Raw genomic sequence first — 57,671 nt, 5'->3', positions numbered from 1 at the left:
GACTCACCTTTATTCGTAAACTTAAAAGTAGTAGTTTGAACTCCGTCCGACTCCTTAAAATTTCCGAAATCGTGTTCCAGTTCTTCAAAAACAATTTTTGGCTTTTGGGCGGTGGCGGTGGCGGTAAAACCTACCAGAGCTATAAAGGCCAATAGACGTAACATCTGATTCATAACCTATTCATTTTAATTTTATAAAATTAATCCCTTAATTTGCTTAGCAAATGTAATAAGCCTGGCCGGTTTTTACTGTTAACCAGGGCTAATATTTTGTTAATGAGTTGTTAACATTTGCATTTAATATAATTTTCCTGCAATCTACAAGTGTTTTATTAGAAGATCAAACAAATGAAGGGCAAAACTTTAAAATACATAATCCTGCTGGCCACAATTTCTGTTGCCGGGGTTTTGTCCATTCAGTTTTTTTTTCTGCGCAACTCATATAACTATTCCGAAAAACAATTCAGGGAAAGTACAGCAGTGGCATTAAAAGAAGTGGCCTGGCAGCTATTAACAGCCACCGGCAATACTGCCAATTTCGACAGCATTGCTCCTGTTGAAATTGTTTCGAACAGCTATTACATTGTAAATATTGATGCCATTATTGATTATGATTTACTGAAATTTCATCTTACCGAAGAGCTTAAAAAACACCAAATTTATACCAGCTTTGAATTTGCCATTTACAATCCGTCGTCAGGAGAAATGGAGCAGAAAACATACATGACAGAACGCGAAGAAGAAAAAACCTCAACTTTCAGCTTCCCTCAAAATGAGAATGAAACCAGCAGTTATTTTGCTGTGCATTTTCCCGACCGCTCGCCCTATTTTCACTCGCGGCTTTCGGTTTGGTACCTTTTTACGGGGCTCCTGTTGGTTGTTGTCCTGTTTTTTGGCTACACACTCTCAGTTATTATCCGCCAGCGGCAACTTTCTGAAATTCAGAAAAATTTCATCAACAACCTCACTCACGAGCTCAAAACTCCAATTTCATCCATATCGTTAGCTGCCAGGGTTTTAAACAATGAAAAGATAGTTCAGACTCCGGAACGTCTGCTTGAGTACGCGCAAATTATTGAAGAACAAAACAACCGGTTGTCGAAAAACGTGGAAAAAGTACTCAACCTGGCATCGCTCGAAAAAAACAGGATCCACCTCAACCTGGAAAAAATTGAATTGCAGGAGTTTATCAAAGAAGTTACCGATTATTTTGAACAGTCGGATTCCGGGCAGGAAGCGACCATAAAATTAAACCCGGGCAGCCAAAAAGAATTTGTTTTTGCCGACAAGTTTCATTTTAACAACCTGGTGATGAACATCCTGGAAAACAGCGTGAAATATTGCGAGAAGAAACCGTTAATCATTATCGATCTCTGCCGGGATAAAAACTATAAAATCATAAAATTTACCGATAACGGAATTGGCATTCCCAAAAAACACCAAAAAAAAATATTCAAGCGTTTTTACAGAGTACCCACAGGCAACGTCCACAATGTAAAAGGTTTCGGACTTGGGCTCGACTATGTGCGGAAAATTACAAAAGCACACGGGTGGAAAATAAAAGTGGACAACAATCCGGACGGAGGTAGTATATTTACACTTTTAATTCGTGCAACAAAATGAGTGAATCAGTGAAATTGTTATTGGTTGAAGACGACGAAGCGCTGCGTTTCATTGTAAAAGACAACCTGGAACAAAACAATTACGAGGTGGATGTGGCTCCAAACGGCCAGGAAGCCATTGAGTTTTTTAATGCCAATAATTACCATTTAATAGTTTTGGATGTGATGCTTCCCAAGATTGACGGGTTTAAAGTTGCCGAATATATTCGCGAAAAAAACGAGCAGGTTCCCATAATTTTTCTCACTGCCCGCTCCATGACCGAAGATAAAATTAAAGGACTTTCCATTGGGGGCGACGACTACATTCCCAAACCCTTTAGCATGGAAGAACTTCTGTTGAAAATAAAAGTTTTTTTGAAACGTAGCAGCAATACGATTACAGAACAGGAATCGGCAACTCCGCAAACAAAAAAAATCGGGCGCTTTATTTTCCTGCCCGAAGAGCATACCCTTAACATTGACAATCACACCCGCAAACTCACGCTAAAAGAAGTGGAACTCATTAAATTTTTTGCTGAAAACGCCAACAAAGTACTGAGCCGAAACGAAATACTTGAAACCGTCTGGGGCTCAAACGATTATTTCCTTGGACGCAGCCTCGATGTTTTTATTTCGCGCCTGCGAAAATACTTTAAAGCCGATCCCAATATTCAAATCATTAATTTACACGGAGTTGGATTCCGGTTTTCAATAAAAAAACAATGACCCCTGCTTTGCTCAAAATTTTAATTTCAGAAAAGCAAAAGAAAAAACAGATACTTTTTGGAAGAAATAAAAAAACAGCTATTTTTGCAGTCCGAAATTTTGACAGGTAAAAATATACAGAGATGAAACGAACATTTCAGCCATCGAATAGAAAAAGAAGAAACAAACACGGTTTTAGAGAAAGAATGAGCTCTGCCAATGGCAGGAAAGTATTAAAATCACGCCGTGCAAAAGGCAGAAAACGACTAACGGTTTCAGACGAACCGCGTCATAAAAGGTAGTACAATACTTTTAAAAAATATTTATCACAAAGGTAAAGAATGCATATTCTTTGCCTTTTCGTGTTTATATACACCCAATCTCGTTGTAGTTGCCGCAAAACCAGATTATCCGGATTTTTATCGGTTTACATACCTTCCCAACCAATTTTACGTTATTTTTGCTCATTAATTATTACACGGTAATTTATTAAAAAATGAGTTTTTCAAAGTTTCTTTTAAGCCGGAAATTCCTAAAGCATCTGCTAATGGCTGGCATCCTGATTATTGCTATACTGTTTCTCGTTATGCAGGGGCTAAAAATGTACACCCGCCACGGTCAGTCGAACCCGGTGCCCAATTTTTCGGGACTTACACAAGCCGAAGCCAGGCAAACAGCCAATCAATATAAATTAGAAGTTGAAATTGTTGATTCGCTTTATGTGAACGATGCTGCGTCGGGAGCAATTGTTGACCAGCTGCCAAAAGCCGGGAGCCGGGTAAAAGAAAACCGAACCATTTTTCTAACCATTAATTCCACACAACCTGAGCAGGTAATCCTGCCCAAACTAACCGATGTCTCTTTCCGGCAGGCACAGGTACTCATCGAAAATACGGGACTTAAAACAGGCCAGATTTCATACCGCCCCTCGGAGTACAACGACCTTGTGCTGGAAGTACAGAAAGATTCGATAGAACTGGCTGTTGGTGAAAAACTCGCTAAAGGAACTACCATCGATTTGGTTGTTGGCCGCACACAGGGTAACCAGGTTACCAATTTGCCCAACTTAATAGGGCTCACAATTCCCGATGCCAGAGAAAGCCTTACCGATGCCAGGTTAAATACAGGAGTGATTATCTACGATGCTTCGGTGCTTTCTCCGCAAGACTCAACAGAAGCCAGAGTTTGGAGACAGCAGCCTAACCCAAAAGTTACCGGCACTGCCAATCTCGGTTCTTCGGTGGATTTATGGGTAACAGTTGACCAGCTCAAAATTGATGATGCCACGGAATTCGATTTCTAAAAACTATGGAAGAAACCAGGGAGGAAAATAACAATTTGGAAGAAAGCGGGCTTTTTGAGCACTACCGGCTTACGGTTGACCCGGGGCAATCAGCCATTCGGGTGGATAAATTTCTGGCCAACCGGATTGATAATGCTTCCCGCAGCCGCATTCAGGCCGCAGCCGAAGCAGGTAATATTCTTGTGAACGATTCCTCAGTTAAAGCCAACTACAAGGTCAAACCCGGCGACGAAATCCGGATTGTAATGGACTATCCGCGGCGCGAACTGAAAATTATTCCCGAAGATATACCACTGGATATTGTTTATGAAGACGACCAGTTAATAGTACTCAACAAGCCGGCAGGCCTTGTTGTCCACCCCGGACACGGGAACTATTCAGGCACCCTGGTAAATGCACTGGCCTGGTATTATAAAGATTTGCCCCTGTTCAACAACGAAGATCCGCGCCCGGGGTTGGTACACCGCATCGACAAAGACACATCCGGGCTGCTGGTAGTTGCAAAAACCGAACAGGCCAAAAACAAACTGGCGCTTCAATTTTACGAAAAAACCAGCGAACGACTTTACCACGCACTTGTTTGGGGCAGTTTAAAAGACGACACCGGAACAATAACCGGAAATATTGGCCGCAGCCCCAAAAACAGGCAGGTTTTTACTGTTTTTGCTGACGAAGAACAGGGCAAACACGCTGTTACTCATTATAAAGTTTTAAAACGAATTGGATATGTAAGCCTGGTAGAATGCAGGCTTGAAACCGGTCGCACCCACCAAATCAGGGTGCATATGAAACACATCAACCACCCGTTGTTTAACGACTCCACTTACGGGGGCGACCAGATTTTACGCGGCACCACATTCTCAAAGTACAGGCAGTTTGTGCAGAATTGTTTTAAAGTGCTGCCCCGCCAGGCACTGCATGCCAAAACACTGGGCTTTGTGCATCCCACAACAGGTAAAAAAATGCAGTTCAATTCTGACCTGCCCGACGATATGCGCACAGTAATTGAAAAATGGGAAAAATATATTTCAAGCAGACATGACTGAAAAACCTAATATAGCTGTTATTGCCGGTGGCGACTCATCCGAATTTGTTGTTTCGGTAAAAAGTGGCGAAAATGTTTTTAACGCAATCGACACCGAAAAATTTACCCCCTGGTTGGTTCACATGAAAGGCGATAACTGGCACGTCATTCAGGACGGGAACAAACTTAGCGATATCGACAAATCAAATTTCAGCTTTTCACAAAACGGAAAAAAAATAAAATTCGATTTTGCTTACATCACAATTCACGGAACCCCGGGAGAAGATGGCATCCTGCAGGGTTATTTCGATCTGCTGAAAATCCCCTACTCAGCAAGCCACGTTCAATCCTCATCGCTCACCTTCAACAAATGGTTCTGCAACAATTACCTGCAAAATTTTGGTGTAAAAATGGCGCGTTCTGTCATTCTCCGAAAAAATGAAACAGTAAATACGTCATCAATAATAAAAAAACTGGGGTTGCCCGTTTTTGTGAAACCAAATGCCGGCGGCTCAAGTTTTGGCATTTCCAAAGTTAAAACCGAAAAAGAAATTATTCCCGCGCTGAAAAAAGCCTGGAAAGAAAGCGACGATGCACTTATTGAAGAATTTATTGAAGGCCGGGAATACACCTGCGGCCTGGTGAAAATGAAAAATAAGAAACTGGTTTTCCCGGTCACTGAAGTTATCCCCAAAAATGAATTTTTCGATTTTGAAGCCAAATACACCCCCGGAGCAACAGATGAAATTACGCCGGCACGCCTTCCCGAAAAACTATTCAAAAAGTGTCAGGAGATGAGTTCAGAAATTTATGAATGGTGCCAGTGCTCCGGCATAGCGCGTATCGACTATATCTTAAAAGACAATACATTCTATTTTCTGGAAGCGAATACCATTCCGGGTATGACAGCCACCAGCTTCATCCCGCAACAGATTAGCGCCATGGGACTGACACTGAAACAGGTAATTTCCCAAATCATTGAAGAAGGCCTCGAAAAATAATTTCAATAAACATTTGTGGATAAAATTAGTTGACAACTAAAATCACCAAAATTTGATTAGCCGACTCCTTATTTTGTAATTTTGGTTTTTTAAAATCATTTCCTGAAAACAGAAAAATTTTATGCCAACAGAAAAGAAAAAAAATACGAATTCAAGGTCGCGAAACACGGGAATGACCATAGATGAAATTAATGCCCAATACGGCAAATTGCCGCCACAGGCTCTAGAAGTTGAAGAAGCTGTACTGGGCGCACTCATGCTCGAACGCGACGCGTATGTAACTGTTGCCGATATTATTGACACTTCCAGTTTTTACAAGGAAGAACACCAAAAAATTTTCGAAGCCATTAAAGACCTCTCGGCCAACGAAAAGCCTGTTGACCTCCTGATGGTTACCCAGGAACTGAAAGACCGCGACCAGCTGAATGCAGTAGGTGGTCCCGGCTACATAACACAACTTACACGGCGTGTGGCTTCTGCAGCTCACCTTGAGTTTCACTCCCGTATTATTGCACAGAAATTTATTCAGCGCGAACTCATCAGGGTTTCTTCAGAAATTCAGGGAAAATCATACGACGATACACTTGATGTGGATGACCTGATTGACTTTTCGGAATCGTCACTTTTCAAAGTGGCCGAAAAAAACATTAAAAAAGAAACGGTCCCGATTAAGCCGGTGCTGAACGAAGCCATCCTCCAGATTGAGAAAGCACGCAACCAGAAAGACGGCCTGAGTGGAGTGCCCTCGGGATTTACGGCCATTGACAGGATTACCTCGGGATGGCAAAGAACCGACCTTGTTATTATTGCTGCCCGGCCATCGATGGGTAAAACCGCCTTTGTGCTGAGTATGGCGCGTAATATGGCGGTAGAACACAACAAATCGGTAGCTGTTTTTTCACTCGAAATGTCATCCATTCAGCTTGTAAACAGGCTTATCGCCGCTGAAACCGAACTGGGGAACGATAAACTTAAAACCGGGCGACTCGAAAATTACGAGTGGGAACACCTCAACCGGAAAATTTCAGCTCTTGAAAATGCACCTGTTTTCGTTGACGATACTCCCGCGCTCTCCATTTTTGAATTCAGGGCCAAATGCCGCCGGTTGAAAATGCAACACGACATCCAGGTGGTTATTGTGGATTACCTTCAGCTGATGACAGCAGGTACCGATGGCCGTGGCAGCCGCGAGCAGGAAGTGAGTACAATATCGCGCTCGCTGAAAGCCATTGCCAAAGAGCTGGACATCCCAATCCTGGCACTTTCGCAGTTGAACCGCTCCGTTGAATCCCGCGAAGGAAAACGACCACAACTTTCCGACCTGCGCGAATCGGGTGCCATTGAACAGGATGCCGACATTGTGATGTTTATTCACCGTCCGGAATATTTCGGAATAACCGAAGATGAATCGGGAAATTCGTTACTGGGCGTGGCAGAAGTAATTATTGCAAAACACCGTAACGGGGCAACCGGCGACGTTCATCTTGCGTTCAAAAAAGAGCTGGCAAAATTCAGCGATATGGAAAATCCGCTGGGAAGCGACTTTGGCGGGATGGCACAAACATTCAGTTCAAAAATGAACCAGGACGAAGAAGAATCGGTTGGTGCCGGAATTTCTACAAACAGCGATTTTGAAAGCTCCGGCGGCCCAAATTCGGACACGCCTTTTTAACATTTCAATCCGGCCGGGTTTATGAAAAAATCTCCTGAACTTACTACCTTTGTTATTTGTACTAATTTTTGACAAGAGGAGATTCGAATGAAAAAAATCCATATACTACTTTTAGCTCTGTTCTTACTGACCCTGCAGGCAAGTGCTATTCAGCTCCTGATTCCAATGGACGATTCGCAGAAAAACCATCTGAAATCATACGGAATTGCCTACTGGGTACTCGAACGCGATGTAGAGGTAAAATGGCTGCTCAATTACAGGGGGGGCAGTTTTCTGATGCAGCATTCCCCCTCTATTGAAAACGAATGTGTGGTAAGGGGCGTGAGTTTTGAGACGATTACTGATGCACAGGCCTCGGCCATATTGAACGGTATTGCAGAACCGGATGTGAACCAGGATGCCGTGAGCATGAACAAAGCTCCAAAAATTGCCGTGTATTCTCCCCCCAACAAGCAGCCGTGGGACGATGCCGTTACACTCGTGCTCACCTATGCCGAAATTGATTACGATATAATTTACGATGAAGAAATTTTAAACGGAGAACTGAAAGAATACGACTGGCTCCACCTTCACCATGAAGATTTTACAGGCCAGTTTGGGAAATTCTGGAGAACCTATCAGCACATGCCCTGGTACCAGCAGGAGGTGGAAATCAACAAAACACTGGCGGAAGAAATGGGTTTTCTGAAAGTGTCGGAAATGAAGGCAGTGATTACCCGCGAAATTGACAATTACATTGTAAACGGTGGATTTCTTTTCGCTATGTGTGCTGCTACCGACACCTACGACATTGCCCGCGCAGCAACAGATGTGGATATTTGCGCCCCAATGTTCGACGGCGACCCGATGGATCCAAACCCGGATGAAAAACTGGATTTTAGCCGCACACTCGCTTTTGAAAACTTTCAGCTCGAAAAAAGTCCTTATGTGTATGAATTCTCCAATATTGACGCTACCACCACACGAAATGTAGTACGCGAAAACGACTATTTCACGTTATTCGATTTCTCGGCCAAATGGGATCCCATTCCCACTATGCTTTGCCAAAACCACCGGAACCTGATTAAAGGGTTTATGGGGCAAACAACATCTTTCAAAAAAGAAGTAGTAAAACCCAATGTGCTGATAATGGGCGAAAACAAACCCGCCCGCGAAGCTCGCTACATTCATGGCGAAAAAGGCAAAGGGTTCTGGACATTTTACGGCGGCCACGATCCCGAAGATTACCGCCACCTGGTAGGCGATCCGCCCACTGATTTAAGTTTACACCCCAATTCGCCGGGATACCGGTTAATACTGAACAACGTGCTGTTTCCGGCAGCGAAAAAGAAAAAACGGAAGACGTAAACTTTACATATCTTCCAATGAGAGAAAAGCAGTTTCAACGTTGTATTTTGCCAGAATTTTATGTTTGAGATGCTCCACTTTTGCTGCAAATAAGTCGGGTTTAAAATTTTTCTTCCGGCGTTTTACTTCAGCTACAAAAGCCTTATTTTTTTCCATTTTCAAGGCTAAGATATCTATTTCATTTTGTTCATTTTTGGGCTCCCACCAGGAACCAATTTCTCTAAATTGAAAACTTTCGGCCAATTTCTGCTTAAACCAGCGTTCAAGCATTATTCCTGAGTAAGTCGGGTAGTCAGTTTTTATAATATTTCGCAGACCTTGAAAATTTTTGATTTCAATTAACGACCGGTGACGGTCAAAATAATTGAACCAAAAACGAATAAAATTATCCTGAATTTCATAACGTACTGCCTGTGTTCCTTCTTTCGAAAAAACAGGCCGCTGTCGAACGATGATCTGATAATCTTCGATGAGTCTTTTCAGTTGCCCGCCAATACTTTTATTCGCAAGTGCAGATTCAATTTTAGGCTGTGTACTAATTCCGCCCGAGATGGCACTTAAAATTGAAAAATAAGTGGCGTAGTTTTTCCCAAATTCTTCAATGAGAAGATTTTTACCCTCTTCGGTAAAAGACGAGTTTTCACGAACCATAAATTCAACCATCCCGTCAACATCAAGCCTGTTATTATCGCAGAACAATTCAATGTATTTAGGAATACCACCTGTAAAAGTATATAAGGCCAGTAAATCATCATTGGTGTATTCAGTATAATAATCACGCATGATTTCCTTCAATGTAGCAATATCGAATGCAGATAATTTGATGATATTATCTGCCCTGCCAAACAACGGTTCTTTTGAATTCTGGAATATCTTCTGCATTAAAGAATACACAGAACCGCTGATTATTAAATTCATATGCGTTTTTTTTCTATAACTGTCCCAAATATTCTGCATTTCGCTGAATAAAGCTTCATTGATGTTGAAGAATTCCTGAAATTCGTCAATAACAAGATTAAAAGAACGTTTCGTAGCCAGTTCCATCAGGTATTGAAACAACGATCTGAATGATTGAATCCCTTCCGGCACAAAAGCATTCAATGAACCGGCAATAACCGGAGCAAATTCAGCACAAAGTGTTGCTTCATTTTTCCGGCCTACAAATAAATAAACAGTCGGAGTATTTTCAACAGACTTCATTATAAGGCTTGTTTTGCCAATTCTCCTTCTACCGGTAACTACTGTCATTCGCGAAAAATCATTGAATGAAAGATTCCGTATTCTTTCCAATTCTGCAAGTTCACTGACTCTGTTATAAAATTTCATCTGGTTATAATTGTTAATTTTTAAAGGTAAGATATGCTCCAATGGAATCTTTTCGGGAAAATTCCCTTGATAATCATAATCAAGCTTTTTTGTATCAAAACTTTTATCATGGCCGCTTCATGCTTCATTGAATCATTTTGTTACCGTTGTAACAATTACATCCGTAACTGTTACAGTCGTAACAAAATTATAAAATGAGATCAAAAAAACAAATACAGTCATGAAAAATATCGACAATCGATCAAACTCAGAGCTAACCAAGTTTCCATTCCGAAGATTACCATTATTTGTTGACCGATCCCCCCTCCAACCGATTTAAGTTTGCACCCCAATTCGCCGGGATACCGGTTAATTCTGAACAACGTACTATTCCCGGCAGCTAAAAAGCAGAAACGGAAGACATAGACATCTTTCATTCAACAATAAAAGTTTTGGTGGACTGAATAATTTCGCCATGCCCGGTAACTCCGGAAACTGAAATTTCAAATTCACCTTTCACATCGCTTGTAGCAAATTCAAGCGTGGTAAAATTATCATCCATCTCAATTTCCGGGTTCCAGTAAATTAGCCACCGCAAGTCAGGAATAGTTGACTGAATGTCACTTTCTAATTTTGGCAGGTGAAGTTTTTTTGCGGGTTCCGCCAATTGATAAAAAACACGCGTCATATTCGGCAGAAGTGGAAAATCCATAAAATCGGCATCCTTTGAAAATACCGAAACTATGCCGTCAAAAATCAAATCACGGTAGTAATAAATTTCCGGAATTACTTCAATCCTATCAATTTTCCCGGCATCTGTTTTCATCAGCTCCCCGGGAGATGGATAATAAACTCCATCAACAAAAAGAGCCGGGTTATTTCCAAAATGATAGTTTTTATCAAAATTGGACATACGCATTGTATATTTTTTGTTTTTCCGGTTTAAATGAACTGCAGGAATTAATTCATAAAAATATTCATGGAGCGAATCCAGTTGTACGTAATCTTCCGTTTTCAAAACCTGCAATGGATCGTCATAAAAGCAAAATGAAGTGCTTTGCCCGGAGACAGTGTTGTTGACAAATTCAGTCTGTTTAAATCTCTCCTGGAGTTGCCTGTTAATGTATTTTTCAGTAAAAAAATCAACTTCTTTCTCCTTCAGGATTAAAGAATCAGAAGCAGCTGGATTATTCAGCGAGTCGAAAAATTTATCATCGAGCCAAACGCCTGTATTTTCTGAACCGGTAAAAAATACCATATCTTTTTCTCCGGCTGCAGGATCCAGCAAAAACCTGAACTTCCCATTTCTTCCTGTGGTTGTGTGTTTTATTTCAACATTCTCGCCCGGAAACGACAAAAACACCTGCTGGTCAGGCAACGGCTCGCTGGTTTGTTTGTTACGCAAAAAACCTGTCAGTAAAATACCTTTGTAATCAGGAAAAAAGTCAATTGTGTCAACTGGCGGAATTGAATCTGATTGCACCCACCCCTTTTTAAAAACAGCAGGCTCTTTTTTCCGCACAGCAACCGAAATTACAGCATTGTCAGTTGGTTCTTCAAGATTTAACTCAACTTTCACTTTCTCGCGGGTTGCAAATGATGTTTTATCCAGTTGCAGTGAAAGATTTGCATTTTTTCCCGGTTGAGCACTTCTCTGCGTTTTGATAGCTTCATTTTGCTCTTTTGTGGGAAGAGCATCTCCCGGTTTAACAACCAGCAATTGTGAAAGAGAAAAATACTTTTCGCCAAAGTTTTTCAACCAGCTGGTGTAGGCCACAAAACTGTAAATACCGGTTGACAGCGAATCGGGAAGTGAAAACACCCCCGAACCGGTTCCATTTTTCAAAAGTATTTTTTGCCGGATTACTGACTGGCTGGAAGCATCCAGCAATTCGACGAATGCCAGATTGCTGATTTGTTTTCCGGGTAAATCTTTTTGGTTGGAAACAAAAACAGAAAATCCCACCTTTTCACCTGCAAGCAAGTATTGCTGTGAAAGATGCACCACTATGGTTTCGCGAGGCAAATCTTCCGCACCTGCTGTGTTTATTTCAGCAAACAAACAAGTTAAAATTAAGAACCAGGCTTTTTTATTCATTCGTTTCATTTGCTTTTTCTATTCATCCCAGAAATCAGGTTTTACACTTGTTCCGTAATTCCGGCAATCGGCGCAAAAAGAATTTAGCGCGTAAACTCCTGATGCGAATGGATTATCATTTGGAGAGAAACTGTAAACACAATCTTCATAAACATTCCGGGTAGGTAACTGGTGATCGTACTGATCGATAAAAATTCGTTTCTTTTTAATTTCGGCGGCATCAAAATATCCCAGCACACTAACATTATCATCGTTACAACAAGTTATATTGCCAAAAACAGCATACGGCATGTGGTCGTACATTGAGCCTATATCTTCGTTAAATTCTTTTATGCTGTTCCAGAAATTGTACATTTCCTGGTCGAGACAATACTGCCTGACTTCAATTGAATACCTGAAATGCAGCCGCTGACCTTTTTCAGGGATTTGCATCACTAAAAGGCTGTCCACCTTTTCAGTTTCCTGCCCGGCCAACGATTTCAATAAAATATTTTCGGAAGGCCAGGTTACCCAGCAATGTTGCTTTTCGGGCGGAAGATTAACAAGAACCTGAACCGGTGGCCCGAACATTTTTAGCACAGTAACGTAATCGGGCATTTCAATTTTCCAGGTTTCCGTAAAATCCCATTTATAATAATTTGTTTCTCCCGCTACTTCTTCACTCTCCACATAAATATTGATCCCCTTTTCTTCATGTACTTCATTATCAGAAAAGATATCTTTGGTTACTTCATTCCAATACACCCGTTTTATATCCGGAGTTGGTTCCATTTGAACCAGCGACGATTCATAATCGTTCCCTTGCGAATCAGTAATAAAAAGCTGGTACTCTCTGTCGCTGTAGGCGCGGGCATTTTCATCGATGCTTTTGTAATCGCCAGGAGCATCTTCATAAAACTCATACAAATTCCCTAAATCATCAGAAATATAAACATAGGCGCCGCTTTCGGGCAGGTAGCTCAAAGTTGTATCAACCGGGACCGACCGGGACAAGGAAATCCTGAACGAGCCGGGTTCGTTGGTAATTAATCCTTCAACAACCAAAATATATTCGCTTTGTGTTTTATCCAACTCTGGCCTGTAGGGTTCAATACAACTTGTGACCAACAACAGGGTTATTACCCAAACGCCATATTTTATAATTGTCCCCATTAAAAATTAAAATTAAATGTTAAGGTTGGAATGGCTGAGCCAAAAATCGATAATTTGTACCCTTCCAACCTGACTCCATCTCCTTTGTAAAAAACGGAATATGCATTTTTCCTACCGGTGAGGTTATATATCGAGAAAGTTGTGGAAGTATCAAAAAGCTTATCTGCTTTTAAACTCCCTTTCAGTGTCACAGATAAATCAATCCTGAAATAGTCGGGGATGCGGTACTGGTTATAATCTGAATAATGCAGTAAAATTTTGTCTCCCAATCTGTATTTTGCAACGGGCAATGTGATGGGGCGGCCTGTGGCATAGTTCAGGGTGGTAGAAAGCAGAAGCCTGCGCGATGCTTTCAGGTTGGCAAACAGATTAAGGTTATGAGGCTTATCGTAACTTGCCGGGAAATATTCTCCATCGTTGAATTCTTCTTCCGGAAACGGTGAGTTGGATTTAATTAAAATTCGCGACCAGGTGTAAGCCAGCCAGCCGGTTAGCCGGTTTCCGTTCTTTTTAATTGAAAGTTCGGCACCGTAGGCCTTGCCAAGTCCGTTTAAAATTTCCGTTTCAATGTGATCGTTCAGAAGAAGACTTGCTCCCGGTTTGTACTCCTTTATGTTTTTAATTTTTTTATAGTATCCTTCCATTGTCAGTTCAATTGCATTTTGCCAGAAACTGTTAACCACTCCAACCGAGAATTGGTTTCCCACTTGCGGTGGCAGGTATTCATCGCTCAGTTTCCATGTATCTGTTGGAGAAATTGCTGTTGTATTGGTGAGCATATGAATATACTGGGTTGTTTTATTGTAACTGAATTTTAGTGAAGCATTCTGGCTCAACATATAATTTGCAGAGAGCCTAAACTCAGGATTATTATAATGTTTTTTAATGGAATTCGGAGCGGATGAAATTGTATCTGTAATATTCTCTTCGCTCAGTGGGAATCCTTCAGCGTAAAGAAATCTTTCCCCGTCTTCAAGCGAAAGGAAACCCGACCATCGGATTCCGGTTTCGAGGCTTAGCAGCGGGGTTACCGAAAATTCAGCACCTGCAAAAACACCATACTCAACAGCATTTTCGGAAGTACTGTAAAAACTGTTAATTTCGGACTCCCGCCCCCCGGTTATATCTCCGGGGTTTACTTTGTACCAGACCGACTCCAGCCCGAAATAAGTTTTAAATCTTCCGTTGTTACTGTATTCATTATAGTTTTTGAACCCGTGGTAAGCCACGTCATGCGTCATTTCAAATGCCAGCGACGGTAATCCAACACCGGAAATATTATAGAAAAAATTACTGTACGAAAGATTGATTTCCGATTTCCAGTTTTTGTTATATTCATGCTCCAGCAGGGCAGAAGACACCAGGTTTTTATACCGGTACAAAGTGTCGCTGCGAAGTTTAAATTTATCGTTACTCAAATAGGTTCCAACAGTCAGGTGATTTTTGGGATTAAGCTGGAAGTTTACTTTCCCCTGCACATCGTTAAACCCAACTTCACTGTTATACAATTCCGGAATATTGATTTGGCTAAGCACCCAATCGGAATAAGTCCCGCGCGTACTGAAGACAAAGGAGGATTTTTCGGCTAAAGGCCCTTCCAGCATCAGGCGTGCCGAAAAAAGGCCAACCCCGCCAACCCCGGAAATATTATCAGATTTCCCGGTTTTTGTATTGATTTCGTAAACTGAAGAAATCCTCCCGCCGTATTTCGACGGGATGCTCCCTTTATACAGAACTGCGTCTTCCACCACATCGGAATTAATGGCTGAAAAATTTCCAAAAAAGTGAGATGGATAAAAAACAGGCGCATTGTCGATCAATATCAGATTTTGGTCGGTTTTCCCACCGCGAACATTAAAACCCGATGTTCCTTCGCCCACACTGGAAACACCTGGCAACATAAGAGTACTTTTTATTACATCCGACTCTCCCAGCAAAGCAGGCAACGATTCCAACATTTTGCCCTCAAACCGTTCCACACCAGAGAAAACCCTGCTCACCTCTCCGTTCTGTTCACCCAAAACATCAACATCACCAATAATATTCATTTGCGTCTCCATCTGCACATTCAAAACGCCATCTGAATAAATATTCACAATTCGCTGAGTTGGTTCCATCCCAATACTACTGAATTGCAGAGTGTTGTTTCCAACCGGGACACGGATTTCGAAATACCCATTTTGATTGGTTGATACCCCCTGTGAAGTTCCAGCCAAAATAACATTTGCATTATACACCGGGTCTCCGGTTTCATAACTTGTAACATGCCCTCTCAAAAGAGCACGACCGGTATTATTTTTCCCAGGTGTGCCAATTTCAAAAATTTTGAAAGCCTGCTGTTTGAGTTGATTCAGATCTTTTTCAGGTTTTTCTTCGACCTGAATTTCCGGAGTGTCTTCAATTGATTTACCAAGTGTTTCAGTCACAGGTTCCCCTTCGAACAAAAAAATACGATCACCACTACGATAGAACTCCAGGGAAATTGAATTGCACATTTCTTCCAGGCATTCATCCAGCGAAATCCCACTGCAATTAGTATTTACCTTTTTATTTTTAAGTGCAGATTCCTGAAAGTAAAATTTCACATTGTATTTTATTTCCAGATTTTGAATGAATTCTTCAACCGCTATTTTTTCGGATGGCATTACTTTATCCTGCCCTGATGAGAATAAAAATCCAAAAGAAAAAAGGAGGTTAAGAATTATACTTTTGAATAATGTACTGCTACTCATTTAGCTTTTGGTTTAAGGCGTTAAAGAGTCGTAATATTGTAAAACCCGGGCAATATCTCCAGTTTTTTCGCCATGAAAGCTCAGGTTGTTTCTCCTCATATATTTTCGGATTTGTTTTTTCTGATCTTCCAACAAACGAAGGAAAGTTCTTTTATTGGTGCATCCCTTAAATTCATCTCCCTTTTTTATGTATATAACCGGCTCATACAAATATTCCCCCATATAATTACCTGTAACCCTATTGTTAATAACCTTTTTGTGGTAAATATAACAGGTTGTTTCGCCCGGGTAAACTACCTGATAATACTTTTTCCCTTCCACTCCGGAAAGTTTTTTTCGTTCGAAAGAATATTGCATTGCAGTAACAGGATGTATTAACACAAAACTTTCCACAAAATTTTCGTTTAGTATGAGTTCTCTGATTTGGTTGTTAACCTCTTTAATTAGGATCAATTCATTACTTAACAACTCATATGTTAATGTTAAGTGTGAAAAATTCACGCCGTTGAAAGTTACGTTCCCTTCAAAAAGCTCGTCATCATAAAAAAATGGATGCCCTTTGTAATTATTATCGAAATACCACCTTTTGCCATTAACAATATCAAGTTCGGAGGAATAAACCTCAGAAGCTTCCAATTCAGAAAAAGTATTTTGCGATAAAGCAAAGTTTGCCCAGGCAGAACAGAGCAAAAAACATAAAACAAGGAATGAAGTAAAAACTTTAGGTGTAAACATTTACCATTCAATTACCACTCACAATCAGTAAAAATAAAAAAAGTCTTGACGTAATGCCAAGACTTTTTTATAAATATTTTTTCTGTGCCCGGCTAGTTAGCCCACCACAGTTTGGTTTCCTGGCTGTCGCCTCCAATTGAAGAAGCAGCCGCTTTTACGTTAGCTTCATTAATACTACCTTCGTTTAACGGATACTTGTTACGACCCGGTAAATCGGTCAGCCCGCCAATAGGGATAAATTCATAAGTTTCAGTCATTTCCCCGTCAGCAGTTGGCCATGTATAATCGTAAGGTTCGTTTGGTCTCACCAAAGTATTTGGATAACCTGTACGGCGGTACTCGCTCCATGCTTCCATTGGTTGCATGTAAAGTGCAATGTATTTCTGTGTCATAACATTTTCTTCACTTGCAGCAGGCAGGTTGTCAATATATGCATCGATATCAGCCGATGCAACTCCCCATTTTTCCATTGAGGCCCTAACTCCTTTTTCATACCAATCCTGATCCCAGTCATTCACCTCACTCAAAATGAAACAAACCTCTGCATATTCCATGTAATATTCGGTATAATCGGGAGCAAGAATCGCTGCACCGGGCTGGGATTCCCATTCAAAAGCTGCCACCACATCGTTTGATTGTGTTAATGGCACACCTACTTTGTCGCCATTTGAATTATCGTCAACATAGATATCCAAACGTGGATCTTCCAAACCAAACGGTCCGCGTTTTCCCTGGAGCAGTTCTACAAACTGGCCTGACGGGGCAAAATCTTTACGGGCTTCAACAACAAATCCCTGGTACATTGGAGCACCGTTCACCGCATTTGCTTCGAAAGTTACGCCTGCGTTATCGGCATTCGACTCCATAACTCCGGCTGAAATGGCTCCGTCAATGTGTCCCTGGGCAGCCGGGTAAACGTCTTTAATCCTGTTGGCTATCCTTAACCGCAATGAGTTGGCAAACTTTTTCCACTGGGTGGCATCACCACCAAAAAAGTTGTCGCCGTCAATCATTTTCGATGAAGTATCGATATTCTGCTGTGCCTGATCGAGTTCGTTCAGCATGTCGGCATAAATATCCTCCTGTGTTGCATAAGCAGGCATATCAACACCTTCAGTTTTAAGGCTGTTAGCCTGAAAGGATGCATTATCGCTGCCATAGGAGTAGTAAGGAATATCGCCCCACAGTTCGAGTCCGTGCAAATAGACAAAAACCAACATAATACGTGCGGCAGAAATCTGGTTTTCGTTGGGCCCAAACTGCGCCATGTCACCTTTGGTTTCCTCATCTGTATTCAGCTGAATAATATCTATAAGGTCCTGGGCGTTATAATAAATGTCATCCCAAGCTGCTTTGTTAACTGTTTCGCGGTATTGAAAACGGTCTTCTTCTGTATAGTTAACCTGGTTCCAGTACTGTACCCAAAGCAGCATTTGGCGACCGGAGAACCAAACATCACGTGTATCGTTCATGAACTGTTTTTGTACACGGTTCATAATTCCGTAAGTAGGTGCAACTTCAGGGCTGTTGGGGTCGCTAAAGTAATCTACTTCGCACGAGAACAGCAAGACACCTACAAGAAATACTGTAATATAATATTTTAATGTCTTCATTTTTTCTTCGTATTAAATATTAAAAATTAATTCTCAGGTTAAATCCAAAAGAGCTTGTTGCCGGAATTATTCCTCCTTCAAGGCCCTGAATGTTTCCTGAACCACCAACAATTGTTTCCGGATCGATTCCTTTGTTATCAAGCCCCCAAACTGCGAGATTACGACCATACAACGACAAGCGTACTGATTGTAAGAAATCAACAGGTTGAGTGAGCGTATATCCAAGAGTTACTTCCCGAAGTTTGATGTAGGAAGCATCATAAACACTGGTTGCACTTGGTGTACCATTACCATGATAATGATATGCCCCCCAATCCAGAGCTGAAAGGCTGGTTTCATTGGGGCTGGTATTGGTTACTACTGCATTTCCTTCGTCATCGTAGCTCACATCTCCAGTTACACCATCAAGCACAATCCCATCTTCACGAATTGTATTTCCATCAGAGGTAGGAGTGGCTGTTCCTGCTGCCATACCCGAATACATAGCCCACATGTGGGTAAGTGAATAATAGACACCGCCTTTTGAAATATCAATTAAACCACTTACATCAAAATTTTTATAACGGAATGCATTGCGAATACCTGCAGTGTAATCAGGAAGTACAGATCCGACTGACTCAAGTTCTCCAGTGAGATACATTCCATCATCGCCAACTACTTTGTTTCCATTGTCGTCGAAAATAAAATTATAGGCAAACAGTTCCTGAAATGTAGCGCCTTCCACAGCATTCAGCAATGCTCCACCAAAAGGTGCGGATGCCAGCTGAATTTTGTCAAGATCTTCCGGTAAGTCCATCACTTCGTTTTGGTTTTTTGCATAGTTCAATGTGATGTCCCATGAAAAATCGGTTGTTCTTACCGGACTGCCGTAAAGCAATAATTCAATACCTTTGTTGTTGATTTTACCGGCGTTAATCACTCGTGATGAATAACCACTTGATGCACTCACTTCAATGGGTACTATCTGGTTTTCTGTATTTCTATTGTAGTAACTTACATCGAATCCAACCCGGCTATTCAGGAAAGCACCTTCGAGCCCAAACTCAATCTCACTTGTTTTTTCCGGTTTCAGGTTCTGATTTCTTAACCGGTCATCATTGGTGAACTGTGGACTTCCATTGAAAGGGTCGCCAATAGAATACACATTGAAAACCTGGTAAGCTCCTGTACCATTACCTGTTTCCCCGTAGTTGGCACGAATTTTCAGGTTGTCAACACCATTAACATCAATCAATTCGGATGCGATAAAGCTGGCAGACACTGAAGAATAAGAATAGCTATTTGCTCCTGTAGGTAGTGTGGAGTCATAATCTTTTCTGTACGTACCGTCAACATAAATCATATCCTGATATCCCACACTTGCAGAACCGAACCAGCTGTTCACCTGCATTTCGCGTTTGGTATCACCTAATAGTGGTGAGTTGGCCGAGTTATTAAGGTTATACAGTCCGTCAATTACAAGGCCGCCATTTGTTTCGCCATAAAATAGTGCATAATCATTTTTACGTGAATTGGCACCCAGCATGGCGAGAATACTAAAATCATCAATATTCTTGTTGAATTCCAGTTTACCTTCGAGGTTGGCCTCTGAAGCCTGCCTGTTAAACTGACCGTAATATGACATGGCTTGTGAACCTTTTGCCACTCTCTCTCGCACATTAAATGTATAGGTGTCGTAATAGAAATTTCCCGTTGCGCTTAAGTAATCCGTAATATTAGCCCTTATGCCAGCTTTACCATAAACGCGTGTCCTGTCATCATCCTGGTAATTCTTGTAGGCTGTCCAGTATGGGTTGTCGGAATATACAGGAGTACCATCACTCCAGGAAACCCTGTTCCAGGTACGTTGTGTACCATCTGGGTTGACATAGTCTTTCAATTTCTCAAAATCGAGCTGACGCTGTCCCCACTGGAAGAATTTTTGCGATTGTGAATTGTCGCCATATCCAAACTGCGGCCTTCCCAACGTTTCGGTATAAACTACATTTAAATTTGCATTTACTTCAATTACTCCACCAAAGAGTGAAGATTCTCCATTAATATTGAAGTTGTGTTTATCCTGTTGCGAATTAGGATGAATACCAGTCATATTCGCATTGGTGTATCCAACCCGCAATGCTGACAATTCACTTGTTGCAACCACATTCAACGAGTTCTGGTAGGTTACACCAGTTTCATAAAATGATTCAACTCCGTTTTCAGGAGCTACCCACGGAGCGGTAACCGGAGAAGAAGTAATTCCTTTCTCATAGTCAGCTGCGCCCCACCAGTGAAGCACTTCCTGTCCTTCATATTTTGGCCCCCAGCTTTCGTCCATTGCATAATAAACAACATTGTATTCTTGTCCGTCGATGGTTGCCGTATTGAAATCGCCAAAACCTCCACCATACATATTTTGTTGTTTTGGAAGAATAGAAACCTGCTCAAAGTTGACACCTGAATTTATCTCCACTGAAAAGGATTTTTGGCCAGCATTGCCCGACTTGGTTGTAATCATAATTACACCATTTTGCCCGCGGCTACCGTAAAGTGCTGATGCAGCACTTCCTTTCAGAACATCAATACTTGCAACATCATAAGAGTTCAAGTCATTAATCATCGAACCATAATCGTAACCACCACCACCTGTTTGTGTTGAAGTGGTATTAAAGTTTTCGTTGCTCACCGGCACTCCATCCACAACAAATAATGGCTGGTTATTCTGACTAAAAGAGCTGGCCCCTCTAATCAGGATATTTTGTGAACCTGAAAAGTTCTGTCCCTGAATTTGCAGACCGGCCACTTTGCCGGAAAGTGAAGAAATCGGGTTGATGTCGTTGGTAGCAACAATCTCTTCGCTACTAACACCCTGTGAGGCATAACCCAGTGATTTTTTCTCGCGGCTGGTACCCAGGGCAGTTACAACCACCTCATCAACACCAATGGCCTGAGGTTGCATGCTCACATTAATTGTACTTCTGCCACTTATGGCAATTTCCTGCCTTGCCATACCAACAAATGAGAAGACAAGGTTTTGTGCATCTTCGGGCACTTGCAATGAGTAACTACCATTAATATCGGTAACAGTACCCAATGTTGTCCCCTGAACAACGATCGAAACTCCGGGAATTGGCTCTCCATCCTCAGCCGAGGTAACCGTTCCGGTTATTTCCCTCGTTTGAGCATTTACTGCCAGGCTTCCCATGAAAAGGAGAATCGTGAAAAAAAACGTGATCTTTTTCATAGAAATAGTTTTAAATTATTAATTAAACAGCTATAAAATTTTAATATGTTTTCTCCTGATTCAAGCGTTCTTTGCATCCCCCAATGCAAGTGAACAACTCGTAATTCTCTATTTTCAAAAAATCAATAATAAATGTTAAAAAACATAAAAACAGGGGCAAATTTAAAAAAACAATCGAATTACAAAAAAAATGCAACTAACGATTGCCTAAAAATCAAAAAGTGTAAGAACAACGCCCTAAAAAGTTAAAAAGAAAAAGCCAGGAGGAGAGATTAATAACCTAATCTACGAAGGGTAATCGTGAAAAAGAAGAGTGATTTCCTCCCGGCTATCTTCCTTTTGACTATCATAACCTAACTTGACAGACTAAAATCTCCTTGTTATATGCTTGAAAGCTTAAATTTATTTTCATAAAAACAGTTTTAAATTAGCAATTAAACAGAATGTATTTCCTTCAAAAAAAAACTAAATTCCCCCAAACTCAGTTTTCTGATTTCAATTTATATATTTTTCATACCCCAAAAAATAAACTTGTAAGCCGAATTAACTAAATGTTAAAAATCATTAATCACAAATTTTAAAAAAAGAATTGGATTATAAAACGAATGTTTTACTTTTTTTTCAAAATATTAACCTGATACTGGCAATATGGGTTTTAACAGGCGTTATTGAGAAAACAATATTTGGGAGTGATTATATAATTGACCTCAAATCTTTTAGGCTGTTAACAGAATATACCAAACTTCTGTTCTGCTTAATGAATTTTATTTTTTGTTCATCATTTTGTTTGTCCGCATTATAAAAAACTGCGTCAATTCCAAAATTAGTGGCTCCTCTAATATCCACTTCCCAATCGTCACCTACCATCAAGCTTTTGTTTTTCGGTGCATTGGACGACTTCACCGCATATTCAAATATTTGCCGGTGTGGCTTGGGCGACTGAATATCTTCTGAGATGAACACTTTGTTAAAATACTTTGCCAACCCGGTAATTTCAAGCTTTTTAAACTGCACTTCGCGAAAACCATTTGTTATAATCAATAACGAATATCCTTTCACCATTAAATATTCAAGCAGTTCAACCGCACCTTCAATTAGTTTTTTCTGTTTCGGCATTTCGCTCAGGTAAAGCGAGTTCATTTCACCGGCATCAACTCCACTGACATTCAACTCATGGAATGTTTTCTGAAAACGTTGAAGCACAAGTTCTTTTTTTGCAACCTTTTTATTTCGGTATGTATTCCAAAGCTCATGGTTATATTTTGAGTAGGTATTAAAAAAGGTAGTGAAACCTGTACTTTCATTTAGATTCGGAAATTTCTGAAATGCCGCATGAAGCGCATGAAATGAATTGGTGTGAAAATCCCATAGTGTATTGTCGAGATCGAAAAAAATATGAGTGTACCGTTTTTTACTCATTTTTCCCCTTTTTGGGCAGGCCTTCCACAACAATCACAACTTCTCCTTTCGGTGGGTTTTCGGTATAAAAGTCAGCGAGTTCAGTTAAGTAACCTCTTTTAACTTCTTCGAATAATTTTGAAAGTTCGCGGCAAACACATGCATTTCGGTCGCTCCCAAAATGTTCAGCCAGGTGAGTTAATGTTTTCACCAGCCTGAAAGGGGATTCGTAAAACACCATTGTGCGCACCTCTTCAGTAAGTTGCTGAAGGCGTTTTTGCCGGCCTTTTTTACGTGGCAAAAACCCCTCGAACACGAACCTGTCGGTGGGAAGTGCAGAAACAGCAAGTGCCGGTATAAGCGCTGTTGCTCCCGGAAGGCACTCCACTTCAATTTCATTTTTCACACACTCGCGAACAAGCAAAAACCCGGGGTCGGAAATAGCCGGCGTTCCTGCATCCGAAATCAGTGCAACTGTTTTTCCTTCAGCAATTTTAGTTACAATTGAACCGGCAATTTTGTGCTCATTAAATTTATGGTGGGAAGTTGCTTTTTTTTCAATTCCCAAATGGTTCAACAATTTGGAAGAAGTCCGTGTGTCTTCAGCCAAAATCAGGTCGGCTTCTTTTAACACGGCAATGGCGCGCAGGGTAATGTCATCGAGATTACCAATGGGCGTAGGAACCAATATTAGTTTTCCCGGTTCAACCATTTTGAAACCTGCGTTTTACAAGGTTCACAAATTTGAGGCTGGTTTCGTTCTTTTTCCATTTAAAATTTTTGCGCAAATAATCCACCGCTTCCTTTATATTCTGCATCGAATCGAGTGCTTTCACCGTTTCCAAAAATTTCTCACTGTCGCCGTCGAACAACTCACGGATGTACTGGAAACGATCGTTGATTCCAATGGCTGCCCGAATGCTGCTCACAGGCAGGTTCGATAATTTATACTCCAGCTTATTCTGGTCGGTAATAATGTCGTTTACTGATTTCCCTTTCAAAAAGCTATCACCCAGACGTGAATTGGCCTCTGTCCTTTCGTTATCTTCCTCCAGCATATCATCATCTTTTTCTTCCTGCTCAACATCATCTTCCCGGCGGATTTCTTCTGTTGCTGGCTTTTCCTGATTTTCAACCTCTGGTTCAGGGTCTTCCTCTTTTTCTGTTTCCCGGCTATCTTCAACAGCAGGTTTTTCCTGATGTAATTTCTGATACCCGGCCTCTTCCCGTACTTCTGCTTTTTCCTGTTCCGGCAATTCATCTTTCTGAATAGCAGCAGCTTCAATTGTTTGCTTAACTTTTTCAACTTTTTCCTGCTCAGCATCTGAGAGTGGCTCTGAACTATTCTTTTGCATTTTTGCTTCAAAAAGGTGCATCAGTTGCAGTAATCCTTTTGCTCGGGAATGAACAAACTCCATTTCGAGTGAATCAATTTTTTCCTGCGTTTTCAAATCGGCAATTAACTCCTCGAGTTCGCTCATGTCCTTCAACAAAATTTTTATGAGTTTTTTATCTTCCATTCTTTGCCGGGCTATATTTTTAAAGTTTAATTTTGTAAAAGTACAAATTTTAATTTCTTATTGAACAGAGGCTGCATGTTTATTGAAAGGGATGTAAACAGCCCAAAAAAACTGGGCACAATTGAGGTCGTAACGGGTTCTATGTTTTCCGGAAAAACCGAAGAACTGATACGCCGTTTGAAACGGGCGAAGTTTGCCCGACAAAAAGTGGAAATCTACAAACCGGCCATGGAAACCCGTTTTTCGGAAGACGAAGTGGTTTCGCATGACGAAAACGCCATTCGCTCATCTCCGGTTGATAACTCATCGAATATTTTACTGCTCTCAGGGAATGTGGATGTTATTGGCATCGACGAAGCCCAGTTTTTCGATAAAGGACTGATTGAGGTAGTGGTGAAATTGGCCAATATGGGAATCCGGGTAATTATTGCCGGGTTAGACATGGATTTTAAAGGCCTCCCGTTTGGCCCCATGCCCGGTTTAATGGCGGTTGCCGATCATGTGACCAAAGTGCACGCTATTTGCGTGAGGTGCGGAAGTATTGCCCAGTTTTCGCACCGCCTCTCAGAACAGGAACAGGTTGTGTTGCTGGGCGAAAAAGAAGCCTACGAACCACTTTGCCGCAGCTGCTTCACCAAAGCAATCAAAAGCCCCTCCAAATCATCTCAAAAGGGAGGCTAAAAAAGGATTTCAATTCATGACCATAACAAATTCAATACTGGAAATTTCTCAAATAATTGAGGGTAAACTATTTGCCCCTCCTGATTTTAGTGATTGGAGAATTGAGAAAATTGTAACCGACAGTCGTACATATTTTGGTGGCAAAAATGCTTTGTTTTTTGCATTGGTTGGCCCCCGAAACAACGGGCACCACTTCATTCCTGAACTTATAAAAAAAGGAGTTACTGCTTTTATTGTTTCTGAAAAGAAATTCATTACCGGAGACGCAGCCTTTATTTTAGTTAAAAACACCACCAGCGCGCTGCAAAAACTGGCAGCTTTTCACCGTGCCCGATTTCAATATCCGGTGGTTGGGATTACCGGGAGCAATGGAAAAACCATTGTAAAAGAGTGGTTGCACGAAATACTTTCCGGACAGCTTAAAATTATTCGCAGCCCCAAAAGTTACAATTCGCAGACAGGTGTCCCGCTTTCTGTTTTGTTAATGGATAATAATTACAATCTGGCCATTTTTGAAGCGGGAATTTCGCAACCCGGCGAAATGGCTAAACTTCAGCCCATAATAAAACCTGAAGTAGGAATTTTAACCAATATTGGCGATGCACATCAGGAAAACTTCAAATCGAAAAAGCAAAAACTGCTTGAAAAGCTGCAGTTATTTAAATCGGCAAAGCAACTTGTTTTTAATATCGATAATGAACTGGTGGGTAAAGAAGCTCAACACTTTTGTAGTGAAAACTCAATTAAACCAGTAAGCTGGTCTCTTAAGAATAACAATGCGTTGCTCAAATTTAAGCACCAAGCCGTTGGCGGCAAGTCTAATCTATCGGTTGTTTACAATGATGAGAAATTTGAATTTACCGTTCCTTTTGCCGACGAGTCATCCATCGAAAATGCTTGCCACTGTTTTGTTGCCACATTGTTGCTGGCAAAAAATGCCCGTGAAACGTTAAATGTTTATACGAGGCTGGCCCCGCTGGCTATGCGATTAGAGATAAAAAAAGGGGTGAACAACTGCCTGCTCATCAACGACTACTACAATTCCGACCTCACTTCATTTTCGATAGCCCTCTCGGTTTTGCACCAGCAGTCCAAAAAAGGGCATTTAAATAAACTGGTGATTTTATCGGATATTCAGCAAACCGGAATTCCGCCAAAAAAACTGTACCGGCAAATCAATCAGCTGTTAGCGCAATGGCAAATTAATGAGATTGTTGGTATTGGCCCTGAAATTACCGCCCACTCAAACGAATTCACGCTCCCAAAAAGCTTTTACCCGGCAACCGAAAATTTCATAAAACACCGCTACAAAAATCAGTTTAGCAATGCTGTTATTTTAATAAAAGGAGCCCGCAGTTTTACGTTCGAAAAAATAGCTGCGCTGCTGCAGCAAAAAGCCCATCAAACGGTTTTGGAAATTGATTTGAATGCCTTGGTAAACAACCTGAATGTTTTTCGCAGCCTGTTGCGTCCCGAAACCAAAATTATGGTAATGGTGAAAGCATTTTCGTATGGCACCGGCGATGTGGAAATTGCACAATTACTGCAATACCAAAATGTGGATTCCCTGGCAGTGGCGGTTGCCGACGAAGGCGTTGAACTCAGGAATGCAGGCATACAAACGCCAATTATTGTTATGAATCCCGAACAGCATAGTTTCCAGAATATAATTGACTACCGGCTGGAGCCCAATATTTACGGAGAGGAGGTTTTGCTGAATTTTAAAAAAGCTGTTTCGGAGAATGCATTAAACAATTATCCTGTTCACCTTAAAATTGACACCGGAATGAACCGGCTGGGATTTAAAACCAGGCAGGAAATCAAAACTATAGTTTCAGAAATTTCATCCGGCAGCCAGCTGAGAATCAAATCAGTATTTTCGCACCTGGCAGCAAGCGACAATCCGGATTTTGACACATTTACACAAGAGCAATTCAATTGTTTTGACATACTTTCAGAAAAAATTACCCGGGCATTTCCGTATAAGATTGACCGGCACATTCTGAACTCTGCAGGAATAGAGCGTTTCCCGGAAAAACAATATGAAATGGTGCGCCTGGGCATCGGACTTTATGGAATTTCAGCAACCGGATTACCGTTACAAAATATCAGCACGTTTAAAAGCTCTGTTTCGCAGGTTAAGAAGGTCAGCCCAGGAGAAACTATTGGTTACGGAAGAAAAGGAAAAATTGACCGCGAAAGCGAGATTGCCATTGTGCCGGTTGGCTATGCCGACGGGCTCGACCGCAAATTAAGCAACGGCACTGGCCAGGCCCGGGTAAACGGGCAGCGGGTTCCAATAACGGGCACAATTTGCATGGACATGCTCATGCTCGATGTTACGGGTAAAAATGTTTCGGCTGGTGATGAAGTGGAATTTTTCGGACCTCACCTTTCTGTTTCAGAAGTGGCAGAAAAAGCAGGAACCATTCCTTATGAAATACTGACCGGGATTTCGCAACGTGTGAAAAGGGTTTACCTGTTCGAATAAAATTTAACCTAATTTACTCACGCGTTCCAGGCGATGCGAATTAAGAATTTTTATTTTGCGCCCGTCGATGGCAATCACTTGCTCGTTGGCAAAGGTGGAGAGTGTGCGTATGGCATTCGAAGTCGTCATGTTCGACAAATTGGCAATGTCTTCGCGCGAGAGGTAAACTTTGAGAGTTGTTCCGTCGTGCTCAAATCCGTATTTATCTTTCAACAGCAGTAATGACTCTGCTAATCTTCCGCGAATATGTTTCTGCGTTAATGTTACTGTCCGTGAATTGGAGAAGCCCAACTCCCTGGATAATTTCTGTATGAGGTAATACGAAAACGAACTGTTTTTGAGCGCTTTGTTCAAAACAAAATCGGGACTTACAGTGCAAATCATCGATTCTTCCAGCGTGACTGCTGATGCAATGTGATTTTCTTCAGCAAACAGGGCACGGTAACCAATAATACCAAGCGGTTTGGCCATTCGAATGATTTGTTCACGACCGCCAACGCCTTCCTTAAAGATTTTAACTTTACCAAAAACCAGCATCATAAAACCGGTTGGTTTGTCTCCTTCTTTAAAAACAAATTCATTTTTTTTATAATGAGCCAACGAGATATGCTGCTCCAGTTCTTCCTTCTCTTCCTGATTCAATAAGTGAAAAATTGATTTTGGATTATCCAGAATATCTTGTATTCCCAACTCAGAATTTAACATATATCAGTCAATAACATGTTTTACAGCATCAAAGTTAAAAATTTTGCGGATATGCCCTCGATTTTTTGGTTTTATTTTATACATGTTGCGGTCATGCTTCTTTAAAACCATAGAATATGATTTTTGCTCCCTCAAAACGCTTTTACAGAAACAAACAACCAGGTGAATGCTTTTCTGTCTTCATAAGCCATTGCCTAAGGTGTAAATACCAGTAATCGTAACGGTACCGGTTACACCTGGGAACATCCCAGCTTGCTGTCCTTACGATTAAAAGTGCTAAGCGGACGGTCAGCCAATATGGCAACCCTGCTAAACTACATCAAAGCTTTAGGCAGTAGCCCGGAGGGTGAAAACGGATCAAAAAGCAGGATGAATTTTAATCTTGAATTTCATCACCGCATGTTTAACTCACTATCTTCCAATTGATAATCCTGCCGGATCAACCCGTCTTCCAATTGAATTATGCGACTGCCGTAATCGGCATACTTTTCATTGTGCGTTACCTGGATGATGGTCATTCCCTCTTCGTTGAGTTTTTTCAACAACTTCATTATCATTTCGCCCTGCTCGGAATGCAGATTACCCGTTGGTTCATCAGCCAGCAGAAGTTTAGGGCCTCCAACTATTGCGCGTGCAATGGCCACGAGTTGTTGCTGTCCGCCGGAAAGCTGGCTTGGGAACAGACCTCTTTTGGCCACAATATTAAACCGGTCGAGCAGATCAGCCACGAGCGCTTTTCGTTCTTTTCCCTTTATTCCGCGATAAATCAGCGGCGTTTCAATGTTTTCATATACATTCAATTCGTCGATGAGGTGGAACGCCTGGAAAATGAAACCTACGTGCGTGCGGTGAAACTGCACTTTTTGCTTCTCTTTGATTTTATGCGCCGGCTGATCAAAGAAATAATATTCGCCCGCACTGGGCTCGTCCAGCAAACCAATAATATTCAGGATTGTAGATTTTCCGGCACCACTCGGCCCCATGATGGTTACAAATTCACCTTGTTTAACTTCCAGATTTACGCCTTTCAGAACAAACGTCCGCTGAAATTTGGCGTCGTAGAACTTGTCGATGTTTTTTAGTTGTATCATTATTAAAAATTCTGTTTTTATTTTTCGGTTTAGTTCGCTAAGAGCAAAGAGCATGGAGCATAGCGATCCCCCTGCTCTTTCCGCTTTGCGCTATGCTTTTTATTCATACCACAAGCTCTCAACCGGATTTCTTGTAGCCGCCCTCCAACTTTGCCAGCTAATTGTCTGAACCGCGATTCATTTGATTTCTGTGATGGACTTTGATTTTGTTTTTTTCTATAAATCATGGTAATCATTTAATCAACTAAATCATAGTTCAGACATTTTATTCATACCTCAATGCCTCCACCGGATTCCGCGTTGCAGCCCGCCAAAGCCCCTCTAAATCTCCCGCCAGCCGGCGGAGAGACTTCGGGCAGATGGAATTGCATGAAGAAGACTTTGACAGAATTCTACCACAACATCGTCGCTCTGCGACTCCTTTATTCATATCTTAAACTTTCAATTGGGTTCCTGGTTGCTGCTTTCCACGATTGAAACGAAACCGTAAACAAAGCAATCCCCAACGCGAGTAAACCCGCCAATGCAAAAATCCACCAACTTAAAGTGGTTTTGTAGGCAAAGTTTTCGAGCCATTTGTGCATGGCGTAGTACGCAATGGGTGTCGCAATGACAAAAGCTATAATCACCCACATTACAAAGTCTTTATTCAACATTGCCAAAATTTCAGAAACGCGTGCGCCGTTCACTTTGCGGATACCGATTTCTTTTATGCGTTTGTGACTTTCAAACAAAGCCAATCCCAATAAACCGATGCTGCAAACAAGTAATCCCAAAATGGAAAACAAAGTAAAAAACTTAGACAGCCTGATTTCACGTGTCATAAATTCGTTCAAAATAAAATCGCTGGTAAAACCGGTGTTGTAAGTCATATCGGGAAACACTTCCTTCATACTCTTGTCAATTTGAGCCAAAACCTCGGGGATGTGCTGGCTGTCGGAATATCTTACACAAGGATAAAACCCGCGTGAAGGCTCATATAAAACAGCAACAGGCTTTTGTTCTTCTTTTACTGAATTAAACAGAAAATCATCAATAACGCCAATGACCTCGACCGGACGTTTCCCAAAATATATTGTTTTGTTTTTTGAAAAATCATCGGATGATAAAAGTTTCGCAAACGTTTTATTGATGATTATTTCATTGCTGTTCGGTTCTTCTTTTTTAAATCCTTTTCCTTGAATTAAATTGACTTTAAAGGTGTTAATAAAATCATCCCCAACGCGATACAAATAAACACCAACGTGTTTTTCCGAATTTTTTCCAGACCAGTTAAAACCTGTTGTAGAACTTCCGACAACTCCAGGTTTACTATCCACAGCGCATACCGAAGCAATGTATGGGCTTTCTAAAAGTTTTTCCTTTATCTGCGCATTCTTTTTCGCCATATTTCTGATTTCACCTGGCTCTATAAAAAGCATATTTTCTTTGTCGAAACCCAAATTAGTTTTGCCAATAAACCGGATTTGCTTTGAGATAAACAAAGTGAAAATAAGGATGATTATCGTTAATGATAACTGTAAAACCAACAAACCTTTTCGTAAATATACCGATGATTTCATCCTGTCTGTGTGCCTGGCTAATATCTGAATTGGTTGTGTTTTAGTAAAAACCCGAGACGGAACCATTGCTGTCAACAATGAAACACCTGTGATAATAACCAGCAACAGAACCAGCTTCGATATACTAAGCTGTGCAAATGCTAACTCAGCGCCAATCAAATGATTAATATAAGGCAAAAGAAACGAAGTTATGATTAATGCTGCAAGGAAACTCATGAAAGTGAGCAAAAGAGTTTCCAGAAGAAAACTCCGGTATATACCTGCTGCCGATGAACCAAGCAGCTTATTAATACCTACTTCCTTTGTGCGCTTAAATAAATTTGCCGTCGATAAATTGATGAAATTAATACATGCTAAAAGCATAATAAACAGACTTGCTATGATAGCAATGGTCAACATCTTTTTTTGTTCGGCACCTTTTTGTGTTAGGTGCAATTCGGTCAACGGGAATAACGTGAACTCAAATTCGTGCTTTCTCGAGTAGCTTTCGATATTCGGCTTTGCCTGTTCTAATGTTCCAATCAGTTTTACAAATGAATGAACATAATAATCGTTCCAGGATTCTTTGATTCCAAAATCCTGAATTGCTCTTTGTATTGGAGCTGCCAAATCAAAACGAATAGAAGAATTACCCGGAATATCTTTAAATATAGCGGTTACCGTTCCACTATTTTTTTTATCCAGTAAAATCTTATTGCCTAACGCCAAATCGACGGCACCAAAAATTTTTGTTGCTAAGCGTTCCGAAATTGCCAAAGAATTTGCATCCGGAAAAACTTTATCCTGACTTTGGAGTATAATATTGAAGCTAAAAATGCTAAAAATTGCTTCATCCATATAGCGACAGGTTTCCCTAAATTCACCTATGGGTGTTGTAAGGTTCCTTTCAACTTCCCAGGGAAGAATGTTGGCAGCAATTTCTACTTCCGAAATTTCACTCTGAATTGATTCTGAAAAGGGAAAAGGTAGAACAGAGGACAAGTCTTCAGGATCATCCAAACTCATATAAATTTTGTCGGCATCTTCATTAAACTTATCAAAACTGGTTTCGTAATCAACATATAAAAACACTATAACTGCGACAGACAAACCAATGCCCAATCCAACAATATTCAGTACAGAAAATGTCTTATTGAACAGTAACTTTCGTAAAACGAATTTAAAACTTAACATTTTTGTATTTTTAATACATAACTAAGATTACTCATACCTCAGCGCCTTAACCGGATTCCTCGTAGCAGCTCTCCAACTCTGCCAGCTCACAGTAAGCAACGCAATCCCCAAGGCCAGCAAACCCGCCAACGCAAATATCCACCAGCTTAAACTGGTTTTGTAAGCAAAGTTTTCGAGCCATTTATTCATGGCGTAGTACGCAACAGGTGTTGCAATTATAAATGCAATGGCCACCCATTTTATAAAGTCTTTGTTCAGCATGGACAGGATTTCAGAAACTTTGGCGCCGTTTACTTTTCGGATACCGATTTCTTTGGTGCGTTGTTGCGAAATAAATAGTGCCAATGCGCTGATTACAAGCATGCTGATTAAAATTCCGATGAGTGCAAAAGCAAAAAGTATCCGGCTTAAAATGGTTTCCGCCTTGTACTGCGATGCAATGGTTTCGTCAATAAAGAAAAAATCGAATTCCTGCTCCGGATAGTGAGTGTTCCAGGTTTCCCTGATTTTGTCCATTCCTGTACGAAGATTTCCGGGATTTAAACGAACATGGATAAACCGCGCCCGGTTGTTCGATTCATCTAACCAGAACGCAAAATCACCAACTGCTTCGTGGGCCGAACTGTAATTAAAATCTTTGGCCACCCCAATAAAATTAATCCGGGTCTGATCCGGTTCCAGCGGCTGTGATTCACTATAAGTTTCCAAGGCATCCATACTTCCGTGTCGCTCCAGCAGCCGTTTGTACAAATGGTTATTAATAACCATCCCGCGCACTGTATCTGCCGAAGGACTAATCCAGTTTTCCAAAAGTTGAATATTCATCGTTTTCAGGTAGTTGTAATTGGCGAAAACCATTTCGGCTGTCCCGTCAATTCCCAAACCGTCGAGTGGTAAACTTTGAGCCGGATAACCAAAGTGCTGCATGGTAAAACCAACCGATGCTACCTGGCTTTGGTTTTTAAGTTCGCGGGCAAAAACTGCCGGGTCTTTCGAAAAATCTTTCAGGTTGAGAACAACCACATTTTCCTTGTCGAAGCCCAGCGGTTGATTAAATATGAAGTTGATTTGTTTGTTCACCAAAAAAGTGGACGATAGGATGATAATTACGATGGTAATTTGTATAACCAGCAATGATTTCAGGATGTGATTTCCTGAATAATTTATTTTTTCGGAAAGAATATCGATGGCAGAAATTTTTCCCAAAAGAAAGAATCCGACAAAAATGGCGGTTAATCCGAGACAAAAAACCAGCACCAAAATTACACTCAGGTAAACAACCGGCTCGGAATAGTAAATATTGAAATCGATTTCGAAAAACCGGTTGATAGATGGTTTTATGATTTCGATGCTGCCAAACGCAAGAAGTATGGAAACCATGCAAAACAGAAAAACTTCGGATAAAACCTGGCCAGTTAATTGCCGCTGGTTTGCGCCAATTGATTTTTTCAGCCCCAGTTCTTTCGACCGCTTTATCAATTTGGCAATGGTGAGATTCACAAAATTGAGCAGTGAAACCAGTAAAATGACAAACGAAATGATTACAAATAACCCGATATTTATTTTGCTTGAGCTTTCTTTGAGTTCAAACCGAAAATCAGATTTTAAATGAATGTCGTCCATCGGCACCAACTGAAACTGATATTCTTTTGGGCCGCGCGTTTGCTTTAAGCTGCCGGCATCGTAAAAACGCAGAATTTTGTTTTCAACTTCAGTTGGCAACGCCCCTTTTTCTAATTTAATGTAGTTGTAAACCCATTGTGTTTTCTGGTTGGGTAACGTTTCGTATCTTTCCTGCAAACCGCCTTTTTGCGAAAGCAGCAGTTCGTAGTTGAAATGTGTTTTCGGATGTGTATTTTTTACAATCCCACGGATTTCGTAATTCCCAATATTTCGGGCATATTGCAGCGCCTCAATTGTAATTGTTTTTCCAACCGGGTTTTCGTTTTTAAAATATTTGTCTGCAAAATCCTCGGTAACAAACACGGTGTTGGGTTTCGAAATTTCCGACAAATCTCCCACTTTGGGTTGTACCGAAAACATTTCAATAAAACTTTCGTCAACCGACATGATATCGTTTTGCTGAAACGTTTGCTCTCCCATTTTTATGGTTCCCACTTCGCAGTGCGAAAACTGAGTGGATTTTTCAATTTCCGGAATTGTTGCGGTGGCGGGATGAATAATTCCCAGGCTTCGCGCCCATGGAGTTTCTTCCCGGCCTTCGGGAATGGAAGTCACCCGGTAAGTTCGTTCGTGATCGTCAAAATGTTTATCGAAACTTTTTTCGTTTGATACATACAAAAACAGGATTAGAAAGGAGGCAATTCCGATAACCAATCCGACTACGCTAATGGTCGAAAAAGCTTTATCCTTAAAAATTCTGCGGGCAATTAATTTAATGTTGTACCAAATCATATTTCGATGTTTTTAGTATTTTTGAATAAAAAAGTAACCATGTTGCTAAATGAAAGAATAACATTAGAACCGGGGAAAAGAAGTGGGAAACCCTGCGTAAGGGGAATGCGGATAACTGTAGCTGATGTCTTAAGCTACCTTGCTTCAGGAATGAGTTTTGAAGAAATTCTTGATGATTTCCCAAATTTGGAAAGAGAAGACATACTTGCATGTTTGAGCTATGCTGCAAACAAAGAAAAGATTGAACTTTGCGCGTGATGAAACTTCTGTTCGACCAAAATCTATCTCCCAAGCTTGTTGCTTTTTGGGGATTTCCACCAAAAGTTATCTGGATTCGTCGTGGCAATTGCTCCACAAATGATATCAAAAAATTGCTTAATTCCAATTCTGAAAAGATTAAAGCCTTTATTTTAGATTCAACCAATGGCATTTTAACTCTCAATTAGTTATTATTTCATTTTTATTACTCATTCCTTAATGCCGATTTCCCGGGTTACCGGGAACTTCTCTTAACTGCTATCTCAACGTCTCAATCCCGAGTCACTTTGTACCAGGGAACTTAACACTCCTCTACTCGTATCGGAGAGCCTCAACCGGATTTTTTGATGCTGCCTGCCACGATTGAACCGAAACCGTAAGCAATGCAACTAAACCGACAATAAGACCTGCGATCAGAAAAACTCCGACCGTGATGGTTGTTTTATTATCAATCCCCTGCAGCAAACGATAAACAATCATCCAGGCAATTGGAGCTGCAATAATGTATGCCACAGCAATATTCCGCACAAATGCCTTGTTGAGCAACGTCATAATTTCAACATTCCGGGCCCCGTTCACTTTTCTTACACCAATTTCTTTGGTTCTCGACTGAGTAGCATGGTATGTTAAAGCAATCAGCCCAACCAATGCCAGCACAATCGAGATAATACTGGCAAAACGGAACGTGTTGTTTATCTGCTTTATTTCATCGATATATGCAGCAACTTCTGCATTGGTAAAACTATATTCAAAAGGAAAATCAGGTGAAATATTTTTGATTGTCGTTTCGATTTCATTGATTGTTCGGTCCACATTTCCCGGTGTTAAACTTACAAACAGGAACTTTGTAAAACCCTGATGTTCCGGGTGTGCCGACATCACCATCGGTTTTACGCGGTTGAATATAAAATTGTTTTGAAAATCACTGACAACGCCGATAATTGTACTTTCTTTTCCCCAAAACTGAATTTGCTCTCCAACAGGGTATTCAAATCCCAGCCGGGCTGCCGCTGCTTCGTTTATAAGAACTCCTTTTAACCCGACCGGATTTTCAACCACAAATTCATCGCCCATCGCCATTTTCATATCAAACGTTTGGGTATAACCATCCGAAACAATAGCAAACCCAAAGGAATCGTCGTGTTTTTCCCCTTTATCGTCGGTCCACGATACTCCCGAATGATTGGGAATTCCTGCCGGCATTGACGATGCTGCGCACATATTTTTCACTTCTGAAATTTTTCCCAGTTCGCTTTTCAAACTCTCATAGTTAGTTTTTAAAGTGTTGGTCAGCGGAATCTGCATCACCATTTTGTTATCGAAACCCAAAGGCATTTCTGCCATAAAACGGTACTGTTTGTTCACCATGAGGGTGATGACCACGAGCATGATGGAAATAACAAATTGAAACGTAATCAGCACATTTTTGCTTCGAATGCCAACCCCGGATTTCTTTTCCTTTTTAAAAACCGAAAGTGGACGAACGCCTGAGAGAATCATTGCGGGATAAAAACTGGCAAACAGTGTTACAATAAACCAAAGCAGCAGACTACCGGCAATAAATAACGTTAAATGGGTTTCCATAAAAGTTTTGATGTCGGAACCTGTAAGTGCTCTAAAAACCGGGTGTCCTGTTTTCGCTAAGAATACTCCTAAAACCACGGCAAAAAAACTGATTAGCCCTGTTTCCCTGATGAATTGTTTGCCAATCAGCCATCTCCCGGCGCCCGAAATCTTTCGCATGGCAATTTCAGATGAACGTTTCTGAACCAGCGAAGTGGAAAGATTTACATAGTTTAATACGCTAACTGCCAAAACCACAATGCCGATGAAAATGAGAAGGTAGAGCGGATTTCTATTGTAGTACAATCTGCGCTCTTTGGCAGGAATCATGGCAAGCGACAGTTGCTCGGGGTTTCTTACATTATCAGGTTTTATTTCGGCATAAAAACTTTTAATTTTCTGATTGAAAGTTTTGTAATCAGTATTCTTATTTAGCTTGAAAAAAGGTTGTCCGTTGCTGTCCCAGCCACTGAGTTTTGATTCGGAGCGCAACGACCTGATGGGTGCAATCATCGAAAATTCAAAAGTGACATATTCGGGAATATCGACAACGCCCGAAACGGTAAAAAACTTGTCGTTGTTTAACACCAGTGTTTTTCCCAGGGCAGGTTCGTTTCCAAAGTATTTGTCTGCGGTTTCCTTCGACAGCACCACTGAATTGACTTCTTTCATAGCTGATTCAGGAGTACCTTCCAGAAAAGAATACCGGATGATTTCAAAAAGGTCATTATCTGCAAGGTAGAAGTCCCGTTCATTGAAACTCAATAAATCATCGCCCCCTTTTCCGTGGTACGATACAATACAGTTGCTGTACTGACTATAATTTTCAGTGCGGGCGAAATATTCAATTTCAGGATAATGTTCAGCCAGCATTACAGGAATCGCATAACTGATGGTCGTATTTCCCAAAGGCGATTCCGGACTTTTCTGAACCAGGTAAAAAACGCGTTCGTGCTCCGGTATCGAGGTATTATACGATTTTTCTTTCCCGACATGCATCATAATAAGTATGGCGCAGGTAAAACCGAAGGCAAGCCCAACGATGTTAAGTATTGTGAATGTTCTGTTCTTTCTTAAAAAACGAAAAGCGATTATAAGTTGAGTTATCATGATTAAACGTTTTATTCATTCGTTATGCTGAAATTTTATTATTAATATTTCAAAGTTTCCATCCTGACTCACTTCATTCTCGGGATTTCTTGTTGCTGCTCACCGGGCTCGCCAGCTTGGTTTTTACCCCGAAATCCCGTGAAGGAGACATTTTTTATCATTAACCAGTGCCAGCGGCACGATGTTATGGTAGAATCCGATACAGTGCCAAACCCAAAGTCCCGTAGGGACGGTGCCGCAATTTTTTTATTCATAAAATTCAAACAAATAAGCATCTTCATATTTTATTTCATTTTTTCGCAATAATTCCAGATATTCATCCTTAAATGAGCGTTTCCTATGATGCTCTTCCTGATTCATTATGTATTTAATAACATCATTTCTTTGTGACCGGGAATAGGTAAATGCTCCATATCCTGCTTGCCACTCAAACTTTCCGGCTACAAAGCCTTCAAGATTTATCCACTTTGACGATTTTGCTTTTACATTTTTTAGAATATCCGAAACCGATATTGTAGGATTCAGTTCAAAAAATATATGTACATGATCTTTATACCCCCCAACGCTCAATGAGTAATTTTTTGTTTCTTTTAACGTGCCGGCAAGGTAGCGGTGCAATTGTTCACTCCAGTTGTTTGAAATAAAATTTCCCCTTCCTTTGACCGAGAAAACTGCATGTACATTCATTTGCGTGTATGTATTTGCCATATCTTTTTATGTTTTATAATATTTCGTTTGCAATAAAAACACCATCGCTATGCGATTTTTGGTAAAAAATGAATCGCTTTTCTACCACAACATCGTCGCTCTGCGACTCCTTTATTCATACCTCAATGCCTCCACCGGATTAGTTCGCGATGCCCTGAAAGAATGATAAAAAACGGTAATTAAAACTACAATTGTGGCAATCATATAAGTAAGTGCAAATACCCACCATTTAATATCTGTTCTAAATGAAAAGTTACTGAGCCATTGATTCATAACTATAATTGTAGGAGGAATTGACAGAATCATTGCAATTGTAACCATGATAAAATTCTTACTCAGAAAAGACATTATAATTCCTTTCCCGGAACTACCACAAACTTTTTTTATACCTATCTCTTTGGTTTGGGATTTCATGATAAAAAGTGTAAGGCCAAATAACCCAAACGAAGCAATCATTAATGCAAAAAACGCTGACAATGAAACAATCACGCTTAGGTTTTTCTCTTCCGAATAAACCTCTTTCAAAAAATCATCTATTGCTTTATAATCAAGAGGTTGGCCGGGTAAAACTCTTTCCCATTCAGATTTAATTGTTGACAATACATTTCCTAAAGTTCCGGCTTTGTAGCGGATAGCAACCACTTGGGCAAAATTGTCTGATGCCACTATTAATAAAGGAGGGATATCGCTGTGCAAGGAATGCAAATTAAAATTTTCAACGACCCCGATAACAGTTCCATCTACTACATCAATTCTTTTCCCAACAGGATCGGTTAATTCAAGTGCTTTTACGGCTTTTTCGTTAAGTATATATGAGTTTTCATCGTCTCCAGGTGTAAAACTTCTTCCCTCAAGCACATGTATTCCCATTGCTTCAATAAAACTATAATCAACCGCCAAAAGCTCAATAGGTATTTTTTTAGATTTGTCGCCAGGCAGTTCCATGGGATAAGGCCAAAAACTGGTCATTGGTAAAGCGTCTATTGCTCCTCCTGCAGAAATCACATTCGGAAAATCGTTAATACCATTAATAAACACTTTTGATTTTTCAGAATTCTCCCCCATATTAATAAATAAAATATCTCTGTTGTGATAACCCGGATTTTTGTTGAGAGCATATTTATATTGTGATTGAACAATTAAAGTACTCGATACGAAAAAGCAAAAAATGATGAGTTGCGCCACAATCAGGGCAAACCGAATATGCGATTTGCGATTACCGGGTTGTACTGATTTATTTAAAATACTGATTACATTTAACTTTGCTAAAAACGATGAAGTGTATAGTCCTGACACCAATCCAATAAGTACGGTAAGCACAATATAAACAGTTACATAAATAGCAATATTTGATTTGATTATTAGAAGTTTGGCTTGAAATAGCTCTTCGGCATAAGGCTTCCCTAGCCATGCTAAAAACAAAGCTATTGGCAAAACCAAAATTGACAGAATCAACGATTCGGCCATCAATTGCTTTCGAATGGATTGTGTACTGGCACCATTGGTTTTCCGAATCCCAATTTCTTTTGATCTGCTTGTTGAAACTGCCGTTGAAAGGATGATATAATTGAGTGCGGCAATAATTACTACAAGTATTGCAATAGCCGAAAAAATCCGAATATTTTTTAGGTTTCCTTTTGGTAATCCGCTATTTATATGCTGAGATCCGAAGTACACATCTGATAAATTCTGAAGAGAGAAATCATATTTATCTTCTTCTCCGTAAACTGTTTTTTCAAGTGCTCTGAACTGTTCATTAAGAGAGGTGATGTCTGAATTTTTGTTGAGAAACAACCATGTGTGCCATCCATAGGAATTCCAGCTTGTTTCTGCATTTTTATCTTCTGTTCTATAATTTATCTGTTCTAAGCCCCATTTTGAATTGATAAAACAATCAGCCTGAAAAGTAGTATTATCAGGAATATTTTTAAAAACTCCCTTAACTTCAAATACCACTTCTCTATTGTTTGCATGGGCTATTAATTTTTCACCTATCGGGTTTTCATCAGGGAAAAATTTTTGTGCTTGATCCTGTGAAAGTACTATCGAGTTTGGTTCTTCGAGTATATCTTCCTGTTGGCCTATTAGTGATAAATTGAAAATTTTAAAAATTTCAGAATTGGAACCAATTGCATTTTTAACAGGAATAAACTCTTCATTAAGTTTTAGACTAAACTCCCTCACATTTCTGATTGGCGTCACATATTTAACTTGCGGGAATCCATCTTTTAAATGTTTGCTCAATACATAAGGAGTACTTTCATCAGTTACCTTAACATCTTCATTATAATTTAAAACCCGGAAAATCTGCGTCCGGTTTTTAAAATAAGTATTATAGCTCAGTTCATTTATTACATATAACAGAATGATAAATGAAGCTGCCAGCGCGAGAGAAAGTCCCATAATGTTTATACCGGTAAAAAGCTTGTTGCGCTTCAGAAACCGGAGTGCAGATATTAGATAGTTTTTGATCATGACGATTAGTATTATATAGTTTTATCATTCGTACCTCAATGTTTCCACCGGATTTGTACGAGAAGCCCTGAAAGAATGAAATAACACAGTAAGTAAAACAACAAGCATTGCAATAAAAAACGCAACAACAAAAAACCAGAATTTTATGTCCACTTTATACGAGAAATTGCTTAACCACTTATCCATAAAATAATACGTAATTGGAATCGCAAGTATTGAAGCTACCACAACCATGATAAAATCCTCCTTCAGAAATGAATAAATGATGGATTTTTCTGAACTGCCAAATACCTTTTTGATGCCAATTTCTTTAGTGCGGCTCCTTGCCACAAAAAGCGTAAGTCCGAATAATCCAAAAGCTGCAATAAGCAAAGTAAATAATGCAAAAATAGAAACGATGGTACTCAGGTTTTTTTCTGTTGAGTAAAGCCCTTCAATAAGGTCTTCAATAGTTGTGTAGCTGAAAGGCCTGTCTGGCGCTACTTCTTTCCATTCTGTCTCCAGTAGTGGAAGCACACTGCCAAGAGTTCCGGGTTGATAATGAACTGCAACCTGTTGGATATACCGATCGGTCATGCTGATTTGCAATGGAGGAATACCGGTATGAATGGAGTGAAGGTTAAAATCTTTTACAACCCCGATGATGGTTGATCCCCAAAGTTTTTTTCCCACCGGGTCAACAATTCCCAACTCTCTGACAGCCGTTTCGTTTAAAATTACCGACTGCGTGAGATCGCTGTTAAAGTCACGCGAAAAATCGCGGCCTTCAACTACCTGAATTCCCATCACTTTCAGAAAGTCAAAATCTATGGCCATTCCTTCCAGTTTCACCTGTTGTTCCGGGTTTGTAAAATGTGGGTGCATGGTTGACATCCCTCCTAACATGGGAAGGCTGTGCATTGCTCCGGCAGCATTAATCACATTGGGGTAATTCTGGATTGAATTTATGTAAGCTGAATAATTTTTAAAATTGCGCCCAAGATCAATCAACACGATATTGCTGTTATGATGTCCGGGATTTTGGGTTAGCGCAAAATTGTACTGCGACCGTATGATTAATGTGGCTGAAACAAAAGTGCAGAAAATAACAAGCTGAATGACAATTAGAAATGAACGGAAATTTTGTTTCCTGTTTCCTGATTTTGATGTGCTTTTTAAAACATCAATTACTTTTAACCGTGAAAGCCAGCCAGAAGTGTAAATGCCAGAAGTTAACCCGATTAAAATGGTAAGCGCCAGGTAAACCAAAATATAGAGAAACAGATTTGAGTCGATAATATTTAACCTGGTTTGAAATAGTTTTCCGGCAAAGGGCAATCCGACCCAGGTTAATATAAGTGCAATTGGCAACACAAGCAAGGCCAGTATCACCGATTCGCTAAGTAACTGATTTTTGATGTTGTTGTTACCCGCACCGTTTGTTTTCCGTATTCCAATCTCTTTCGACCTGCCAGATGAAACTGCTGTTGAAAGCATGATATAATTGATGGATGCTACGAGTAAAATAAGGAAAGCAATGGCAGAAAACAAACGGATATTTTTCATGTCACCCCGCAAGCCTGCGTTTTGGAGGTTTTCCGATTTTAAATAAACATCGGAAAGTTTTTGCAACGAGTACGTTCTTTTTATTCCTTTCGAGGGATATTTTGTTTCTAAATTCCTGAACTGGCTGTCAATTTCTTCTTGCCTAACCTTGTCCGAAAGAAAAACCCAAGTCGTCCAAAAATCATGTTCCCAACTGGTTTCGGCATTATCAATATTGAACGCATCATTTATGGGGCCAATTGTCCATTCGCTGTTTACAAAACATTTGGCCCTGAAAGTGGAATTAACAGGAATATCCTCAAAAACACCAGTTACAGTAAACATCTGTTCTTCGTTGTTCACCAATCCCACAATTCCCTTTCCTGTCGGATCTTCTCCAGGGAAAAACTTTTCAGCTATTTCTTTTGAAAGAACAATTGAATTTCTATTGTCGAGCAGTTTTTTCGCGTCCAAACTTCCAATCAATGGGATAGTGAACATGTCGAAAATCTCTGATCCTGTTGCAACCGCACCAAAAACGTTAATAAATTCATCGCCTGATTTCAATCTCAGGCTTCTCAGGTTCTGCGCATTTACCGCCTTTTCTACTTGCGGAAATTCCTCTTTTAAGGTTGAAGCCAGAATATAGGGAGTTCCGGGCTGGGTGGTTTTAAATTCAGAATAATTATTCAAAACCCTGAAAATTTGATTCCGGTTCTTATGGCAATAATTATAGCTCAACTCATTAATTATATAAAGTAAAATAATGAATGAAACAGCCAAAGCAATTGACAGGCCTAACATGTTTATTCCGGCAAAAATCTTGTTTCGTTTTAGAAAACGAAGTGCGGTTTTAAGATAGTTTTTGAACATTTTGTTTTTTGTTCTTTGTTTTAATTATCACTTTCAAGCTCGTTTTTAGTGAAGGCTTCACTTGAAGTAAAACTCTCACAATTCGTATCTTGTTCTGTGCCCTAAGCTCTTTGCCCTCTGCACCTCCTACAATATCTCCACCATCGGTTCATTCACATTTTCAGTAATTACTTCGCCGTCGAACAAGTTAATGACGCGGTGGGCAAAACCGGCATCGTGCATTGAGTGTGTAACCATGATGATGGTTGTTCCTTCCTTGTTTAATTCTGTTAACAGATTCATGACTTCGAGGCCGTTTTTCGAATCCAGGTTTCCGGTGGGCTCATCCGCAAGTATCAGCTTCGGATTGGCAACCACTGCCCGGCCGATAGCTACACGCTGCTGCTGTCCGCCAGAAAGTTGCTGCGGAAAATGTTTTGCCCGGTGCCCGATTTTCATCCGATCCAGTACCTTTCCTACCATCTCCTTTCGCTCACTCGCTTTCAGCTTCAGGTAGATCAACGGCAGTTCCACGTTTTCGTAAACCGTCAGTTCATCAATCAGGTTAAAACTCTGGAAAACGAAACCGATGTTTCCTTTTCGCATTTGTGTGCGCTGGCGTTCTTTGTAGGTGCCTACTTCCGTTCCGTCGAAAAAATATTTGCCACCGGTCGGATTGTCGAGCAACCCGATAATATTCAGCAACGTCGATTTTCCGCAACCCGAAGGTCCCATTACGGCTACAAATTCACCCGCTTTCACGTGAATAGAAACTTCGTTCAATGCGAACGTTTCAACTTCCTCTGTGCGGAAGACTTTTGTTAGTTTTTCAGTTTTTATCATAAGAGCCCCCTTTAATAACAGCCCCCTCTAACTCCCCCGAAGGGGGAGGATAGGAACGCTGCGTTAATATTAATATATTCAATTTTTACATTCATTTTCTTTTCATATTCCCTCTCCTTTGGAGAGGTTTAGGCCTCCTCTCTTTCTCCCCTCCTTTGGAGGGGCCGGGGGAGGCTTCTCTATCTAAGTATCAGCTTATCATTCTCCCCAAACAAATCGTACCCTGAAGTTATCACTTTTTCGCCTTCTTCCAGTCCTTCAAGCACTTCGTAATACTTCGGATTTTTACGTCCAATGCGTATTTCGCGTTTTGTGGCAAAATCGCCCGATGGATCGACTACATAAATCCACTGGCCACCGGTGCTGTTGAAAAACCCGCCCAAACTAACGAGTAACGATTTTTGTGGCTGTCCCAGTTGTAAATTAATGTAATAGGTTTGCCCGGTGCGGATATTATCGGGCCGTTCATCCGTAAAAACGAGATCAATCTGAAATTGCGAATTTCTAACCTCAGGATACACTTTTTTTACCTGTAGGTTAAAAAGACTGTTTTGCCGTTCGAATGTAGCAGAAAGTCCTTGCCGCACCCGGTCGATGTAATGCTCGTCAATCAGCGCTTCAATTTTAAAATCCGTCAACACATTAATCTGTCCGATTCGTGTTCCCCTTCCAATGCTCTGTCCAATTTCGGCATCGAGCATTCCCAACTGCCCGTCAACCGGAGCTTTCACATTCAGATTATCCAGCCGTTCGCGGACAAGCTCAAGCGTCTGTGCCATTTTTGCCAGTTCCTTTTGAAGCTGGTTCATTTCCGTGATTCGTATCATCGAATCATTCTCCATTTTCTGCTTGTTGATTTCCAGCAGCCGAACGGCATATTCATAATTTTCTTTGGCCTCCAGATACTTTTCTTTTGCCACCAGATCGTCCTGAAACAGTGCTTCCTGCTGCTCAAAGTTCCTCTTCTTTTTAATGATATCGAATTCCGAATTCAGTAACAGCCGTCTGGAATCAATCAACGCATTTTCAAAATTTATTCGGGTTTGGCGCAGGTAATTTTGTTTTTGTGCCAGGTTCGATTCGCTGTTCATTATGTCCATATAAACGGTTCGATTTTCAAGCACCAGAATTACGTCTCCTTTATTTACTTTGGCGCCTTCTTCAATCAGAATTTCTTCCACTCTTCCGCCCTCTTCAGCATCCAGGTAAATTGTTGATATTGGCTCAACCGTTCCGTTTGTCCGGATAAAATCGTCGAAATCTCCCATTTGCACCTCTTCGATGGTAATTTTTTCGCGGTCGACTTTCAGCGTTGTTATGTTGGAATCTTTAATGATCTTCATTAGTAAAAAGATGAATACAAGGCCAGCCACACCGTAAATGATGTGTTTTGGTCGTATCCCCTTTTTCTTCTCTATTTTCCTGTCCATTCCCATGTTATAGTTTATTTTTGTTGGTTTATCTTTAAAATACCATTCAACATGCAAGCAATCATCGCAAATTTCTTCTCCCTGTTTACCCCAACCCTAAAGGGAGCAGGGAGAATCAATTCGCTCCCTTTAGGGTTGGGGTAAACGAATTGATTTTGAGGAATAGACTCAGAATAAGCAAATTCCTTTTTCACTGTTATTCCAAAAATCGAAACATTTGAATTATCTAACTTTATCATCTTCAACAACTTTTTAATTCAGCGTAATTTACCGATCCCAAACACCGGTTTACCCATGTAAAAATCAATTGTTTTTCGTTTTATGATGTATTGAAGTTTCGTTCGCAACAATTCGCCCTGTGCGTTCGACAGCAGGTTTTTGCTCGTGTAAAAATCGAGAATATTTATCAATCCCTGCTCTTTTTTCTTTTCTGCCACTTCAAATGCCAACTCATTCGACTCGGTTTGCTTCTTCGCCTGCAGGTATTCGGCAGATGTGGCTGACAATTCCTGGCAGTAAGATTCAATTTCGTAGTACAACTGATTCTTAAAATTCTGAAGTTCTACTTTCTTGGCTTCCAAATCAAGTTTATTGAGTTTTATATCTGAACGAGTCTTCCATCGGGCAAAAATTGGGATGGAAAGCCGCAAACCAACAGACTGGGATGCATTGTTGGATAACTGATCACGAAAAGAAATGGGATTTCCCTGTTCATCAGTTCGGGTTTCATAAAAACCGGTGTAATAGCCTCCTGATAACGACACCGAGGGAGATAATTGTCCGCGTGCAATGGCCAGATTTTTCTCCACTGCTTTTAACTCCTGTTGTTGTGCTTCAACACCCGGCAAATGTTTTACTGCCATCGAATAAACACTGTCGGCATTTTCAAAAACAGCAGATGATGCATAACTGATATCGTTCAAATCCTGCAATTGCAGTTCCCGATCCGGCGGGTAATTCATCGCTCTTTTAAGATCGAGCAGCGATGCCTCAAGATTATTGGAAGTGCGGATCACCCGCAACTCTTCTTCCGCCAGCCGGGCTTCAATTTCCAGGATATCGGTTTTGGCGCTTATGCCCACCTCGGTTTCTTTCGTCACTTTCTTGAGGTTGAGTTCCGAAAGTTCTTTTTGTGCTTCCACTATCTCAAGCAATCCTTTGTAATATAACGAATTATGAAAAGCGTTCATCACAACAAAAGCAATTTCAATTTTCTGCGTTTCTTCTCTTGCCAGGCCGGCCCGGTAAATAAAACGGTTGTAAGCAATCTGGTTGTTTCGTATGAAACCATCGAAAAGCGGAACCGAACCCGAAAGTGAATAGCTGTTGGATGCAAAACTGTTATAAGTTACGTCATTGGTATTGGGGTCGACTGATTTACCAAAATTGATATTGTAGTTGGTTCCTGCTTCAATGTAAGGAAGCCTGTTTCTTTTCGACTGCGCAAGCATTTCCTTGTTGGCCTCCGATGTAATTCTCCGGCTTTCGATATCCAGGTTATTTTTCAATGCATAATCGATACAATCTTCCAGGCTCCATTTCTGTTGAGCAGATGAAACCAATCCCGCCAGCAGCAATAAAAAAAACATTATTCCTTTTCGTTCAAACATACTTTTCGCATTTGATATTTATAAGTGCCAAAAAAATGCCGCGTTTTACAATAATCAGAAAATCAGAAATTTATGACCGGACAAACTCCTTTTCTCACCGAACACTGTAAAAAAAATGGACAAAAAGTGTAAAATAATTTGACACTCTGTTTGAAATGGTTATGAGTAAAAGTAACTTTGAAAAAGAATGTTCTCGCAAAGGCGCAGAGACGCAAAGAAGATTATGATGTAAAATTCACTTAGCGCCTTTGCGAGAAACTTTATCTCAATAAAAAATGCCAAAAGGAAAATTACTCATAGTTGACGATAACAAAAGCATTTTAAGTGCACTTGAAATTTTATTGCAGGATGATTTTGAGGAAGTTAAAACCATTGCCAGTCCCAATCAATTGCCAGCACTGATTGAAGCAGGTGAATACGACCTGGTTTTACTCGACATGAATTTTTCAGCCGGAGTCAACACCGGGAACGAGGGATTGTACTGGTTGACTCGAATCCAGGAACTGCGGCCAGACATGGAAGTGGTTCTTTTTACTGCTTACGGAGATGTGGAACTGGCGGTAAAAGCGCTAAAAAAAGGAGGGGCCGATTTTATCCTAAAACCATGGGACAATGAAAAAATGCGCACGACGCTGCGCAATGTATTTAAACTGCAACAATCGAAAAAAGAGATCAAGCAACTTAAACAAAAAGAAAGTGCCTTGCGGAGCGAAATCAATCGCGACAAACATTTCATCATTGCGCAATCACCACAAATGAGGGAGATTCTTAATCTTGTGCGGAAAGTAGCAAAAACCGATGCCAATGTGCTGATTACCGGCGACAATGGTACCGGGAAAGAATTGATTGCCCGCGAACTTCACCGCCACTCAAAAAGAGCCAATGAAATAATGGTGAGTGTTGACATGGGCGCCATCAGCGAAACACTTTTCGAGAGCGAGCTTTTTGGACATAAAAAAGGATCGTTTACTGATGCGCGCAACAACAGGACCGGAAAAATCGAGAACGCCAACGGAGGCACCCTTTTTCTCGATGAAATCGGAAACCTTCCTGTTCAACTTCAACCCAAATTGTTAACAGCCATTCAAAACCGTTCGGTTACGCCCATCGGAAGTAACAAACCGGTTCCGGTGGATATCAGGCTGGTGTGTGCCACCAATCAAAACCTCGATGAAATGGTAGCCGACGGTTCGTTTCGCGAAGATTTGCTTTACCGTATCAATACCATTCATATTGAAATTCCTCCACTGCGCGAACGAAAAGAAGATATTACCGCTATTGCCGATTATTTCCTGAAAATTTACTGCAACAAATACCGGAAAAACTGTGCAGCTATTTCTGAATCAGGCGCAAAAAAATTACAAAGTTACCAGTGGCCAGGTAACGTGCGGGAGCTTCAGCACACCATTGAAAAAGCGGTAATTCTTTCCGATAAAAAAGAACTGACTCCCGATGACTTCTTTTTCAGGCCGGTAACACAGAGCATGGTCGATATTTTTGAAGGCACAATCGAGGAGATGGAGCAAAAAATGATTTCGAAAGTCATTCAAAAAAGCGGTTCCAACCTTTCTGCGGCGGCAGAACATTTGGGAATTACGCGACAAACGCTGTACAATAAAATGAAAAAATACAACCTGTAATGGTTAGTCAGCATCTTAACAGAAATATAGTTTCCCGTGCCTGTTTTTTGGCTTTCACAGCCATTGCAACGAGTTGGCTGCTTTTTGATCAGAAAATTTATGTTCTGGCTGCCTTTGCAATAATTATTTTCATATTTCAGGTGGTTGAACTCATCAATTTTCTTAATCGTACAAACCGTAAAATTGCCTGGTTCTTCGATGCTATCCGGAATGAAGATTCCACATTAAATTTTCCTGGCAAAACCGGAAATAAAGCCATGAATGAGCTCAATTCCAGCTTGAACAAAGTAAATGAACTGATAAAAAATATTAAGTTCGATTTGCAGGAACAGGAACAGTATTATAAAACAATTCTTGAAAACGTTTCTATCGGAATTTTAACCCACAATGAAAAAGGAAATGTTTTTCTTGCCAACTCGGCAGCGAAACATTTACTGGGCCGCGAACATTTAACGCACATCAACCAGGTTAGTCAAATTGACCGAAAACTTTTTTCTGCCATAAAAGAGCTTCAACCCGGCGATCTGAGATTGGTAAATTTCAAAAACAAAAACGGAATTATACAAGTTTCCCTGAAAGCAACAAAATTTATCACATCCCAGAAAAACCTTCAGCTAGTTGTTATTCAGGACATTAAAAACGAACTCGAAACAAAAGAACTCGAGTCGTGGATAAAACTGATTCGGGTTTTAACGCACGAAATTATGAACACCGTGGCGCCCATCACTTCGCTGTCGCAAACAATTATGGGATACTACAAAAACCTGGACGGAAAACTGCCTAATGAAAAAATAATTGCCAATACTTTGAAAGGACTGGAAGTAATAAATGAGCGGGGCAACGGTTTAATAAGTTTTGTGGAAACCTACCGAAAACTGACCCGCCTGCCAAAACCGGATAAAAAACCGATTGTAGTAAAGCAGTTATTCGACAATATCATCACGCTGATAAACCTGGAACACATTGATGAAAACATTCAGATTAAATGGGAGGTAAATCCTGAAAATCTGGAAATTGCAGCCGACAAAAAACAGGTTTCGCAGGTGCTCATCAACTTGCTGAAAAATGCGCTTGAAGCACTCAAAAACAGACCGGACGGAATGATTTTACTGAAAGGGGAAATCAACGCTGACGGACGGGCACAAATCTCGGTAACCGACAACGGGCCGGGCATTCCTGATGAATTAATGGACAAAATTTTTGTGCCGTTTTTCACAACCAAAGAATCGGGTTCGGGTATTGGCCTGAGCCTGTCGAGACAAATTATGTTATTACACGGAGGCAGTCTGAAAGTGGATTCGACACCGGAAAAAATGACAACAGTGAGCCTGGTATTTTAAGATTTCGGTGAAACTTTTTCAAACTAAACTATTTTAAGTACACTTAAAACTCATGTTTTAGTGATTGTTTTTATAAAGTATATTTAAAACTTTTCAGTTCTTTTATAAAAGTAACTTGTCTTTTCATCCTTCACATCGAAAGTAAAAATTTCTTTTGCGGCATCGTTATAAAAAACCGAAAGCAGCCCGATATCGCCGGCACAAAACAAGCTGTGGGCGCTCATCAAAAGAAGCCAGAAATAGAAAGCAGGTTCGCCAATAGTGAGGATTATCCCTGTTAAGGTTATCAACTTCACCACAATCAACGGGGTTAGCGCGACAAATGTAAATTGTTTCCGGTTCAGTACATGACGATCGGCCTCGGCGTAAAAGATGAATTTCTTCAAATATCCGCCAAAGGCAACATGTTTGGCACCGGTAAATTTTAGTGCGATTCCATGTAAAACTTCATGAATAATAATTAACAGAGAAAGGCTGAAAACTATGGCCAGTACCGAGATGAGCAGCGGCTGAATTTCATTGCGAAAAGCCAGCACGAGGGCGCGGGCCAGAAAAAACATGCCGGTTAAAACCATCAACAACTGATAAATGGCAAACACATTAACAATTTTACTTGTACTCCCCGTTAATTGCTTCAGCACAAAATCTTTTATTTGCTTGTGATTTAAATGCGCTAGCAGTTCGTAATCTTCGTTTTTCTTCAACTCCTCAACACTTGGATTCGCCATTTCTATTCGTATCTGATTATTTTATAAAGGTCTTTTAAACTAATTAAACCTAATAAGAAAGCAAAAACAACAGAAGCAAAAATCATAAGCAGGTAACCGTAAACCCAGTTTGAAAGAAACTCTGACAACCAGCCGAAAAGTGCAACTGCTCCCACATAAAACAACAGTTTAAAAATGAACACCCAATCAATTTTCAGCTTTAAAATATAAACCGCAAGCGCCAGCTGCACTGCACCGGTAAAAAGTTGGGTAACCAGGCTGCTGTATGCCGAACCGTAGGCCTGAAAGCGGGGAATCAGAATAAGGTTCAAAACTACATTGAGCGCCATGCCTGAAAATGCCATAATATTGAGCTGCTTTAAACTTCCGTTGGCGGTTAACAGCGTTCCAAAAATGTAAGTAGTAGCAATCCCAAGAAAGCCAAGCATCAGAATTCCAAGGATGTCAGACGAGTAAGCAGTGTTGGAATGGTAAAGGAGCGACATTATTTCACCATCGTAATAAACACTTGATAATGCAACTACTACAGCTGGTACAATAAGCAAAGAATAGGAAAGCTTCACCATATCGCCAATGGGCTCGCGTTGCTTAAGCATTTTTGAGAAAATAGGCAGCAACAACCCTGCAAACAGAGCGCCGAACATGGCCACAGCATCGAGCAGCCGGAATGCCTGGGCATAAATACCAGCCTGTTCTTCGCCGATAGTTCCCGGCAGCAGGCGCTCGAGCATCACCGAGTCGATGCGGTTATACAACGACATCAGCAAAATGAGCAATGCGTAAGGGTACGATTTACGTAAAAAAACAAAGAAAAACCTCCAGTTAAAACGTAACTTAATTCGGCCCGATTTTTTCAATACAATTAAAAAAGTGATTAGGGCAGTTAGAAGGTATGCTGCTGTTTGAGCATACACAAACCATTCGATGGTGAAGCGTGTCCTGAAAAAATCGTTAAACAACAGCACGCTGCAAATCAGGATCATAATACTGCGGTCGAGCACAGAAATCAGGCTGTCGGTTCGGAACAGGTGCAGGCCGCTGATATTGGAGCGTAAATACAAAGTAAATGAAATCAGAAACTGATTAAAAATCAGGAAAAACAGCAGGTGAATCTGAACTTTATCGTAACCGATGATAAAAGCAACCGTCAGGCTGAAAATAGCATAAACAAAAGCGAGTACCAGTTTTAATCCTACGATATTCGATAAATGTTTGGGCAATAAAAAATTGTGTTGGGCGATATTCCGGTTGTTGTAATTGGTAATTCCCACATCGAGCAGGATGTTGAGAATCATGGAAAAATTAAACAACGCAAAATAAAGCCCGTAACTCTGGTCGCCCACCAAGTTTTGCACGGTGCGGTCGATCCCAAAAATCCAAAAGGGCTTGATTAAAAGGTTGAGAAAAAGCAGTAATATAAGGTTAGTTATAAATTTCCGTTTCAAAACCTGGTTTTTAACATTGTTGTACCTTAATTTGAACCGGTAAAAGTAAAAAATATTTATACAGACTTTGTACATTTACCCAAAATAGAAAAACGTATTAATGGTTATTGCCGTAAACACCCGGTTACTAATTGAGGACAAACTGGAAGGGATTGGCTGGTTCACGTTTGAAACGCTGAAACGAATAACGCAAAATCACCCTCAGCATCAATTCATTTTCATTTTCGATCGCCCCTACAATGAAAAGTTCATTTTTGCTAAAAACATTACTCCTGTTGTTATTAGCCCTCCTACCCGGCACCCGGTTTTATGGTATTTTTGGTTTGAATTTCGAATTCCGGGCATACTGAAAAAATACAAGGCAGATTTGTTCCTGTCACCCGACGGATATCTTTCTCTTAACACCAAAACTCCGCAGCTTGCTGTTATCCACGATATAAATTTTGTGCATCGCCCTAAAGATTTACCCTGGCTGAAAGCAAAATACTATAACTACTTTTTTCCGAAATTTGCCCGGGAAGCCACCCGAATTGCCACCGTTTCAAACTATTCAAAAAAAGATATTACCCACTCTTTTACTATTGACGAGGAAAAAATTGATGTGGTTTACAACGGAATAAACACCGCATATACTCCCACCCCACCTGGTAACCAAAAAGCAACCCGCAAAAAATATACATCCGGCAGTGAATATTTCCTGTTTGTGGGCGCGCTGCATCCGCGAAAAAATATAACCGGCTTGCTTGAAGCTTTCGATACGTTTAAAGTAAAGGATAAAAAAGGAATTAAATTACTCATCGTTGGCGGGCAAATGCACAAAACCGGGAAAATTTCTGAAACGTACAAAAACATGCAGTTTAAAAACGATGTGGTGTTCACCGGACGTGTTCCAACTTCTAAGCTGCATTCCATTTTAGGTGCTGCCCTGGCACTCACATTCATTCCGTTTTTCGAAGGTTTCGGAATCCCTGTGGTTGAGGCGATGAGCGCCGGTGTACCGGTAATTTGCTCCAACACCACTTCACTGCCCGAAGTGGGTGGCGAAGCAGTAATTTATGTCGATCCCAACAATTCCGGGCAAATTTCGGATGCCATGAAGCTTTTGGCCGGCAACTCAGAAAAACGCAACGAACTGATTCAAAAAGGTTTCATCCAAAAAGAAAAATTCAGCTGGGGAAAAACAGCAAAATTGCTTTGGAAGAGCATTGAAAAAGCAATTGCCGATAAATATTAAGCCCCCTCCAAAAAAAAATTGACAAAAAAGACATTTTATTAAACCTTTTTGCTCCCTGCTTTTTTGTATATTGAGATACAAATAAAAAAACTGTTACCTATGAAATCAATTATCCAAAAAGCCGGAAGCATTTTATTTCTACTATTCCTGATTTTTTCTTTTAATGCAAAAACCAACGCTCAACCCGATGCAGCAGCTCTTTACCAGCAATACTGCGCCCAGTGCCACGGTTCTGATTTAAACGGCGGCAACGCAACCAGCCTTGTTGACGGAGTGTGGCAGTTTGGGGCCGAAGACGGCTATGTCATCCGCAACATCAAACATGGCATTCCTCACCTGGGTATGCCCTCGTATGAACGTTCGCTTACCGATGAAGAAATCCGGGCCGTTGTAGGCTACATCCGCGAAGCCGAAAAAGAAGAAGGTGCTGTAAAACCCCCAGCTCCTGAAATGGTTGAAACCATGGATTATTTTATGGAAGTGGAAACATTTGCCGACAACCTTGAAATTCCGTGGGCCATTGATTTTATTGATGAAAACACGGCACTTATAACAGAACGCCCCGGACGATTGAGGATTGTTGAAAACGGGGTACTTCAGGCCGAAGCGGTAAAAAATACACCACAGGTATTGCACGAAGGCCAGGGAGGGTTGCTCGATGTAGCTGTTGATCCTGAATACGAAAGAAATGGCTGGATTTACCTGGCCTACAGCCACGAGCTTAAAGAATATGAAGGCAACCGGCCTCCCGCAATGACCCGTCTGGTGCGTGGAAAAATTGAAAATAACACCTGGACAAACGAAGAGCTGCTTTTTGAAGCTCCCCCTGAAACTTATCGGACCACCCGTCACCACTACGGATGCCGCATTGTATTCGACCCGTGGGGATACCTCTATTTTGCCATTGGCGACCGCGGCGCAGGTTACCAGGCACAGGATTTTTCACTGCCCAATGGAAAAGTTCATCGCATTCATAAAGACGGCCGGATTCCTGAAAACAATCCGTTCCTTTATGACGACGAAGCCATGAAATCGATTTATAGCCTGGGAAACAGGAATATCCAGGGAATGGCCATTCACCCTGAAACCGGAGAGCTTTGGACCACGGAACACGGGCCGATGGGCGGCGACGAACTCAACATGATTGAATCAGGAAAAAATTACGGATGGGAAACCATTACCTACGGAAGAAACTACAACGGTACAATTATCACCGAATTAACCCACATGCCGGGCATGGAGCAACCCAATTTTTACTGGAAACCATCCATTGCCGTTTGCGGGCTTGATTTTTACCGGGGCAATTTATTTGAAAAATGGAAAAACAGGCTTTTAGTAGGAGCGTTAAAATATGAAGAAGTCAGACTACTGCAGATTGAAGAAGAACGTGTAGTTCATGAACAGGTCATTTTTAAAGGTGCCGGCCGCGTGCGCGATGTTTCAACCGGCCCCGACGGAGCAATTTACGTAGTACTGAATAATCCGGGTAAAGTGGTACGACTGACGCCCGAAGAATAAATTTTAATTCATTGATTAAAAAGGAAAAGGTGTTCAAAAAAATTCTGAACACCTTTTTGCTGTTTAATTGCACTATTCTGAATGAAAAAAAACCTAAAGTTTTACTATTATTTTTTCAGCTTTTTAAACCATAGCCTGTCGCCCACACTGTAATATCCATCTCTAACAGAAGGATCATTTGCTATTTGTTCTGCAGTGTAAGGGAAATGAGGAATCAATACATCATCTCCGTTATTCCAGTTGGCCGGGGTAAAAACCTGCGATTCGTCGGTGGTTTTCAAAGCTGCAACAATCCGGAGTATTTCGTCTATATTCCGCCCAATTTCCATTGGGTAAAAATTAACCGAACGTACAATGTTATTGGCATCGATAATAAAAACACCCCTGATATCTTTGTTTGTACTAACCGGTTCGTGAAGCATTCCATAAATTTTCGATGCTTCAGCTTTGTGATCATCGAGAATCGGGAAATTCACTTTTTGTTTTCCCCTGTCTTTATAGTCCAAATCTTCCAGGTGGGCTTTCCACATTTTGTGCATTTTTAAATCATCGGTGGAAATTACCGCCAGTTTTACATCCATCGCATCGAACTCATCATTCAGATAAGCCAGCTCCAGTAGCTCGGAGGTGCAAACCGGTGTAAAATCCTGCGGGTGGCTGAAAAGAATTTTCCAGCTCTTTCCAAAACTTTCGGGGAAGGTAATTTTGCCGTTGGTTGACTCAGCAGTAAAAGAGGGTGCCTTGCTTCCAATAAGAGGAATTTTATTGCCCTCGGCCGCAGCGCTTATAATAAGAGCTGCCATTACGAATGTTACAAATAATTTTTTCATAATTTTCAATTTATATTTTAATTCACCTGCAAGTTATGGGCTCCTCACATTAAATAAATGTACGGTATTACCAATGCATAAACAGGCTCCACTTTTTGGTAAATCAAAATGTATATTTCTTGCGGGAAACAAAGCAACCAATAATCAATTTGATAAATTATGGTTTATTATATGGAAAAATGACATTATCGAAATCTAAAATCATAAAGTTTTGCATCTAAGAAATAAAGATATTTTAATATTCTTTAACATTTTACACACAAGAAAAAAGAACTTTAAAGTCAAAAATTCAAAAAACGCAAAAGGCCCTAAAAATTAGGACATTTACAATTCAAATAATATACGTATATTGAATACGATTCAAAAGCGTGTGGAAATTTAAATGGTTATAAAAATAAATATCAGACATATTCTGTCTGCCCCTATGGGCATTCCTGAAGATAACAATCTGTCAGCACAACAGGTAAAATTTCATCAATTAAATATAAATGAAGGATTGTCATTAATTAACGCAAAAACTCATAAATGACAAAATCAATGTTAAAAATTGACGCTCTGGAAAAAGAGCTCACAGCAAAAAACCGCGAACTGGAAATTGAAAAAGCCTTTGAGAAAGTACGGGAAGTTGCCATGTTAATGCGTCAATCAGCAGACTTGCAGAAGATTGTCAATATAGTTGCCCGGGAATTGAATAATATGAACCTGGACATTACCGGAGTATTTATGTTAATCAACAACAACCAAATTGATAAACAATTCACATTCTGGGGATCAACTGGTGTGGCAGAAACGTATATGAAAAAAGCAGCAATTCCTTTCCTGGATCGCCCCATTTACAGAGTTTTGGCAGAAGCTACAACCAAAGGAGAGCGATTTTTAGTGGAGGAATATTCGAGGGATGAAAAAATTGAATTCTTTGAACATTTGTTTAAACATCCGCCCTACAATTCATCCACTCCCGAATGGAAGAAACAGGTTTTGTCCCGTGAAGGTGGCTATACGCGATCGGTTTCTGTTTCTCATTATACATCAATTTTCGTGGTTAATCATTTTGGAAGAAGATTATCAGACGATGATAATAAAATACTGAAACGCTTTGGGCAGGTTTTTGAACAGAGTTACACCCGGTTTCTCGACATTCAAAAAGCAGAAGCCCTGGCGCATGAAACTATTAAACAGGCATCAGTGGACAGGATCCGCGGTGAAATTGCCAGCATGCGTACTTCCGAAGATCTCAATCGCATTACACCGATTATCTGGCATGAACTGGAAACACTGGAGGTGCCCTTTATACGATGCGGTGTTTTTATTGTTGATGAAGAAAAAGAGAATATTCAGGCTTACCTCACCACACCAGAGGGTAAGTCGCTGGCAGTATTGAATTTATCCTTCGATGCAAATGACCTCACAAATAATGCAGTTAAGCACTGGAAAAAGAATCAGATTTACAAAGAGCGCTGGAATAAGGAAAAATTTATCAACTGGGCAAAATCGATGATTAAAATCGGTCAGATTCAAAATGTGAAAACTTACCAGGGATCATCTACTCCTCCGGAATCTCTTCATATTCACTTTGTTCCTTTTGCTCAAGGTATTCTCTATGTTGGAAATGTTTCTCCCCTTTCCGACGAAAAACTGGAATTGGTTCAAACATTGGCAGAAGCATTCTCAATAGCTTATGCACGTTATGAAGACTTTAAAAATGTGGAAGAGGCAAAAAACAAGATTGAAATAACGTTAAATGAATTGAAAATTGCACAGGAAAAGCTTCAGGAACTCGACAAGTTGAAGTCACAGTTCTTCGCAAATATTTCTCACGAGTTCCGGACACCACTGACGTTGATACTCGGACAAATTGAAAGTATTATGTCTGGAAATATCGAGGTTCATGAAAAAGGGAAACTGCAGATAGCAAACAGGAATGCAAGAAGACTTCTTACTTTAATTAACCAGTTGCTGGACCTTTCCAAACTTGAATCCGGAAGCATGGATTTAAAAGCCAGACAGCACAACATCG

General features: G+C 40.6%; 43 protein-coding genes (2 of these 43 cut by a window edge). 17 read left to right on the top strand and 26 right to left on the bottom strand.

Annotated features, from left to right (window positions below; all coding sequences use genetic code 11):
• Positions 1-173 carry the start of a DUF1573 domain-containing protein gene (locus tag BUC07_RS10590; protein WP_073169165.1) on the bottom strand. The gene continues 916 nt to the left of window position 1, outside the view, so 173 of the gene's 1,089 nt are visible here — the first part of the coding sequence; its start codon is at positions 171-173; its stop codon lies beyond the left edge, outside the window.
• 174 nt (positions 174-347) lie between these two features.
• Between BUC07_RS10590 and BUC07_RS10585 the strand changes: the two genes are divergently transcribed.
• The 8 genes from BUC07_RS10585 to BUC07_RS10550 all read left to right on the top strand — a co-directional run bounded on the left by BUC07_RS10585 (position 348) and on the right by BUC07_RS10550 (position 8,652).
• On the top strand, positions 348-1,622 hold the full coding sequence (locus BUC07_RS10585; RefSeq protein WP_073169163.1) for a sensor histidine kinase: 1,275 nt from the start codon (positions 348-350) through the stop codon (positions 1,620-1,622).
• Positions 1,619-2,326, top strand: a complete 708-nt coding sequence (locus tag BUC07_RS10580; RefSeq protein WP_073169161.1) for a response regulator transcription factor — start codon at positions 1,619-1,621, stop codon at positions 2,324-2,326. Before BUC07_RS10585 ends, BUC07_RS10580 begins: the two co-directional genes overlap by 4 nt.
• A 122-nt stretch (positions 2,327-2,448) precedes the next feature.
• A complete protein-coding gene (gene rpmH, locus BUC07_RS10575) occupies positions 2,449-2,607 on the top strand; it encodes a 50S ribosomal protein L34 (protein ID WP_073169160.1) in 159 nt (52 codons plus the stop codon).
• Positions 2,608-2,801: 194 nt separating this feature from the next.
• Positions 2,802-3,608, top strand: a complete 807-nt coding sequence (locus tag BUC07_RS10570; RefSeq protein WP_073169158.1) for a PASTA domain-containing protein — start codon at positions 2,802-2,804, stop codon at positions 3,606-3,608.
• 5 nt (positions 3,609-3,613) lie between these two features.
• Positions 3,614-4,654: an RluA family pseudouridine synthase gene (locus BUC07_RS10565; RefSeq protein WP_073169157.1), complete on the top strand. Its 1,041-nt coding sequence runs from the start codon at positions 3,614-3,616 to the stop codon at positions 4,652-4,654.
• Positions 4,647-5,633 (top strand): D-alanine--D-alanine ligase, encoded by a 987-nt coding sequence (locus BUC07_RS10560; RefSeq protein WP_073169155.1) that lies wholly within the window; start codon positions 4,647-4,649, stop codon positions 5,631-5,633. Before BUC07_RS10565 ends, BUC07_RS10560 begins: the two co-directional genes overlap by 8 nt.
• Positions 5,634-5,754: 121 nt before the next feature.
• Entirely contained in the window at positions 5,755-7,305 is a 1,551-nt protein-coding gene (dnaB, locus tag BUC07_RS10555; RefSeq protein WP_073169153.1) for a replicative DNA helicase, read from the top strand.
• Positions 7,306-7,392: 87 nt separating this feature from the next.
• Positions 7,393-8,652 (top strand): asparagine synthetase B, encoded by a 1,260-nt coding sequence (locus BUC07_RS10550; RefSeq protein WP_073169152.1) that lies wholly within the window; start codon positions 7,393-7,395, stop codon positions 8,650-8,652.
• Between the two features lie 3 nt (positions 8,653-8,655).
• Here BUC07_RS10550 and BUC07_RS10545 read toward each other — a convergent pair whose 3' ends face one another.
• The 10 genes from BUC07_RS10545 to BUC07_RS10500 all read right to left on the bottom strand — a co-directional run bounded on the left by BUC07_RS10545 (position 8,656) and on the right by BUC07_RS10500 (position 24,428).
• Positions 8,656-9,978 (bottom strand): ATP-binding protein, encoded by a 1,323-nt coding sequence (locus BUC07_RS10545; RefSeq protein ID WP_073169150.1) that lies wholly within the window; start codon positions 9,976-9,978, stop codon positions 8,656-8,658.
• A gap of 412 nt (positions 9,979-10,390) precedes the next feature.
• The gene (locus BUC07_RS10540) at positions 10,391-12,064 is read right to left on the bottom strand and encodes a hypothetical protein (RefSeq protein WP_139279540.1); all 1,674 of its coding nucleotides are present in this window, start codon (positions 12,062-12,064) and stop codon (positions 10,391-10,393) included.
• Between the two features lie 9 nt (positions 12,065-12,073).
• Positions 12,074-13,207, bottom strand: coding sequence for a DUF4249 domain-containing protein (locus BUC07_RS10535; RefSeq protein WP_073169147.1), 1,134 nt, complete (start codon positions 13,205-13,207; stop codon positions 12,074-12,076).
• Complete coding sequence (locus BUC07_RS10530) at positions 13,207-15,939, bottom strand: carboxypeptidase-like regulatory domain-containing protein (RefSeq protein ID WP_083578200.1); 2,733 nt, start codon at positions 15,937-15,939, stop codon at positions 13,207-13,209. The genes BUC07_RS10535 and BUC07_RS10530 overlap by 1 nt, the downstream gene beginning before the upstream one ends.
• A 12-nt stretch (positions 15,940-15,951) precedes the next feature.
• The gene (locus tag BUC07_RS10525) at positions 15,952-16,674 is read right to left on the bottom strand and encodes a hypothetical protein (RefSeq protein WP_073169144.1); all 723 of its coding nucleotides are present in this window, start codon (positions 16,672-16,674) and stop codon (positions 15,952-15,954) included.
• 92 nt (positions 16,675-16,766) lie between these two features.
• Positions 16,767-18,287 (bottom strand): SusD/RagB family nutrient-binding outer membrane lipoprotein, encoded by a 1,521-nt coding sequence (locus tag BUC07_RS10520; protein ID WP_073169142.1) that lies wholly within the window; start codon positions 18,285-18,287, stop codon positions 16,767-16,769.
• A 19-nt stretch (positions 18,288-18,306) separates the two neighbouring features.
• A complete protein-coding gene (locus BUC07_RS10515) occupies positions 18,307-21,510 on the bottom strand; it encodes a SusC/RagA family TonB-linked outer membrane protein (RefSeq protein WP_073169140.1) in 3,204 nt (1,067 codons plus the stop codon).
• A 693-nt stretch (positions 21,511-22,203) separates the two neighbouring features.
• The gene (locus BUC07_RS10510) at positions 22,204-22,929 is read right to left on the bottom strand and encodes a YjjG family noncanonical pyrimidine nucleotidase (protein ID WP_073169139.1); all 726 of its coding nucleotides are present in this window, start codon (positions 22,927-22,929) and stop codon (positions 22,204-22,206) included.
• On the bottom strand, positions 22,922-23,620 hold the full coding sequence (gene rsmI, locus BUC07_RS10505) for a 16S rRNA (cytidine(1402)-2'-O)-methyltransferase (protein ID WP_073169137.1): 699 nt from the start codon (positions 23,618-23,620) through the stop codon (positions 22,922-22,924). The genes BUC07_RS10510 and rsmI overlap by 8 nt, the downstream gene beginning before the upstream one ends.
• Positions 23,613-24,428: a hypothetical protein gene (locus tag BUC07_RS10500; protein WP_073169135.1), complete on the bottom strand. Its 816-nt coding sequence runs from the start codon at positions 24,426-24,428 to the stop codon at positions 23,613-23,615. Before BUC07_RS10500 ends, rsmI begins: the two co-directional genes overlap by 8 nt.
• A 75-nt stretch (positions 24,429-24,503) precedes the next feature.
• Here BUC07_RS10500 and BUC07_RS10495 point away from each other — a divergent pair, with 75 nt between their 5' ends.
• Together BUC07_RS10495 and BUC07_RS10490 are read left to right on the top strand one after the other, a co-directional pair.
• On the top strand, positions 24,504-25,109 hold the full coding sequence (locus BUC07_RS10495; protein ID WP_073169133.1) for a thymidine kinase: 606 nt from the start codon (positions 24,504-24,506) through the stop codon (positions 25,107-25,109).
• Positions 25,110-25,125: 16 nt separating this feature from the next.
• Complete coding sequence (locus tag BUC07_RS10490; protein ID WP_073169131.1) at positions 25,126-27,600, top strand: bifunctional UDP-N-acetylmuramoyl-tripeptide:D-alanyl-D-alanine ligase/alanine racemase; 2,475 nt, start codon at positions 25,126-25,128, stop codon at positions 27,598-27,600.
• A gap of 3 nt (positions 27,601-27,603) precedes the next feature.
• On the opposite strand, the gene BUC07_RS10485 is transcribed toward BUC07_RS10490, so the two are convergent.
• From BUC07_RS10485 to BUC07_RS10470, 4 genes are all read right to left on the bottom strand, one after another.
• Positions 27,604-28,305 (bottom strand): Crp/Fnr family transcriptional regulator, encoded by a 702-nt coding sequence (locus BUC07_RS10485; RefSeq protein ID WP_073169129.1) that lies wholly within the window; start codon positions 28,303-28,305, stop codon positions 27,604-27,606.
• A 392-nt stretch (positions 28,306-28,697) separates the two neighbouring features.
• Positions 28,698-29,396: an ABC transporter ATP-binding protein gene (locus BUC07_RS10480; RefSeq protein ID WP_073169127.1), complete on the bottom strand. Its 699-nt coding sequence runs from the start codon at positions 29,394-29,396 to the stop codon at positions 28,698-28,700.
• A gap of 422 nt (positions 29,397-29,818) precedes the next feature.
• Entirely contained in the window at positions 29,819-32,131 is a 2,313-nt protein-coding gene (locus BUC07_RS10475; RefSeq protein WP_073169125.1) for an ABC transporter permease, read from the bottom strand.
• A 27-nt stretch (positions 32,132-32,158) separates the two neighbouring features.
• Positions 32,159-34,546 carry an ABC transporter permease gene (locus tag BUC07_RS10470; protein ID WP_073169123.1) on the bottom strand — a complete coding sequence of 796 codons (2,388 nt, stop codon included), beginning with the start codon at positions 34,544-34,546 and terminating at the stop codon, positions 32,159-32,161.
• 6 nt (positions 34,547-34,552) lie between these two features.
• Between BUC07_RS10470 and BUC07_RS10465 the strand changes: the two genes are divergently transcribed.
• A complete protein-coding gene (locus BUC07_RS10465; RefSeq protein ID WP_245792694.1) occupies positions 34,553-34,804 on the top strand; it encodes a DUF433 domain-containing protein in 252 nt (83 codons plus the stop codon).
• Positions 34,804-34,992, top strand: a complete 189-nt coding sequence (locus BUC07_RS21630) for a DUF5615 family PIN-like protein (protein ID WP_073169121.1) — start codon at positions 34,804-34,806, stop codon at positions 34,990-34,992. Before BUC07_RS10465 ends, BUC07_RS21630 begins: the two co-directional genes overlap by 1 nt.
• Before the next feature lie 124 nt (positions 34,993-35,116).
• Here the strand turns inward: BUC07_RS21630 and BUC07_RS10455 are convergent, their stop codons facing one another.
• From BUC07_RS10455 to BUC07_RS10415, 8 genes are all read right to left on the bottom strand, one after another.
• Positions 35,117-37,477 carry an ABC transporter permease gene (locus tag BUC07_RS10455; protein WP_073169119.1) on the bottom strand — a complete coding sequence of 787 codons (2,361 nt, stop codon included), beginning with the start codon at positions 37,475-37,477 and terminating at the stop codon, positions 35,117-35,119.
• Between the two features lie 246 nt (positions 37,478-37,723).
• Entirely contained in the window at positions 37,724-38,185 is a 462-nt protein-coding gene (gene tnpA, locus BUC07_RS10445; RefSeq protein ID WP_073169115.1) for an IS200/IS605 family transposase, read from the bottom strand.
• Positions 38,186-38,296: 111 nt separating this feature from the next.
• Positions 38,297-40,660: an ABC transporter permease gene (locus tag BUC07_RS10440; protein WP_073169113.1), complete on the bottom strand. Its 2,364-nt coding sequence runs from the start codon at positions 40,658-40,660 to the stop codon at positions 38,297-38,299.
• Between the two features lie 24 nt (positions 40,661-40,684).
• Positions 40,685-42,988 carry an ABC transporter permease gene (locus tag BUC07_RS10435; protein WP_245792696.1) on the bottom strand — a complete coding sequence of 768 codons (2,304 nt, stop codon included), beginning with the start codon at positions 42,986-42,988 and terminating at the stop codon, positions 40,685-40,687.
• Positions 42,989-43,183: 195 nt separating this feature from the next.
• Positions 43,184-43,879, bottom strand: coding sequence for an ABC transporter ATP-binding protein (locus BUC07_RS10430; protein WP_073169110.1), 696 nt, complete (start codon positions 43,877-43,879; stop codon positions 43,184-43,186).
• A 179-nt stretch (positions 43,880-44,058) separates the two neighbouring features.
• Complete coding sequence (locus BUC07_RS10425) at positions 44,059-45,309, bottom strand: efflux RND transporter periplasmic adaptor subunit (protein WP_073169183.1); 1,251 nt, start codon at positions 45,307-45,309, stop codon at positions 44,059-44,061.
• Between the two features lie 14 nt (positions 45,310-45,323).
• The gene (locus BUC07_RS10420) at positions 45,324-45,548 is read right to left on the bottom strand and encodes a hypothetical protein (protein ID WP_073169108.1); all 225 of its coding nucleotides are present in this window, start codon (positions 45,546-45,548) and stop codon (positions 45,324-45,326) included.
• Between the two features lie 18 nt (positions 45,549-45,566).
• Entirely contained in the window at positions 45,567-46,919 is a 1,353-nt protein-coding gene (locus BUC07_RS10415) for a TolC family protein (protein ID WP_073169106.1), read from the bottom strand.
• A 275-nt stretch (positions 46,920-47,194) separates the two neighbouring features.
• On the opposite strand from BUC07_RS10415, the gene BUC07_RS10410 reads away from it, so the two are divergent.
• The gene (locus BUC07_RS10410) at positions 47,195-48,559 is read left to right on the top strand and encodes a sigma-54-dependent transcriptional regulator (RefSeq protein ID WP_073169104.1); all 1,365 of its coding nucleotides are present in this window, start codon (positions 47,195-47,197) and stop codon (positions 48,557-48,559) included.
• On the top strand, positions 48,559-49,899 hold the full coding sequence (locus BUC07_RS10405; RefSeq protein ID WP_073169102.1) for a sensor histidine kinase: 1,341 nt from the start codon (positions 48,559-48,561) through the stop codon (positions 49,897-49,899). Before BUC07_RS10410 ends, BUC07_RS10405 begins: the two co-directional genes overlap by 1 nt.
• A gap of 83 nt (positions 49,900-49,982) precedes the next feature.
• Here the strand turns inward: BUC07_RS10405 and BUC07_RS10400 are convergent, their stop codons facing one another.
• Both BUC07_RS10400 and BUC07_RS10395 read right to left on the bottom strand, forming a co-directional pair.
• Positions 49,983-50,627 (bottom strand): DUF3267 domain-containing protein, encoded by a 645-nt coding sequence (locus BUC07_RS10400; RefSeq protein ID WP_073169100.1) that lies wholly within the window; start codon positions 50,625-50,627, stop codon positions 49,983-49,985.
• A gap of 2 nt (positions 50,628-50,629) precedes the next feature.
• Positions 50,630-52,072, bottom strand: a complete 1,443-nt coding sequence (locus BUC07_RS10395; protein ID WP_175552513.1) for an oligosaccharide flippase family protein — start codon at positions 52,070-52,072, stop codon at positions 50,630-50,632.
• 100 nt (positions 52,073-52,172) lie between these two features.
• Here BUC07_RS10395 and BUC07_RS10390 point away from each other — a divergent pair, with 100 nt between their 5' ends.
• Positions 52,173-53,306: a glycosyltransferase family 4 protein gene (locus BUC07_RS10390; protein WP_073169096.1), complete on the top strand. Its 1,134-nt coding sequence runs from the start codon at positions 52,173-52,175 to the stop codon at positions 53,304-53,306.
• 99 nt (positions 53,307-53,405) lie between these two features.
• On the top strand, positions 53,406-54,824 hold the full coding sequence (locus BUC07_RS10385; protein ID WP_073169095.1) for a PQQ-dependent sugar dehydrogenase: 1,419 nt from the start codon (positions 53,406-53,408) through the stop codon (positions 54,822-54,824).
• Between the two features lie 107 nt (positions 54,825-54,931).
• Here BUC07_RS10385 and BUC07_RS10380 read toward each other — a convergent pair whose 3' ends face one another.
• Positions 54,932-55,654 (bottom strand): redoxin domain-containing protein, encoded by a 723-nt coding sequence (locus tag BUC07_RS10380; RefSeq protein ID WP_083578199.1) that lies wholly within the window; start codon positions 55,652-55,654, stop codon positions 54,932-54,934.
• Between the two features lie 525 nt (positions 55,655-56,179).
• Here BUC07_RS10380 and BUC07_RS10375 point away from each other — a divergent pair.
• On the top strand, positions 56,180-57,671 hold the 5' portion of the coding sequence (locus tag BUC07_RS10375; protein ID WP_073169093.1) for an ATP-binding protein. Its footprint extends 1,319 nt past the window's final position; only the first 1,492 of its 2,811 coding nucleotides appear in the window; it begins with the start codon at positions 56,180-56,182; the stop codon falls past the right edge of the window.

The sequence above is a fragment of the Tangfeifania diversioriginum genome, from assembly GCF_900141875.1.
Classification (GTDB): Bacteria; Bacteroidota; Bacteroidia; order Bacteroidales; family Prolixibacteraceae; genus Tangfeifania; species Tangfeifania diversioriginum.
This window is presented reverse-complemented; position numbering and strand designations above follow the sequence as displayed.

What these genes read in the sequence shown, in the direction of transcription:
- BUC07_RS21630 (WP_073169121.1), top strand. Translation starts at nt 34,804, where the DNA reads ATGAAACTTCTGTTCGACCAAAATCTATCTCCCAAGCTTGTTGCTTTT.
- BUC07_RS10550 (WP_073169152.1), top strand. Translation starts at nt 7,393, where the DNA reads ATGAAAAAAATCCATATACTACTTTTAGCTCTGTTCTTACTGACCCTG.
- BUC07_RS10410 (WP_073169104.1), top strand. Translation starts at nt 47,195, where the DNA reads ATGCCAAAAGGAAAATTACTCATAGTTGACGATAACAAAAGCATTTTA.
- BUC07_RS10485 (WP_073169129.1), bottom strand. Translation starts at nt 28,305, where the DNA reads ATGTTAAATTCTGAGTTGGGAATACAAGATATTCTGGATAATCCAAAA.
- rpmH (WP_073169160.1), top strand. Translation starts at nt 2,449, where the DNA reads ATGAAACGAACATTTCAGCCATCGAATAGAAAAAGAAGAAACAAACAC.
- BUC07_RS10560 (WP_073169155.1), top strand. Translation starts at nt 4,647, where the DNA reads ATGACTGAAAAACCTAATATAGCTGTTATTGCCGGTGGCGACTCATCC.
- BUC07_RS10405 (WP_073169102.1), top strand. Translation starts at nt 48,559, where the DNA reads ATGGTTAGTCAGCATCTTAACAGAAATATAGTTTCCCGTGCCTGTTTT.
- BUC07_RS10430 (WP_073169110.1), bottom strand. Translation starts at nt 43,879, where the DNA reads ATGATAAAAACTGAAAAACTAACAAAAGTCTTCCGCACAGAGGAAGTT.
- BUC07_RS10570 (WP_073169158.1), top strand. Translation starts at nt 2,802, where the DNA reads ATGAGTTTTTCAAAGTTTCTTTTAAGCCGGAAATTCCTAAAGCATCTG.
- rsmI (WP_073169137.1), bottom strand. Translation starts at nt 23,620, where the DNA reads ATGGTTGAACCGGGAAAACTAATATTGGTTCCTACGCCCATTGGTAAT.
- BUC07_RS10385 (WP_073169095.1), top strand. Translation starts at nt 53,406, where the DNA reads ATGAAATCAATTATCCAAAAAGCCGGAAGCATTTTATTTCTACTATTC.
- BUC07_RS10425 (WP_073169183.1), bottom strand. Translation starts at nt 45,309, where the DNA reads ATGGACAGGAAAATAGAGAAGAAAAAGGGGATACGACCAAAACACATC.
- BUC07_RS10545 (WP_073169150.1), bottom strand. Translation starts at nt 9,978, where the DNA reads ATGAAATTTTATAACAGAGTCAGTGAACTTGCAGAATTGGAAAGAATA.
- BUC07_RS10380 (WP_083578199.1), bottom strand. Translation starts at nt 55,654, where the DNA reads ATGAAAAAATTATTTGTAACATTCGTAATGGCAGCTCTTATTATAAGC.
- BUC07_RS10540 (WP_139279540.1), bottom strand. Translation starts at nt 12,064, where the DNA reads ATGAAACGAATGAATAAAAAAGCCTGGTTCTTAATTTTAACTTGTTTG.
- BUC07_RS10520 (WP_073169142.1), bottom strand. Translation starts at nt 18,287, where the DNA reads ATGAAGACATTAAAATATTATATTACAGTATTTCTTGTAGGTGTCTTG.
- BUC07_RS10440 (WP_073169113.1), bottom strand. Translation starts at nt 40,660, where the DNA reads ATGATCAAAAACTATCTAATATCTGCACTCCGGTTTCTGAAGCGCAAC.
- BUC07_RS10510 (WP_073169139.1), bottom strand. Translation starts at nt 22,929, where the DNA reads ATGAGTAAAAAACGGTACACTCATATTTTTTTCGATCTCGACAATACA.
- BUC07_RS10565 (WP_073169157.1), top strand. Translation starts at nt 3,614, where the DNA reads ATGGAAGAAACCAGGGAGGAAAATAACAATTTGGAAGAAAGCGGGCTT.
- BUC07_RS10515 (WP_073169140.1), bottom strand. Translation starts at nt 21,510, where the DNA reads ATGAAAAAGATCACGTTTTTTTTCACGATTCTCCTTTTCATGGGAAGC.
- BUC07_RS10390 (WP_073169096.1), top strand. Translation starts at nt 52,173, where the DNA reads ATGGTTATTGCCGTAAACACCCGGTTACTAATTGAGGACAAACTGGAA.
- BUC07_RS10465 (WP_245792694.1), top strand. Translation starts at nt 34,553, where the DNA reads ATGTTTTTAGTATTTTTGAATAAAAAAGTAACCATGTTGCTAAATGAA.
- BUC07_RS10535 (WP_073169147.1), bottom strand. Translation starts at nt 13,207, where the DNA reads ATGGGGACAATTATAAAATATGGCGTTTGGGTAATAACCCTGTTGTTG.
- dnaB (WP_073169153.1), top strand. Translation starts at nt 5,755, where the DNA reads ATGCCAACAGAAAAGAAAAAAAATACGAATTCAAGGTCGCGAAACACG.
- tnpA (WP_073169115.1), bottom strand. Translation starts at nt 38,185, where the DNA reads ATGGCAAATACATACACGCAAATGAATGTACATGCAGTTTTCTCGGTC.
- BUC07_RS10420 (WP_073169108.1), bottom strand. Translation starts at nt 45,548, where the DNA reads ATGATAAAGTTAGATAATTCAAATGTTTCGATTTTTGGAATAACAGTG.
- BUC07_RS10475 (WP_073169125.1), bottom strand. Translation starts at nt 32,131, where the DNA reads ATGTTAAGTTTTAAATTCGTTTTACGAAAGTTACTGTTCAATAAGACA.
- BUC07_RS10490 (WP_073169131.1), top strand. Translation starts at nt 25,126, where the DNA reads ATGACCATAACAAATTCAATACTGGAAATTTCTCAAATAATTGAGGGT.
- BUC07_RS10480 (WP_073169127.1), bottom strand. Translation starts at nt 29,396, where the DNA reads ATGATACAACTAAAAAACATCGACAAGTTCTACGACGCCAAATTTCAG.
- BUC07_RS10435 (WP_245792696.1), bottom strand. Translation starts at nt 42,988, where the DNA reads ATGTTAGGCCTGTCAATTGCTTTGGCTGTTTCATTCATTATTTTACTT.
- BUC07_RS10400 (WP_073169100.1), bottom strand. Translation starts at nt 50,627, where the DNA reads ATGGCGAATCCAAGTGTTGAGGAGTTGAAGAAAAACGAAGATTACGAA.
- BUC07_RS10500 (WP_073169135.1), bottom strand. Translation starts at nt 24,428, where the DNA reads ATGGAAGATAAAAAACTCATAAAAATTTTGTTGAAGGACATGAGCGAA.
- BUC07_RS10455 (WP_073169119.1), bottom strand. Translation starts at nt 37,477, where the DNA reads ATGATAACTCAACTTATAATCGCTTTTCGTTTTTTAAGAAAGAACAGA.
- BUC07_RS10415 (WP_073169106.1), bottom strand. Translation starts at nt 46,919, where the DNA reads ATGTTTGAACGAAAAGGAATAATGTTTTTTTTATTGCTGCTGGCGGGA.
- BUC07_RS10585 (WP_073169163.1), top strand. Translation starts at nt 348, where the DNA reads ATGAAGGGCAAAACTTTAAAATACATAATCCTGCTGGCCACAATTTCT.
- BUC07_RS10495 (WP_073169133.1), top strand. Translation starts at nt 24,504, where the DNA reads ATGTTTATTGAAAGGGATGTAAACAGCCCAAAAAAACTGGGCACAATT.
- BUC07_RS10530 (WP_083578200.1), bottom strand. Translation starts at nt 15,939, where the DNA reads ATGAGTAGCAGTACATTATTCAAAAGTATAATTCTTAACCTCCTTTTT.
- BUC07_RS10580 (WP_073169161.1), top strand. Translation starts at nt 1,619, where the DNA reads ATGAGTGAATCAGTGAAATTGTTATTGGTTGAAGACGACGAAGCGCTG.
- BUC07_RS10525 (WP_073169144.1), bottom strand. Translation starts at nt 16,674, where the DNA reads ATGTTTACACCTAAAGTTTTTACTTCATTCCTTGTTTTATGTTTTTTG.
- BUC07_RS10470 (WP_073169123.1), bottom strand. Translation starts at nt 34,546, where the DNA reads ATGATTTGGTACAACATTAAATTAATTGCCCGCAGAATTTTTAAGGAT.